The 51183-nt window shown below is 68.3% G+C and carries 47 protein-coding genes and 3 pseudogenes; 24 read left to right on the top strand and 26 right to left on the bottom strand.

The annotated features are described in order from the left end of the window. Positions 1 to 235: 235 nt before the first annotated feature. A complete protein-coding gene (locus EXE47_RS14725; RefSeq protein WP_089307709.1) occupies positions 236 to 1012 on the bottom strand; it encodes an enoyl-CoA hydratase/isomerase family protein in 777 nt (258 codons plus the stop codon). A 93-nt stretch (positions 1013 to 1105) separates the two neighbouring features. Further along, a complete protein-coding gene (locus EXE47_RS14720) occupies positions 1106 to 1327 on the bottom strand; it encodes a hypothetical protein (RefSeq protein ID WP_049929687.1) in 222 nt (73 codons plus the stop codon). A gap of 133 nt (positions 1328 to 1460) precedes the next feature. Between EXE47_RS14720 and aroC the strand changes: the two genes are divergently transcribed. Then, a complete protein-coding gene (gene aroC, locus EXE47_RS14715; protein WP_089307710.1) occupies positions 1461 to 2648 on the top strand; it encodes a chorismate synthase in 1188 nt (395 codons plus the stop codon). Between the two features lie 61 nt (positions 2649 to 2709). Here aroC and EXE47_RS14710 read toward each other — a convergent pair whose 3' ends face one another. Both EXE47_RS14710 and EXE47_RS14705 read right to left on the bottom strand, forming a co-directional pair. Continuing rightward, positions 2710 to 3612, bottom strand: a complete 903-nt coding sequence (locus EXE47_RS14710; RefSeq protein WP_089307711.1) for a ZIP family metal transporter — start codon at positions 3610 to 3612, stop codon at positions 2710 to 2712. Positions 3613 to 3685: 73 nt separating this feature from the next. Further along, entirely contained in the window at positions 3686 to 4276 is a 591-nt protein-coding gene (locus EXE47_RS14705; protein ID WP_089307712.1) for a TIGR04206 family protein, read from the bottom strand. A gap of 133 nt (positions 4277 to 4409) precedes the next feature. On the opposite strand from EXE47_RS14705, the gene EXE47_RS14700 reads away from it, so the two are divergent. Both EXE47_RS14700 and EXE47_RS14695 read left to right on the top strand, forming a co-directional pair. Next, a complete protein-coding gene (locus tag EXE47_RS14700; RefSeq protein WP_049929691.1) occupies positions 4410 to 5177 on the top strand; it encodes a hypothetical protein in 768 nt (255 codons plus the stop codon). A 31-nt stretch (positions 5178 to 5208) separates the two neighbouring features. After that, on the top strand, positions 5209 to 5505 hold the full coding sequence (locus tag EXE47_RS14695; RefSeq protein WP_241988180.1) for a hypothetical protein: 297 nt from the start codon (positions 5209 to 5211) through the stop codon (positions 5503 to 5505). A 27-nt stretch (positions 5506 to 5532) separates the two neighbouring features. Here EXE47_RS14695 and EXE47_RS14690 read toward each other — a convergent pair whose 3' ends face one another. Next, on the bottom strand, positions 5533 to 5796 hold the full coding sequence (locus tag EXE47_RS14690; RefSeq protein WP_089307713.1) for a hypothetical protein: 264 nt from the start codon (positions 5794 to 5796) through the stop codon (positions 5533 to 5535). A 160-nt stretch (positions 5797 to 5956) separates the two neighbouring features. Then, positions 5957 to 7300, bottom strand: a complete 1344-nt coding sequence (locus EXE47_RS14685; RefSeq protein WP_049929693.1) for an alkaline phosphatase family protein — start codon at positions 7298 to 7300, stop codon at positions 5957 to 5959. Here EXE47_RS14685 and EXE47_RS18535 point away from each other — a divergent pair. Together EXE47_RS18535 and EXE47_RS14680 are read left to right on the top strand one after the other, a co-directional pair. Then, positions 7299 to 7439, top strand: coding sequence for a hypothetical protein (locus EXE47_RS18535; RefSeq protein WP_158293619.1), 141 nt, complete (start codon positions 7299 to 7301; stop codon positions 7437 to 7439). The genes EXE47_RS14685 and EXE47_RS18535 overlap by 2 nt on opposite strands. Beyond that, complete coding sequence (locus tag EXE47_RS14680; RefSeq protein WP_049930091.1) at positions 7436 to 8407, top strand: phosphoadenosine phosphosulfate reductase family protein; 972 nt, start codon at positions 7436 to 7438, stop codon at positions 8405 to 8407. The genes EXE47_RS18535 and EXE47_RS14680 overlap by 4 nt, the downstream gene beginning before the upstream one ends. A 36-nt stretch (positions 8408 to 8443) precedes the next feature. On the opposite strand, the gene EXE47_RS14675 is transcribed toward EXE47_RS14680, so the two are convergent. Beyond that, on the bottom strand, positions 8444 to 9697 hold the full coding sequence (locus EXE47_RS14675) for a trans-acting enoyl reductase family protein (protein WP_089307714.1): 1254 nt from the start codon (positions 9695 to 9697) through the stop codon (positions 8444 to 8446). Between the two features lie 132 nt (positions 9698 to 9829). Between EXE47_RS14675 and EXE47_RS14670 the strand changes: the two genes are divergently transcribed. The 3 genes from EXE47_RS14670 (at position 9830) to EXE47_RS14660 (ending at position 11492) form a co-directional block, all read left to right on the top strand. Beyond that, positions 9830 to 10093, top strand: coding sequence for a hypothetical protein (locus tag EXE47_RS14670; RefSeq protein ID WP_049929695.1), 264 nt, complete (start codon positions 9830 to 9832; stop codon positions 10091 to 10093). Continuing rightward, entirely contained in the window at positions 10086 to 10295 is a 210-nt protein-coding gene (locus tag EXE47_RS14665) for a hypothetical protein (RefSeq protein ID WP_049911035.1), read from the top strand. The genes EXE47_RS14670 and EXE47_RS14665 overlap by 8 nt, the downstream gene beginning before the upstream one ends. A gap of 192 nt (positions 10296 to 10487) precedes the next feature. Then, positions 10488 to 11492, top strand: a complete 1005-nt coding sequence (locus tag EXE47_RS14660; protein WP_089307715.1) for an arsenic resistance protein — start codon at positions 10488 to 10490, stop codon at positions 11490 to 11492. Positions 11493 to 11552: 60 nt separating this feature from the next. Here EXE47_RS14660 and EXE47_RS14655 read toward each other — a convergent pair whose 3' ends face one another. From EXE47_RS14655 to EXE47_RS14640, 4 genes are all read right to left on the bottom strand, one after another. Then, on the bottom strand, positions 11553 to 12464 hold the full coding sequence (locus EXE47_RS14655) for an NAD-dependent epimerase/dehydratase family protein (RefSeq protein ID WP_086220510.1): 912 nt from the start codon (positions 12462 to 12464) through the stop codon (positions 11553 to 11555). 89 nt (positions 12465 to 12553) lie between these two features. Next, entirely contained in the window at positions 12554 to 13450 is an 897-nt protein-coding gene (locus tag EXE47_RS14650) for a DUF4097 family beta strand repeat-containing protein (RefSeq protein ID WP_089307716.1), read from the bottom strand. Further along, positions 13443 to 14126: a sensor domain-containing protein gene (locus tag EXE47_RS14645; protein ID WP_233125175.1), complete on the bottom strand. Its 684-nt coding sequence runs from the start codon at positions 14124 to 14126 to the stop codon at positions 13443 to 13445. Before EXE47_RS14645 ends, EXE47_RS14650 begins: the two co-directional genes overlap by 8 nt. Positions 14127 to 14238: 112 nt before the next feature. After that, positions 14239 to 14997, bottom strand: a complete 759-nt coding sequence (locus tag EXE47_RS14640) for a sensor domain-containing protein (protein ID WP_049929699.1) — start codon at positions 14995 to 14997, stop codon at positions 14239 to 14241. 161 nt (positions 14998 to 15158) lie between these two features. Here EXE47_RS14640 and EXE47_RS14635 point away from each other — a divergent pair, with 161 nt between their 5' ends. From EXE47_RS14635 to EXE47_RS14625, 3 genes are read left to right on the top strand one after another with little or no spacing between them, the layout of a single operon-like run. Then, positions 15159 to 15515 (top strand): winged helix-turn-helix domain-containing protein, encoded by a 357-nt coding sequence (locus EXE47_RS14635; RefSeq protein ID WP_049929700.1) that lies wholly within the window; start codon positions 15159 to 15161, stop codon positions 15513 to 15515. After that, positions 15512 to 15895 (top strand): hypothetical protein, encoded by a 384-nt coding sequence (locus EXE47_RS14630; RefSeq protein WP_241988181.1) that lies wholly within the window; start codon positions 15512 to 15514, stop codon positions 15893 to 15895. The genes EXE47_RS14635 and EXE47_RS14630 overlap by 4 nt, the downstream gene beginning before the upstream one ends. Further along, positions 15892 to 16164: a hypothetical protein gene (locus EXE47_RS14625; RefSeq protein ID WP_049929701.1), complete on the top strand. Its 273-nt coding sequence runs from the start codon at positions 15892 to 15894 to the stop codon at positions 16162 to 16164. The genes EXE47_RS14630 and EXE47_RS14625 overlap by 4 nt, the downstream gene beginning before the upstream one ends. A 58-nt stretch (positions 16165 to 16222) precedes the next feature. Here the strand turns inward: EXE47_RS14625 and EXE47_RS14620 are convergent, their stop codons facing one another. Next, positions 16223 to 17587: a hypothetical protein gene (locus tag EXE47_RS14620; protein WP_089307717.1), complete on the bottom strand. Its 1365-nt coding sequence runs from the start codon at positions 17585 to 17587 to the stop codon at positions 16223 to 16225. 98 nt (positions 17588 to 17685) lie between these two features. Here EXE47_RS14620 and glmM point away from each other — a divergent pair, with 98 nt between their 5' ends. Continuing rightward, positions 17686 to 19026: a phosphoglucosamine mutase gene (gene glmM, locus EXE47_RS14615; RefSeq protein ID WP_089307718.1), complete on the top strand. Its 1341-nt coding sequence runs from the start codon at positions 17686 to 17688 to the stop codon at positions 19024 to 19026. Between the two features lie 53 nt (positions 19027 to 19079). Further along, complete coding sequence (gene glmU, locus EXE47_RS14610; RefSeq protein WP_049929704.1) at positions 19080 to 20288, top strand: bifunctional sugar-1-phosphate nucleotidylyltransferase/acetyltransferase; 1209 nt, start codon at positions 19080 to 19082, stop codon at positions 20286 to 20288. Between the two features lie 78 nt (positions 20289 to 20366). On the opposite strand, the gene EXE47_RS14605 is transcribed toward glmU, so the two are convergent. Continuing rightward, complete coding sequence (locus EXE47_RS14605; protein ID WP_089307719.1) at positions 20367 to 22586, bottom strand: hypothetical protein; 2220 nt, start codon at positions 22584 to 22586, stop codon at positions 20367 to 20369. A gap of 109 nt (positions 22587 to 22695) precedes the next feature. Here EXE47_RS14605 and EXE47_RS14600 point away from each other — a divergent pair, with 109 nt between their 5' ends. Then, the gene (locus EXE47_RS14600) at positions 22696 to 23859 is read left to right on the top strand and encodes a GAF domain-containing sensor histidine kinase (protein WP_176454996.1); all 1164 of its coding nucleotides are present in this window, start codon (positions 22696 to 22698) and stop codon (positions 23857 to 23859) included. Here the strand turns inward: EXE47_RS14600 and EXE47_RS14595 are convergent. From EXE47_RS14595 to EXE47_RS14585, 3 genes are all read right to left on the bottom strand, one after another. After that, positions 23856 to 25835 carry a glycosyltransferase family 2 protein gene (locus tag EXE47_RS14595; protein WP_137708484.1) on the bottom strand — a complete coding sequence of 660 codons (1980 nt, stop codon included), beginning with the start codon at positions 25833 to 25835 and terminating at the stop codon, positions 23856 to 23858. The genes EXE47_RS14600 and EXE47_RS14595 overlap by 4 nt on opposite strands. Beyond that, the gene (locus EXE47_RS14590) at positions 25832 to 26899 is read right to left on the bottom strand and encodes a HEAT repeat domain-containing protein (protein WP_137708486.1); all 1068 of its coding nucleotides are present in this window, start codon (positions 26897 to 26899) and stop codon (positions 25832 to 25834) included. The genes EXE47_RS14595 and EXE47_RS14590 overlap by 4 nt, the downstream gene beginning before the upstream one ends. A gap of 176 nt (positions 26900 to 27075) precedes the next feature. Next, positions 27076 to 27456, bottom strand: coding sequence for a response regulator transcription factor (locus EXE47_RS14585; protein WP_094494912.1), 381 nt, complete (start codon positions 27454 to 27456; stop codon positions 27076 to 27078). 92 nt (positions 27457 to 27548) lie between these two features. On the opposite strand from EXE47_RS14585, the gene EXE47_RS14580 reads away from it, so the two are divergent. From EXE47_RS14580 to EXE47_RS14550, 8 genes and pseudogenes are all read left to right on the top strand, one after another. Continuing rightward, on the top strand, positions 27549 to 28724 hold the full coding sequence (locus tag EXE47_RS14580; RefSeq protein WP_086215936.1) for a sugar phosphate nucleotidyltransferase: 1176 nt from the start codon (positions 27549 to 27551) through the stop codon (positions 28722 to 28724). A gap of 2 nt (positions 28725 to 28726) precedes the next feature. Further along, positions 28727 to 30619, top strand: coding sequence for a glutamine--fructose-6-phosphate transaminase (isomerizing) (gene glmS / locus EXE47_RS14575; protein ID WP_137708483.1), 1893 nt, complete (start codon positions 28727 to 28729; stop codon positions 30617 to 30619). 370 nt (positions 30620 to 30989) lie between these two features. After that, positions 30990 to 31883 carry a TrmB family transcriptional regulator gene (locus tag EXE47_RS14570; protein WP_137708482.1) on the top strand — a complete coding sequence of 298 codons (894 nt, stop codon included), beginning with the start codon at positions 30990 to 30992 and terminating at the stop codon, positions 31881 to 31883. A 122-nt stretch (positions 31884 to 32005) separates the two neighbouring features. Beyond that, a pseudogene (locus EXE47_RS19310) lies at positions 32006 to 32552 on the top strand (NAD-dependent epimerase/dehydratase family protein); the annotation flags it as partial. 77 nt (positions 32553 to 32629) lie between these two features. Further along, a pseudogene (locus EXE47_RS19305) lies at positions 32630 to 33397 on the top strand (LAGLIDADG family homing endonuclease); the annotation flags it as partial. Positions 33398 to 33547: 150 nt separating this feature from the next. Next, positions 33548 to 34210: pseudogene (locus tag EXE47_RS19300) on the top strand (UDP-sulfoquinovose synthase); the annotation flags it as partial. Next, complete coding sequence (locus tag EXE47_RS14555; RefSeq protein ID WP_100050446.1) at positions 34203 to 35186, top strand: NAD(P)-dependent oxidoreductase; 984 nt, start codon at positions 34203 to 34205, stop codon at positions 35184 to 35186. The pseudogene EXE47_RS19300 and the gene EXE47_RS14555, both read left to right, overlap by 8 nt. Next, positions 35183 to 36205: an NAD(P)-dependent oxidoreductase gene (locus tag EXE47_RS14550; RefSeq protein WP_137708481.1), complete on the top strand. Its 1023-nt coding sequence runs from the start codon at positions 35183 to 35185 to the stop codon at positions 36203 to 36205. Before EXE47_RS14555 ends, EXE47_RS14550 begins: the two co-directional genes overlap by 4 nt. 220 nt (positions 36206 to 36425) lie before the next feature. Here EXE47_RS14550 and EXE47_RS14545 read toward each other — a convergent pair whose 3' ends face one another. From EXE47_RS14545 to aglG, 7 genes are all read right to left on the bottom strand, one after another. Further along, on the bottom strand, positions 36426 to 37883 hold the full coding sequence (locus tag EXE47_RS14545) for a sulfatase-like hydrolase/transferase (RefSeq protein WP_137708480.1): 1458 nt from the start codon (positions 37881 to 37883) through the stop codon (positions 36426 to 36428). 2 nt (positions 37884 to 37885) lie between these two features. Beyond that, on the bottom strand, positions 37886 to 38863 hold the full coding sequence (locus EXE47_RS14540) for an alkaline phosphatase family protein (protein WP_129452375.1): 978 nt from the start codon (positions 38861 to 38863) through the stop codon (positions 37886 to 37888). Positions 38864 to 38927: 64 nt separating this feature from the next. Further along, complete coding sequence (locus tag EXE47_RS14535) at positions 38928 to 40331, bottom strand: oligosaccharide flippase family protein (RefSeq protein ID WP_158293617.1); 1404 nt, start codon at positions 40329 to 40331, stop codon at positions 38928 to 38930. A 76-nt stretch (positions 40332 to 40407) separates the two neighbouring features. Further along, positions 40408 to 41853, bottom strand: coding sequence for a sulfatase-like hydrolase/transferase (locus EXE47_RS14530; protein ID WP_100050442.1), 1446 nt, complete (start codon positions 41851 to 41853; stop codon positions 40408 to 40410). A gap of 75 nt (positions 41854 to 41928) precedes the next feature. Then, on the bottom strand, positions 41929 to 42867 hold the full coding sequence (locus tag EXE47_RS14525; RefSeq protein WP_199237907.1) for a glycosyltransferase family 4 protein: 939 nt from the start codon (positions 42865 to 42867) through the stop codon (positions 41929 to 41931). Positions 42868 to 43013: 146 nt separating this feature from the next. Continuing rightward, a complete protein-coding gene (locus EXE47_RS14520) occupies positions 43014 to 44159 on the bottom strand; it encodes a glycosyltransferase family 4 protein (protein ID WP_137708479.1) in 1146 nt (381 codons plus the stop codon). 1 nt (position 44160) lies between these two features. After that, positions 44161 to 45081, bottom strand: a complete 921-nt coding sequence (aglG, locus tag EXE47_RS14515) for a glucosyl-dolichyl phosphate glucuronosyltransferase (RefSeq protein ID WP_137708478.1) — start codon at positions 45079 to 45081, stop codon at positions 44161 to 44163. 145 nt (positions 45082 to 45226) lie between these two features. Between aglG and EXE47_RS14510 the strand changes: the two genes are divergently transcribed. Together EXE47_RS14510 and EXE47_RS14505 are read left to right on the top strand one after the other, a co-directional pair. Further along, entirely contained in the window at positions 45227 to 48373 is a 3147-nt protein-coding gene (locus EXE47_RS14510) for an oligosaccharyl transferase, archaeosortase A system-associated (protein ID WP_137708477.1), read from the top strand. An 87-nt stretch (positions 48374 to 48460) separates the two neighbouring features. Then, entirely contained in the window at positions 48461 to 49405 is a 945-nt protein-coding gene (locus EXE47_RS14505) for a DUF368 domain-containing protein (RefSeq protein ID WP_137708476.1), read from the top strand. A gap of 210 nt (positions 49406 to 49615) precedes the next feature. On the opposite strand, the gene EXE47_RS14500 is transcribed toward EXE47_RS14505, so the two are convergent. The 3 genes from EXE47_RS14500 to EXE47_RS14490 form a co-directional block, all read right to left on the bottom strand. Next, on the bottom strand, positions 49616 to 49957 hold the full coding sequence (locus EXE47_RS14500) for a PemK-like protein (protein WP_137708475.1): 342 nt from the start codon (positions 49955 to 49957) through the stop codon (positions 49616 to 49618). After that, on the bottom strand, positions 49954 to 50313 hold the full coding sequence (locus EXE47_RS14495; protein WP_137708474.1) for a helix-turn-helix domain-containing protein: 360 nt from the start codon (positions 50311 to 50313) through the stop codon (positions 49954 to 49956). The genes EXE47_RS14500 and EXE47_RS14495 overlap by 4 nt, the downstream gene beginning before the upstream one ends. Positions 50314 to 50666: 353 nt before the next feature. Next, a complete protein-coding gene (locus tag EXE47_RS14490; protein WP_241997592.1) occupies positions 50667 to 51041 on the bottom strand; it encodes a PIN domain-containing protein in 375 nt (124 codons plus the stop codon). Positions 51042 to 51183: the final 142 nt, after the last annotated feature.

Raw genomic sequence — 51183 nt, 5'->3', positions numbered from 1 at the left:
CGCGCCCGCCCCTTCGAGTCCCGCCCCGCACAGCGACCGCACCTCACGCCTCCCCGGCCTCGTCGCCGGCGGCCACGCCGCCGGCTGCCAGAGGCGTCGCGCCTCGCTACCGCTCACGGCCTGTTGGCGGTTCGCGGCGTCCCTCGCACGCGCTTCTCGCGGCCGCCGAGGGCAGCCGCTCGACGGCGCGCGCCACCACACCTCGGCACAGCACCGACAGCGATCCGCTACCGCGTTATTCGAACTCCGGATCGCGCTTCTCCAAGAAAGCCGTCATCCCCTCGCGCTGATCGTGCGTCCCGAAGAGGCCGGCCCACGCACGGCGCTCCAAGGCGAGCCCGGTCGCCGCCGACCCCTCGCCGGCCGCGTTCAGCGCCTCCTTCGCCGCGCGCAGCGCGGTCACCGGCTTCGCTGTCAGCTCGCCGGCCAGCTCGTCGATCCGGTCTTCGAAGTCGTCGTCCGCGACGACCTCGCCGACGAACCCGACCTCGGCCGCCTCGGTCGCGTCGATGCGCTCGCCGAGGAAGATCAGCCGGCGGGCGACCTCGTCGCCGACGAGCGCCGGGAGCCGCTGCGTGCCGCCCCAGCCGGGGATGATCCCCAGATCGATCTCGGTCTGCCCGAGGACGGCGCTCTCGGCGGCGACCCGCAGGTCACAGGCCAAGGCGAGCTCGCACCCGCCGCCGAAGGCGTAACCGTCGACGGCGGCGATCGTCGGCGCGGGGAACGACTCGATCGCGTCCGCGACGCGGTGGCCGAGCTCGGCGTACGCCTGCGCCTCGGGCGTCGAGAGGTCGACCATGTGCGAGATGTCCGCGCCCGCGACGAACGCCTCGTCGCCCGCACCGGCGATCACGAGGACGCGAGCGTCGCGCTCGGCGGCCTCGTCGAGCGCGTCCTCGATCGCTTCGAGCGTCTCGGCGGTGAGCGCGTTGAGCTGCTCCGGTCGGTCGACGGTGATCGTCGCGACTCCGCGGTCGTCGACGTCGAAGGCGATGGTGTCCCAACTCATACCCGCCCCGTCTCGCGGCGACGTGAAAACGGTTCGGCAGGCGGATCCGACTCGGTCGGAGGCGGGGCTCCGCGGGCGGCGGCGACTCGACGGTCAGACCTCTTCGCGGCTGTCGATCCCGGTGTAGATGAACCACGCCGTCGTGTACACGCCGACGAACAGCAGGTAGCCGACGATCAGTCCCCCGAGCTGGCGGCTCGCGAGCCCGCCGGGGAGCGTCCGCGAGAGGATGCCGAGCGCGAGGGCGAAGACGACGAGCGAGAACAGCCCCGAAAGGGCGTACACGCCGAGGTCGGAGGTGAAGCGGTCGCGCACGCACCCACCAACGCGTTCCCCTTACATACCGCCGTCGGTCGCGCGCCGGTCGGCGCGTCGTCTCGAAGTCCGGGCGAGCGCCGCTCGTTGCGCGGATTGCAACCCCTATAAGCCCCCGGCCACACGTACCGGTATGAACGGGAACCGGTTCGGCCGACTCTTCCAGCTGACGACCTACGGCGAGAGCCACGGCGACGCGATGGGCGTCACCGTCTCCGGCGTGCCAGCGGGCGTCGAGCTCGACGAGGAGGCGATCCAGGCGCAGCTCGACCGGCGCAAGCCGGGCCAGTCGATGATCACCACCTCGCGGGGCGAGCCCGACGAGGTCGTCGTCAACTCCGGCGTCCAGGACGGCTACACCACGGGCACCCCGATCGGAATGGTGATCCAGAACAAGGACGCCCGCTCGGGGAAGTACGAGCCGTTCGTCACCGCGCCGCGCCCCTCGCACGGCGACTACACCTACTCCGCGAAGTTCGGCACACGCAACTGGGGCGGCGGCGGGCGCTCCTCGGCGCGCGAGACGGTGAACTGGGTCGCGGCCGGCGCGGTCGCCGAACAGGTGCTCGACGCCTCTGACCACGACGTCGAGATCAAAGCGCACGTCAATCGCATCGGCGACATCGAGGCCGCCCCGGTGAGCTTCGGGCAGATCCTCGAACACAGCGAGGAGAACGACGTGCGCTGCGCCGACCCCGAGGCGGCCGCGGAGATGCAGGAGCTGATCGAGGAGTACCAGGAGGAGGGCGACTCGATCGGCGGTTCGATCTACTTCGAGTGCCGGGGCGTCCCCCGGGGGCTCGGATCGCCGCGCTTCGACAGCTTCCCCGCCCGCCTCGGGCAGGCGATGTTCTCAATCCCGGCGACCACCGGCGTCGAGTACGGGCTGGGGAAGGACGCGACGCACGTGGCGGGCAGCGAGCGCAACGAGGACTGGACGTTCGACGACGGCGAGTCGTTCGACCACGTCGAGAGCGAGGAGGGCGACCCGGTCCCCGAGGGGAACGACCACGGGGGGCTTCAGGGCGGGATCACCACCGGCGAGCCGATCTACGGCGAGGCGACGTGGCACGCGCCGACCTCGATCCCGAAGAAGCAGCGCTCGGCCGACTGGGAGACCGGCGAGGAGAAGGAGGTCCAGGTCGTCGGCCGCCACGACCCCGTCCTCCCGCCGCGGGCCGTCCCCGTCGTCGAGGCGATGCTGTACTGTACGGTGCTCGACTTCATGCTGCTCGGCGGCCGGATCAACCCGGACCGCGTCGACGGCAATCCGGGACAGTACGACACCGATTACCACCCGAGTAGCCCGCGCAACGAGTAGCGACCGACGCCCGCACCTGGGCCTGTGCCGCGGTCGTGCGCTTCCAGCGTCCGGCGCCCGCTCACACCACGACGACGGCGTCGACGACGACGAGCAGGACGAAGCCGACGAGGAACGCGCCGGTCGCGGCGTCGGCGTGCCCGTGCCCGTGCGAGGATGGGATCAGCTCGCGGAAGACGACCGCGAGCATCGCGCCCGCGGCGAACCCCGACGACACCGGGAACAGTCCGGCCCCGACCGACACGAGCGAGAAGCCGAAGACCGCGGCGACGACCTGCGGGACCACTCCCGAGAGGGTCGTGTACCAGACCACCCGGAGGTTCGACATCCCGGTCTCCGCCATCGGCACCGCGAACGCGAACCCGTCGGGCACGTTCTGAAGGCCGATGACGACCGCGAGCAACAGCGCGACCTCCTCCAGCCCGGAGGCGAACGCGACGCCGATCGCCAGCCCCTCGGGGGCGTTGTGGAGGGTGATCGCCCCGCCGATGAGCAGCGCCTTCCGGAGCGAGGACTCGCGCTCGGCGAGCGTCCCGGCGTCCTCGTCGACCGATTCCGGCTCCGCGTCGCCTTCCTCGGCGGCGGAGCCCCGGGTGGCGAAACCCTCGGTGACAGAGTCCCCGGTCGGCGGCTCCATGACCGCGGCGTCGTCTGCGGTCGCGCCGCCCTCGACGAACCACGCCCGGTACTCCGCGTGGAGGTGCGGAATGAGGTAGTTCCCGCCAAGCAGCGTCGCCCCGCCGAGGAGCACCCCCGCCATCACCGCGCGGAGCGTCCCCTCCTCCATGCCGGGGATCACGAGGCCGAACACGCTGGCGGCGACCATCAGCCCGGCCGCCAGCCCGAGGGCACCGTCGTAGATCCGGTGTGTCACGCGATGCCGGAAGAAGACGGGGAGGGCCCCGATCCCGGTCGCGACCCCGGCGACGGTCGTCACGCCGAGGACCGAGGCGAGCGTCGTCATACACTGCGAGACCGCGCACTGGGATATAAATGGGCGGGGACGGCGGGAGGGCGGGGCGGGTTCCGGCGGCCGCTCAGCGAGTGGCTATCCCGGCGAGGTCGCGCCCGTAGGCCCCGAGGGCGACGAGGAGCGCCGCGACCGCGCCCGCGGGGATGACCGAGAGCCAGCCGGCGGTCGACCCGACGCCGAAGCGCACGCCCAGCCCCGCGGCGACCCACAGCGTCGCGGCCGCGGCGAACACGAGCAGGCCGCCGGTGACCCGCCGGTCCTCGCGACCGAGCGCGACTCCGCCCGTGGCGCTCCCGAGCGCGAGCAGGTGGAACCCGACGGCGAGCGGCCACGCGCGGATCGACGGAGGGAGCGTCGCGAACGGCCGCGGCTGGTCGAGGAAGTACGACCACACCGGGTACCCGCCGATCCCGCCGTCGGCGCCGAGCGTCACGAATCCCCAGAGGCTCACCAGCGTCGCGGTCCCGTCGCCGCCGGGCACGACCGCCATCGGGACCGCGAGCAACGCGGCGGCGAGGAGCCATTCGACGCGCCCGCTGGTCGACGGGCCGTCCGACTTCGACGCGGGTCGGGGCCTCGATTCCGCCTCCGGCCGTGCGGTCGATTCGGCCGGCGACTGCGACCCCGACCCCGAAGCGCCGTCCGGTCTCTCCATGCGAGCGGTTCGACGCCCGGAAGTAAGTATGGTCGGGGCGTCGGGGCGGCGGTGCGTCGGGTCGGCGGTGCGTCGGCGCCGCCGCGCGAGCGGTCCCCGTCAAGCGTAACTCATCGCCGCCCGTAAGCAGGGTGTGAACACTGACGACGGCGGCCACCACGACGCGGCGGTCGACGCGCTGGCGGCGCGAGCGTACGAGCGGGCGGGCGACCGCTACACCCGCGGGGGGCGACGCGTGCTGGCCGACCCGCGGCCGGAGGTCGACCCCTTCGAGCCCGACGAGAAGGGGTGGATCGGACAGGGGCTCCAACAGCTGCTCGCCGCGGCGGTCGCGTACCGCGTCGCGGGCGCCGACGGTCGCGCGACCCAGCGCGCGGTCGAGGGGATCGCCGCGAGCCGCGACTTCGGACGCGTCCTCGACGAGCCGGGGCAGGGGGCCTGCCTGAGCGAGTTCGTCGCAGACTTCCGGGTCGCCGGCGGGCTGGGCGGCGCCGACGACGCGTACGACGACGCGGCGGCGCGCTACGAGGCGGCGGGCGACGGCGTCGACGCGCCGCAGGCGCTCGCGACGACGCCGCTCTTTGAGGCCGCGGCCGCGACGATCAAGCAGGTCGCGCGGGGACAGGCGGACGGCGAGATCGCGATCAAGTGGGAGGACCTCCACGGCGCCGACCCCGACCGCCCGGGCGATTTCCTCGCGCACCGCGCCCGATTCAAGAAGCAGCGGTTCCGCGGCCTGATCGAGCGCGCGGTTGATGACGGCCACCTCGCCGCGCCCCGAGGGACGACCGAGTACAACAACGACGGGAACCGCTGTCCGAACTGCGGGTCGACCCACGTGAACTGGGCCGGCACCGGGATCCTCTGTCTGCGGTGTTCGACGCCGACCGAGAGCATTTAACGGTCGGAGTCGAACCGGCCGATCGACACCGATGTCGCCCTCCATTCCCTCGTTCGGGAGCGACGAGCGGTCGGACCTCCCGTCCGACCACCTCGCGGTCGACGCGACGGGAGCGTACGTCGCGGAGAACTCGGGCGGATTCAACGATCCCACCCGGGGGCGCATGGTCGCGCTCGGTTCCGGCGGGTCCATGCGGTGGGAGGCGCCGTTTCCCGACGAGATCGAACCGCGGGCCCTGTTCGCCATCGGCGGCCGACTGGTCGCCGTCGAGCGCGAGACCGCGTACGCGTTCCGCGCGACCCCGGGCGAGCGCTGGTCGCCGCTGTGAGGGCTGTGAGTCCGGGGCGTCGTCCGGCTACGCGGTGAGCGCGTCGAGCACATCCGAGACGGAGAACGTCGTGTTGGGCTGCCGTAGTCGGTCGATCGGAATCCACCGCGAGACGTGTTCGGTCCCTCGCTCCGGTTCAACGAGCGCGAACGAATCGCCGCAATACGGCCATTCCTCAGCGATTCGACCCTCGTAGACGCGCCACACCTCGTGGGCAGGCTCCCCGCCGCGCTCGAAGACGCGCTCGAAGGTACCGACCGCCGTCGGGTCGAGCGGCTCCACGCCGAGCATCTCGTCGAACTCGCGGACGACCCCCTCGCGGCTGTGTTCGTCGAACGGCGCCGAGCGCGACGAAGCGAACGCCGTCGGTCATCACACGCGATACGCCGTCCGCCCGGAGGGTGACCGTGTCGGATACGCCCGCCGCGGGACGGCGGCGTCGGCGAGGTCGCTACGACAGCAGGCTCTCGCCGTCGAACTCGGCGTCGGCGTCGACGTCGAGCAGGTCGAGCACCGTCGGCGTCACGTCGAAGAGGTTCGCGTCGGCCAGGTCGAGGTCTGGATCGGTCGCGTACAGCAGCGAGTTCTCGAACTTGTGCATCCCGTTGCGCGGTCCCTCGGTGAACACCGCCTCCTTGCCGGAGAAGCCCGACTTGAGGTCGAACCCGTCCGCGGGGATGACGACCAGGTCGGGGGCGATGTCGTCGTGGGCGCCGTCGAAGGCGTCCTCGCCTTTCACGATCCGCTTACACACCTGTCGGCCGTCGGGGCCGGTGAGCGATTCGAGGTCGTCGATGAGCTCCTCGCGCGTCGCCTCGTACTCGTCCTCGGGCACGACGCCGTTCGGCTCGCGGCCCTCCACGTTGAGGTAGAAGCGCCCGGGAATGAGCGAGTACGCGCGCGCCTCGTCGTCGATGTCGGTCAGCGAATCGTGGTCGTCGTCCTCGTATGAGAGCCACCCCTCGTCGGCGAGGAACTGGTTACAGTTCACCTCCCACTCCAGCCGGGTGAAGCCGTGGTCGGAGGCGACGACCAGGGTGGTGTCGTCGTCGAGCGAGTCGCGGATCGCACCGATGTACTCGTCGAGCGTGCGGTAGAACTCGAGGAACTCCTCGGCGTACTCGCCGTCCGTCGCGTAGTCGCCGAAGAGGAAGTGGTTCACGCGGTCGGTGCTCATGAACACGCCGAAAAAGAGGTCCCAGTCGTCCTCGGCGAGGTAGTGGTCGAACGCCTCGTACCGGGCGTCGAGGGTCGCGTGCGCGTCTTCGATGAACTCCGTCTTGTCGTCGTCGTGGCCGAGCTTGGCGTTGACGTCGATCTTGTAGTCGAAGCCGTCGAGCGTCTCGCGGAGCGACTCGTCGCTCGTAGCCGACTCGAGGTCGGGCGAGAGGAAGCCGGAGGCCATCCGCTGGATCCGCGTCGAGGGCGGGAAGGTGACCGGGACGTTGAGGACGGTCGCGTCGCGCCCGGCGTCGGTGACGCGGTCCCACAGCCGGGTCGCCTGTACGTGGCGCCCGAGCGGGACGTACGTCTCGTAGGAGTCGACCTCGCGGTCCTGGAAGCCGTACACGCCCGTTTCGCCGGGGTTCACGCCGGTCGTGAGGCTCGGCCAGCAGGCGCTCGACTCCGGCGGCACGATGCTCTCCAACCGCCCGCCGGAGCCGGTCTCGGCGATGTCGGTCAGGTTCTCGAAGACTTCCGGGTGGTCCTCGACGAGGTCGAGCGGTACGCCGTCGATGCCGAGGAAGACGACGCGGTCGTCGTCCTCGCCGCGGAGCCGGTCGAACAGACCCATGACCGACGATTCCGGGGCGGTCGGCATATCCCTTGTGTTCCGCGAGGGCGCGGCGACGGCGGCCCGGCAACGGACCGGCGGCCCCCGGCCGCGATTCAGAAGGCCTATTTCCTTTCGCGGCGACATCTCGGGCGTATGAGCGACGACTTCCCGGCGAGCGTCGACGTCGATTACGCCGACGGCGAGGGGGAGACCCCCGACGACTACCCGTCGATCCAGCACAAAATCGAGAAGGCGGTCGAGGTCACGCGCCGCGGGCTCGAACAGTACGACAACCCCGCCGTGATGTGGACGGGCGGGAAAGACTCCACGCTGACGCTGTACTTCATCAATCAGGTGGCCGAGGAGTACGGCTACGAGAAGCCCACCGCCGTGTTCATCGACCACTTCCAGCACTTCGACTCGATCACCGACTTCGTCGAGCACTGGGCGGACGAGTGGGAGATCGACCTCGTGTACGCCCGCAACGACGACGTGGGCGCGTACGTCGAGGAACACGGCCTCGAACCCGGCGACGACATCCCCGTCGACGCGCTCTCGGAGCACAACCAGCACCACATCCGGGAGATCCTCGAGTTCGAGGAGGACACGTTCCCGTTCCTGCTCGACACCTACGTCGGCAACCACCTGCTGAAGACGGTCGCGCTCAACGACGCCCTCGAGGAGTACGACATCGACGGCGTCATCTCCGGCGTCCGCTGGGACGAGCAGGAGGCCCGCGCCGACGAGACGTTCTTCTCGCCGCGCCACGACCCCGACCTGTTCCCGCCGCACGACCGCATCCAGCCTATCCTCCAGTTCGCCGAGGCCGACGTGTGGGACGCCTTCTGGAACTTCGTCGTCCCCGACACCGTCGAGGCGTTCCCCGACGAGGGGTACATCCCGCAGGCCGACGACGATCTGCCGGAGGGTGTCACGCAGGAGGACATCCCGATCTCGCCGAAGTACTTCGCCGGGTTCCGCTCGCTCGGCAGCGAGGTTTCGACCGAGAAGACGACCGAGGAGCCCGCCTGGCTCCAGAACCTCGAAGGCACGACCGAGCGCGCCGGCCGCGCCCAGGACAAGGAGGACCTGATGGAGCGCCTGCGCGACCTCGGCTACATGTAATCGACGGGCGGGAGCGGTCCGCCCGATACGCTTCTTTTACGACTCGCCGACCGCTGCGGTGAACCCCACGTCGCGGAGTCGCTCCGCGAGCGGGATCCCGATCCCCGACGCCGGCGTCAACACGCCACCGTCGAACGGGGAGTCGACGTCGTCGCGCGCCAGACAGACGGCCGACTCGCCGAGCATCCGCGCCGTCGCGCCGTAGCCGGGGTCTCGGTCGGCCCCGAACTCGGCCTCGACGGTGAACGGCCCGTCAGCGCCCGTCCCGCGGCCCAACACCCGGATCAGGAAGCTCCCCGCTTCCGCCTCCTCCCGCGTCGGCCCCTCGCCGGGGTCGGGGAAGACGTAGCGCCGCAGCGCGTCGCGCACCGGCCCGACCGACATGGCCGCGGAGAACAGCCCGAGTCCGCCGGCGGCGGCGGTCGCGGTCGCCGCGCCGACCGGTCCCGACCCGGTCGGCACGACCTCTCCGCACTTGAACTCGCGGCCCCACGGGTAGCCGAGCAGGGCGTTGCTCCGCCGGACCACGCGCTCGTTCACCGGCGCCATCGGCGACGGGGCGGTCCACTCGCCCCGGAGCGGATCGCGCCGCGGCCAGCGCTGCTCGCCGGGGTCGACGCCGCTCCGCTCGCCGCGGGGGGCCAGCGAGTACGGGTTCCGGAGCGCCTCGCGGGCGAGCGGGTCGGTCGCGGCCGCCTCGAACAGCTCGCCGAAGCTCGCAAGCGTGCCGCCGCTGACGCTCCCGCTCCCGCCGTCGAGGTAGATCCGGACTGACTCGCAGGGCGCGCCGTGGGCCTCCGCCGCGAACGACTGGACGAGCAGCGTCCCGATGTCCGCCGGCACGGAGTCGAACCCGCAGCTGTGGACGATCCGCGCCTCGTTCTCGACGGCGGCCTCGTGGAACCGGTCGACCGTCTCGCGCACCCAGTTCACCTCGCCCGTGAGGTCGCAGTAGTCCGTCCCGGTCTCGACGCAGGCCTCGACCAGCGGCGTTCCGTACGCCGTGTACGGGCCGACCGTCGTACAGACGACCTCGGTGTCGCGGGCGATGGCGCGCAGGCTCTCCGGGTCGGTCGCGTCGCCGACGACGACGGGCACGTCGTCCCACGCGTCGCTCCGCCGCGTGAGGTCGTCGACGAGCGCGTCGAGCCGCTCTCGACTCCGCCCGCCGACGGCGAGCGAGAGGGCTTCGGGGTCGTATCGCTCGGTCAGGTACTCGGCCGCGAAGCGCCCGGCGACGCCGGTCGCGCCCCACACCACCACGTCGTGTTTCCGATCCGCGTTCGACATCCATGAGCGCGTACGGGCCGGCCGCCTAAACCAACGGGGGTACGCGTCGCCGGAACCGGGACGCCGCCGAACCCGACGCGGCAGGACGCTGTGACGCGCTACCTCTTTACACTGGCAGCCGCAACGGATCGCATGGCCGTTGGCACTCGGTTATCACTACAGCTCGCCGACTTCGGCACCCGATCGCTCGTCACCCACGCGCTCATGGCGGTGGGGTTCGTCGGCGCGGTCGTCACGGGGTTGTTCGTCGACGGACAGCTCGGCGTCGTCTCGATGGCGGCGTTCATCAACTTCACCGCCGGCTTGTGGATCTGCCAGTCGATCCACTCGCTCGGCAACGCCGCCACCGAGGACGAGTATCAGGGCGTGCTCAAGGAGATATTAAATCGTGTCTAGCGAGCCCGGCATCGACACGGGCCGTTTCGGGCGAACGCTCGTGCTCATCGGCTTCGTCACGACCGTCTTCCTGTTTCTTATCGCCGAGCGCCTCTCCGGCGACACGTTCCGGATCGGCGCTATCGCGATCGGGACGGTGGCGCTGATCACCGCGATCACCGGATTCCTGATCGCCGCTGGCAGCGCGGTCGAGGGGCACTAGCCCGGCCGCGACCCGCAACGCGCCCGTCTCGACAGGAGCAGCCCCCGCGCGCTCGCGTCGCCGCACGCGTCGGCCCGCATCGCCGTGCGCGTCGGCCCGCATCGCCGTGCGCGTCGGGCCGCGCCGGAAATTGTCGGGTCACCCGCGTTCTGCCCGAAATATTATTGTGTAGTAACCACAATAATATACACGATGATACGGCGGTTCCTCACAGGGATCAAGTCGAACCTGATCTACGTCGTGGCCGGGTCGCTGGCGGCGGGGCTGATCGTCGGGCAGTTCACCGGGGCGTCGTTCAAGCGACTCCTCCAGTCCGCGGTGGTCCCCGTGCTGTTCCTGATGATCTACCCGATGATGATCAACATCGACCTCAGGGAGGTGGTGAACGTCCGCAGCCACGCGCGGGTCGTCGCGCTCAGTCTCCTCGTCAACTTCGGTGTCGCCCCGCTACTCGCGGTCGGGCTCGCGCGGCTGTTCTTCGACGGGAGCGTCGGCTACGCGTTCGGGCTCTACTTCATCGCGCTCATCCCGACCTCCGGAATGACCGCCGCTTGGACCGGGCTCGCCAACGGCGACTTGGAGTCCGCGCTCGTGGCGATGGCGGTGAACCTGCTGGTCGCCGTCGCGGTCCTGCCGACGTACCTCGCCGCGCTGATCCCGGCGAGCGTCGGCTTCGACGCCGCCGCGCTGTACGGGCAGCTCGCCCGCGTGGTCGTCCTCCCGATGATCGCCGGCACGCTCACGCGGCGGGTGCTGCTCGGTCGGCTGGGCGCGGACGGGTTCAGCCGACTGAAGCCGACGCTCGGCGGGCTCAGCTCCTTCGGCGTCATGCTGATCGTGTTCATCGCCATGGCGATGCGATCCGAGAGCATTCTCGCCGACCCCGTCGCATCGGGGGCCACGATCGTCCCCATCGTGGCGTTCTACGCGCTCCTGCTCGCCGTCGGGTCGGGGCTCGGACGCGCGCTCCGGGACGCCGCCAGCGGCGTCGCGCTCGTGTACGCCACGAGCATGCGCAACCTCTCGATCGCGGTGGCGGTCGTCGTCGCCGCGCCGGCGGTCCCCGAGACCGCCGTGCTGCCGATCACGTTGGCGTACGTCGTCCAACCGCCGCTGGGCGCGGTGTATATGCACTACCGCCGCGACGTCGCCGACGGCGACGCGTCGCTCTCCGACGCGGTCGCCTCGATCATCTGAGCCGTCGAGCGGCCGGTCGTCGCCGGAGGCCGCGGCCCTCCCTACCGGGCCGTCGTCGCGCTACTGATACGGTTCGCAGACCCTCTCGACGCCCTCCTCGAAGCCGATCTCGGGCTCCCAGCCGGTGGCCTCGTGGAACGTCGAGTAGTCGGCCATCGTGTCGTGGACGTAGCCGTCGAACGGGCACTCGATGTACTCGGGGTCGACGTCCGTCCCGAGCGCGTCGTTGATCATCGCGACCATCTCGTTGAACGTGTACGCCTCCTGGGTGCCGACGTTGTACACGCCCGTCAGCTCGTGGTCGGCGGCGAGCTCGCAGGCGCGGGCCACGTCTGAGACGTGCGTGAAGTCGCGGGTCTGGCTCCCGTCGCCGAACAGCTCGGGCGCCTCGCCGGAGGCGATCGCGTCCGCGAACTGCGCGACCGTGTTCGCGTACTCGCCCTTGTGCTCCTCGTTGCCGCCGAAGCCCTGGTACACCGAGAAGAAGCGCAGGCCGGCCACGTTCATGTCGTGGTGGTTGGCGAAGTACTCGGCGTAGCGTTCGCGGGCGAGCTTCGAGGCCTCGTAGGCGGTGTGCGCCTCCACGTCCATGTCGACGGGCGAGGGCTCGGTTCGGCTCCCATAGATCGAGGAGGTGGAGGCGTAGACGACCGTCTCACAGCCCGCTTCGCGGGCACGCTCGACAGCGTTGACGAACCCCTCGACGTTGACGCGGCAGCCGCGCTGGGGGTCGTTCTCGTGCATGTTCCGCGAGGAGAGCGCGGCGAGGTGGAAGACGACGTCGACGTCGACGGGGTAGTCGTCGTCGACCACGGAGGCCTCGACGAACTCGACGGCGTCGTCGAGGTTCTCGGCGGCGCCGAGGTAGAGGTCGTCGACGGCAATCACGTCGTTATCGACCGCGAGGCGGTTCGCGAGGTTCGAGCCGATGAACCCGGCGCCGCCCGTGACGAGGACGCGTTTGCCTTGCATGATCGAGTGTCCTCGGAGGCGACAATTCAGCGCTTCGGTTTCGCGCGGGAGCGCAGGTCGCCGCTGTCGACAACGGCGACGCCGACGGCTCACGCCCGGATCGTGATGTCGCCGTCGCGGGTCCGGGCTGTCACCGCGGCGTCGCCGCCGTTGACGGCCGCTCGGAGCCGAGACTCCGTCCGCTCGCGGACGCTGACCGCGCCGCCGCCGTCCGTGACGACGAACTCCCCGTCGTCGGTTCTCGCGGTCAGGGTCGCGCTCAGATCGTCGCCGAGCCGGAGCAGGAGGTCGCCGTCGGTCGACGCGACGACCGCGTCAGACGCCGCGGCGGGCACGTCCGCGACGACGTCGCCGTCCCGCGTCCGCAGGGCGTCGACGCGGGCGGGATCCCGCGCGCGTATCTCGCCGTCCACGGTCGTCGCCGAGAGCGTTCCGTCGGTCCCGTCGACGAGAACGTCGCCGTCGCGGGACTCGGCGCGCACGTCGCCGCGGGCGTCGGTGACCGACACGTCGCCGTCCGTCGTCGCCAGCGTCGCGCCGTCGGGGACCGACTCCGCCCGCACGTCGCCGTCGGCGGTGCGGACCTCGTCGACCGCGACGCTCGGCGGCGCGCGGATCTCGAGGTCGACGCGGCCGCCGCCGAACCCGACGACCCGCGGCTCGTCCGTCGTCACTTCGAGGCGGTCGCCGACGGTCCGCACGGTCGCGCCGAGTTCGTCGAACGAGACGCGGCCGAGGGCGCGCTTCCGGGCGACGACCGCGATGTCGTCGCGGGACTCCGCGCGGAAGTCGATATCGCCGGTGGCCTCCGTCACGGCGAGCGTCGAGACCGTCGAGGGGTCGACGCTGCGCCGCTCCGTCTCCGTCCGGCGGTCGACGTCGACGACGCCGCTACAGCCGGCGAGGGTCGTTCCCAGTCCAACACCGACCGCGCCGAGCAGTCGCCGCCGCGTCGACGACCCGTCGGCTGCCGAACGGTCACGCATCGGCCGCCTCCGCGGACCGCGCCGCGCCGCCGAGCAGCGCGTCGGTGAGGAAGCCGCCGAACCGGGCGACGCCGTTGGTCACGTGGAGCGACACGAGGACGAGGAGGACGCCGAGGCCGCCCCCGGCGACCGCCTCGCCCAGCGTGTCGACCACGTACGGGCCGAACGTGTAGGTGACGCCGGGCGCGTCGTAGAGCGCCGGCGCGGCGAGCAGCGTCGCAGACACCGCGAACGCGGTGACGAGCGCGGTGAACGCGACGACGCCGTAAACGAACTTGAGCCCGACGAGCAGCAGCCCGGTCCACGCCGCCGGCGCGGTGAGGACCCGCTTCGTCGTGCCGATCGCCTCCTCGACCGACCCGAAGGCGAGTTCGATCCCTCCGTCGTCGCCGTCGACCTCGACGTCGAGGAGGTGGTCGGCGAGCCGGCGCTCGAACGAGCTGATACCGAGCGTCACGACCAGCGTCGCGAGGACGATCGGGACGCCGGCGAACGTGACGAGGAGCCCGAGTCCCGTCGAGAGGCCCGTCGTGACGACGGTGAAGTAGGCGATGCCCAGCGGGAACGCTAACAGGAGGTACGCTAGGTTGCGATACGTCTGCGCGTCGAACGGCACACCGACGAAGCGCGCGAGCGCCGCGACCGGTGAGCGTGGGGACCAGCGGTGATCGCTCATGCTGTACCTACCGCTTGCGACCGAGCTCACATATAAAGAATCGAACGCTGCTCAGCGGGCAACGCCACCAAAAATATAAGTACGATGTTTTTCGCAGCGGGCGAACGCCGGGTCAGTCGTCGCTCACCGGCGAGGTGCCAGCGCCGAGCGCGAACTCGGCCCACCGCGCGCAGAGCCAGCCGGCGGCGCTCACGACGTTCAGCCCGACGAGGGCCGCCAGCACGCCGAACAGAGACATGAGGAGCGCGCCCGGCAACGTCGACACCTCCCACGACGTGAGTCGGACGATGAACGAGACGCCGACCTCGAACTGCTCCCACGGGACGACGACCGACAGCTCCCGACGGATCGGCTCCGGGAGGATGAGCCCGACGGACGCGCCGGGCGCGTCGTAGTACAGCGGCGCCGCCAGCAGCGACGCGCCGACGCTGAGCACGACCGTGAGGAGCGTGAAGCCGGCGACGCCGATGATCAGCTTCGACAGGACGAACAGGAGGGCGCCCCACACGGCGAGGTCGGTCGCCGCGGCGAGGGCCCGGTCGGCGATGCCCGACGCCTCCGTCACCTTCCACGACGGGTCGGCGATGTCGGCGCCGAGGAGCCGACGAGCGAGCACGCGTTCGCCGATCGACACCAGCACCACGCCGCCCAGCGTCGCCGCGAGGATCGGTACGCCGACGAGGAGTACGGAGAGGCTGACACCGAGCGACAGCCCGACCACGGTACAGACGAAGTACGCGATCCCGAGGGGAAACGACAGCGCCAGGTACGCCGCAGCGGCGTAGGTCCGAATCCGGAACGGCGCTGAGAGCACCGCTTCGGCGACCCGTCTGTTCGCGGGGGGATCCGAGAGCGCGTCCGAGAGGGCCATCGGCTGAGTGAAGCGTCGGCCAGCAGCCGTAAGAAATCTCGGTCTCGTCAGCGATCCGACGGTTCTCGTGACGCGGACCGACGCTGCGCGCCGGACTGCGGCGCGACCGAACTCAGTCCTCGGCGGGAAGACTAAGTTTCCCGATTACGAGGTTCGACCGAATGGGCACGGAGGCGTCGGTCGATCCGCGGGAAGTGTACTCGCTGCTCGACGACGAGTACGCCCGGCAGATCCTCATCGAGACCTACGAGGAGACGCGGTCGGCGAGCGCGCTCAGCGAGGCCTGCGACGCCTCCGAGGCGACCGTCTACCGCCGGCTCGAACGCCTCCGCGAGCAGGACCTCGTCGAGACGGTACAGGAGGTCGACCCGGACCGCGGTCCCCAGCAGGTGTACGCCGCTCGGCTCAACCGCGTCTCCGTCGACCTGACCGCGAGCGGGTTCGAAGTGAGCGTCGACTACGTCGAGGAGACGGCCGCCGACCGACTGACGCGGCTCTACGAGGAGCTTTCGGGATGATCGGAACGTGGCCCGTGGCGACGGCGCTTGCGGCGGTCACGGAGCAGAGCCTCTCGGTAATCGGGCGACAGAGTCTCCCGATTCAGGTCGACGTGGTCGGCGGCGGCGGTGGGCTCGCCGCGATCACGATCGCCGCGTTCTTCCTGTCGGTGCTGCTCGCGGTGTTCGTCACCTACCGCTTCGCGCGTGGATACCTGCGAACGCGCCGCCGGCCGCTGCTGTTCCTGACGCTCGGGCTACTGCTGTTGGCGCCCCTCCCGATGTTCCTCCGGCTGGCGTCCGGCAACGTCGCGTGGGTGACCGCCACCGAGCGGACCGTGGTCGTGACCGCGAGCAAGCTCTGCGGGCTCCTGCTGATCCTCGGGGTGGTCTACCGGTGACGCTCTCCGTCGTCGCGACCGCGGGCGGGGTCGCCACCGCCTGCCTCGGGGCGTACGTGTCGTACCTCGCCTACGACGGCTGGCGCCGGAACGAGAGCCGGACGATGCTGCTTCTGGCCGTCGGCGTCGCCTGTATCGCGGTCCTCCCGTACGTCGTCGCGTACGGCCTGACGCCGCTGTTGGGGCTCTCCGACGCGGCAACCGTGTTCGGCGTCACCGTGGCGCACCTAATTGGACTCGGCGCGCTGGCGCGGTCGGTGACCGACTGACGCGGTCGGGCGTGCCGGCGGCCCGTCGCCCCCTCGACGGCCGGAGCGCCGCGGCCGATCAGTCGGGGTCGAGAATCGCGTCCCGTAGCGGCGGGAACGCCTCTAATTTGGCGCGCCCGACCAGCGCGTAGAGGTACGCCTCCAACCGTTCGCGCCACATCGGCCGGTCGCGGCCGCCGCCGAACCCGACCTCCGCGACCTGGAGGTCCTCGACCGCGCGGCCGATCTGCGTGACGAGCAGGGGTTCAGGGGCGGAGCCGACGACCGACTCGTAGGTCGCCTGCGCCCGGCGCTTCGCGGCGAGGGTGTGGCCCGAGTCGAACGCGGTGTCGTCCGGCTCGACGACGAGCCGGTCGACTGCCGTCCCGTGGGCACGACGGCGCGCTACCCCGATCGAGAGCGCGACGGTCCGCAACGCGAGCAGGTCCGTGTCGATCGGCGTCCGCCACGGAACGGGCGCGGTCGATCCGAGACACCACCGCGCCAGCCGCGAGTGCGCGAACTCCCACGGCCCGTACTCGTCGACCTCCCCGACGTACCGGTCCCGGACATCGTCCCGGGACGGGTACTCGCGGAGGTCGGCGCGGAAGCGCTCGGCGGCCGCGCGCAGCGCCTCCGCGTGCGGGCCCGTGTCGCTCCCGAGGCGGTCGAAGAGGGTGTCGCGGTACCGCTCCGCGGTCATGGCGTCGACCTCGCCTCGGAGCAGCGCGGCCGTCACCTCACCTGCGACTTCCGGGTCGACCGCGTCGGCGGAGGCGTCGCTTTCGCCCCCGGAATCGGCGTTTTGCCCTGAGTCGGAATCGTCCGGGAGCGCGCGGGCCGCCAGCGCGCTCGCCGACTGCACCTCGCCCTCGATGCGGACGTACCACCCGAGGTCGCGCGCGGGATCCGTCGTCGGGTAGGGCTTCAGGTCGTCCGCGACCGCCCGCGCGCGGTCCGTCAGTACGGCGGCGCGGTCGCGGAGCGTCGCCCGGTCGACCGCGTCCTGCTCGGCGCGGGCGTACCCCAGCGCCTCGCCCGCGAACTGGAGGCCGTACCGCGCTCGGAACAGGGCCGTGTCGTGGTCGGCCTCGTCGAGCGCCTCGCGGGCGTCCTCGAGCCAGCCGCCCGCATCCGTCGTGATCGGCGCGGCGTCGTCCCCGACGGAGTCCATCTCGGCCCACCGGCGCCGGCTCTCCGCGACCGTTTCCGCGAGCGTCTCGACGGCCTCGCGGGCGTGCGCCTCGGTCACCGGCGGCCGCCAGAGGGCGTCGACCTCCGGCGGGGTCGGGTAATGCGTCGTCGCCGCGTCCGTGATCGAGTCCGGCAGCGCGGTCGGTTCCGTCACGCCGACGACCGCGGTGCCGCCGGCGAGTACCGCGGCGCCGCCGCCGAGCGTCGCCAAAACCGTCCGTCTGCTAACCGAGGAGGGGTCGGGGACCATGCGCGAGGCTGCGGGGTTCGATCAGTAAAAGCCTTGGAGCGATTCCGTTCTGGCCGCCGTCCCGAACCGTCTTTGCGGTGGCCGGCGATCGCCTCGGTATGTTCGGCACCAGCGGCGTTCGCGGCCCGGTCGGCGACGAGGTCACGGCGGCCCTCGCGCTCGACGTGGGGCGCGCGCTCGCGACGGACGGCGCGGAGACGGTCGTGATCGGGCGCGACGCCCGGGACAGCGGCGCGATGCTCACGCGGGCGCTCGCCGCGGGACTCACCGAGTGCGGGAGCGACGTGATCGACGTCGGCGTCGAGGCGACCCCGACGGTTGCGCGGGCGGTCGCCCGGGAGGGCGCGGACGCCGGCGCCGTCGTCACGGCCTCGCACAACCCCGCGCCCGACAACGGTATCAAGCTCTGGACGGCGTCCGGGCGCGCCTTCGACGAGGACCGGAACGATCGGATCGCCGAGATCGTCGGGACGGAGGCGTTCGACCTCGCAAGCCACGACGGGATCGGCACGGTCGAGACGCGCGACGCGGTCGCGGGCGGCGACGCGCGACGACGCCACGAGCGCGCGCTGCGCGAGACCGTTCCGCTGCCGGACGACCTCTCTGTCGTCGTCGACCTCGGCAACGGCGTCGGGCGCGTCACCGCCGACGCGCTCCACGCCGCGGGCTGCGACGTCGAGACGCTCAACGGGCAGCGCGACGGTCGGTTCCCGGGGCGACCGAGCGAGCCGACCGCGGCGAACTGCGAGACCGCCTGCGAGGTGGTCGCCGCGACCGACGCCGACCTCGGGCTGGTCCACGACGGCGACGCCGATCGCCTGATGGCGGTCGACGAGCGCGGGCGGTTCGTCGCCGGCGACGCGCTACTCGCGCTGTTCGCCCGCCGCGAGGCCGGCGCGGGCGACCGCGTCGCGGTCCCGGTCGACACGAGCCTCCTCGTCGCGGACGCGCTGAGCGAAGTCGACGCCGCGGTCACGTACACGCCCGTCGGCGACGCGTACGTGGCCGCGGAGGCGGCGAAGCCCGGCGTCGCCTTCGGCGGCGAGCCGAGCGGCGCGTGGATCTGGCCGGACCGGACGCTGTGTCCCGACGGCCCGCTCGCGGCCTGTATCCTGACCGCGCTCGTCGGCGCGGAGGGATCGCTGGCGGCGCTCGTCGACGGCCTCCCCGAGTACCCGATCCGCCGCGACTCCGTGCGCACGGGCCGGAAGTCCGAGACCGTCGAGCGCGTCGGCGAGGCCGCGGCCGCCGAGTACGACGACGTGTCGACCCTCGACGGCGTCCGTGTCGAGACGGACGCGGGCTGGTTCCTCGTGCGCGCGAGCGGGACCGAGCCGCTGGTGCGGATCACGGCCGAAGCGCGCGACGAGGCCGACGCAGACGCGCTGTTCGAGACGGCGCGCGGGCTCATCGATCGAGCGGACGCGAGCCTCGACTGACGCCCCGGATCCGACCGCAGTCAATAAACCTCGGCCCGCCGTCGGCTCCGCACATGTACGGAGTCGTGCTCGCGGCCGGCCGCGGGACTCGGATGCGACCGCTGACGGACCGCCGCCCGAAACCGCTGCTGCCGGTCGGGGACCGCTCGCTGCTCGAACGGGTGTTCGACACGGCCCGCGACGTGGTCGACGAGTTCGTCGTCGTGACGGGGTACCGCGGCGACGCGATCCGCGATGCCGTTGGCGAGTCGTACCGCGGCCGCCCGGTCCACTACGTCGAGCAGGCCGAGGCGCTGGGGACGGCCCACGCCGTCGCGCAGGCCGAACCGGTCGTCGACGACGACTTCCTCGTGCTCAACGGCGACGTGGTCGTCGACGCGTCGCTCCCGGACGCGCTCGCCGAGGCCGGCGCCCCCGCTATCGCCGCCACCGAGGTCGAGGACCCACGGGCGTACGGCGTGCTCTCGGTCGGCGACGACGGAGCGCTCGCCGGGATCGTCGAGAAGCCCGACGACCCGCCGACGACCCTCGCGAACGTCGGCTGTTACGCGTTCGAACCGGAGGTGTTCGAGTACATCGAGGACACCCCGGAGAGCGAGCGCGGCGAGTACGAGATCACGACGACGATCGACCGATTGCTCGGTGACGGTCGGCGGATCGCGGTCGCGACCTACGACGGGACGTGGCTCGACGTGGGGCGCCCGTGGGAGCTGTTGGAAGCGAACGAGCTGGCGCTGGCGGCACTCGACGACGGAACGGCGATCGGCGGTACCGTCGAGGACGGCGTCGAGCTCCGCGGCCCGGTCGTCGTCGAAGACGGCGCGCGCGTCCGCTCGGGGGCGTACGTCGAGGGGCCGGCGCTGATCCGCGAGGGCGCGGACGTGGGGCCGAACGCCTACCTCCGCGGGGCCACCGTTGTTGGACCGGATGCCCACGTCGGCCACGCCGTCGAGGTGAAGAACTCGGTGCTAATGGCCGGCGCGTCGGTCGGGCACCTCTCGTACGTCGGCGACTCCGTGCTGGGCCGCGGCGTCAACTTCGGCGCGGGAACGAACGTCGCCAACCTCCGCCACGACGGCGAGAACGTGCGGCTGACGGTGAAAGGCGAGCGCGTCGACACCGGGCGCCGCAAGCTGGGCGCGATCGTCGGCGGCGGTGCGAAGACCGGCATCAACACCGCCCTGAACGCCGGCGTCAAACTGGGGGCCGGCGAGACCACCGGGCCGGGTGAGTCGCTGACGCGGGACCGGCTCTCCGAATAGGGGGCTCGGAGTCACGGCGCTCGTCGACGCGTGAACCGGGGTCGGCCGCTCGGGACGCCTGCGCGGCGACCGCTCGCGTTATTCTCCGTTCGCGTAGCGCCCGAACACGTCGCCCACGATCCGACCGGACTCCTTGAGCCGTTCCGTGTACGCCGGTCGGTCCCACGTCGGCGGCTCGAACCGGAGGGAGCGCAGGCTCCCGTCAGGGACGCCCGGAACCGCGTGCGTCAGGTTCGTCTTGGCGTCGAGTTCGGCCGCGGTCCCGTCTGCGTCGACCGGGACGTAGGAGGCCGCGGCGACGTCGATCGCCTCGAACGTCTCGTAGTCGTCGAGTCCCTCGCTCCAGAAGTCGCCCAGCCGACGGCGGCGACTCGGGTCGGCGACGTTGAGCAGCTGCCAGGGGAGCCTGACCTCGATCGCGTCGTTCGACGGCGAGACGTGGACGTCAGCGAGCGAGTCGTACCGGTCGGAGTCCGGGTTCCCGTTACCGTAGCGGAGCCGTCCGGTCTCCACCGACTCGAACGGAACGCGCTCGCCGGTCTTCGGAACCGTGTAGCCGCGATTGATCACCAGCCGCAGCGGCGAGAAGACGCCCGGGTCCGGCTCCCGGTAGCGGTCGAGGTCGAGCCCGGCCTCTGCGCCGTACTCGTACGCGAAGGCGTCGTAGCGGGGACGGACGGTCACTCGAGAGGCATCGGGACCGCCGAGGCGGACGACGAAGTCGGCCGGTGCCGCCGCACCGAGACCGTGCGGGAGCGCTCGCTCGCCCCGGTCGGTGAGCCCGATCGCGAGGAAGTAGTTGGTCGCGTCCCAGTCGACCCCGCCGCCGAGGGCGTCCGCTTCGATCCTGACCGAGAGGTACGCCGCGTCGCTCGTGACGCGGAGCCCGGTCAGTTCGCGGCTCGCGTCCGCGCCGTCGCCGAGCCGGACGGGGTCGCGCTCGGGCGTCGCGGTGGCCGCGTCCGCCCACGCGTCGGCCGACCCGTCGAGCGGAACGGCGCCCGCGGGGTCGAACGCGAGCAGGCCGAACCGCTGTTCGGGCGTCTGGACGTTCGACCAGAACGGCCGACGGTCGGAGTCGGAGAACGGGGCGAGGTTCCACGTCCGCTTGAACCACTCGTCGTGCCAGCTGAAGGCGATCCCGCCGAGCGTGCCGGCCTCACGGATGTCCTCGTACATGGCGGCGAGGATCTCTCCCTGCTCCGTCTCGGTGTGTCGGCCCTGATCGCGGCCGTGAACGTCGCGCTGGGCGATGCCGCGGGAGGCCGGGACGCCGAACTCGGCGACGAGCAGCGGGTGGTCGGTCGCGCCGACGAGGTCGTTCAGGTAGCCGGCGTAGCTGTTCGGCTCGCCGCGGTGGTCGACGTAGTTCGCGTACTCGGGCGTCTCGTTCAACAGCGGCGGGTAGTAGGGGTACACGTGGTACGCCGCGAACGTGCCGGCCTCGGACGCGTCGGTCGCCTGGATCGCGTCGGGGTCGACGGAAACGGAGTCCTCGTCGTGGAACGGCTCGTACGGGTGTTCGAGCGGGTCGGTCGTCACCCAGTTCGTGAACGCCGCCGGGCGCTGCGCGCCGTACTCGTCCGCCTCGTACGCGACGGCGGCGTCGAGGCGGGCCGCGAGCCACGCCTCGAAGGGGCTCGCCGCTGGCGCGGCGAAGAACTCGCCGTCGTAGCCGGTCGCCTCGCCGAGCCGGTCGGTCTCCCGAACGACCGCCGGCGGCCACTCGATGCCGACGACGTAGCCGAGGACGGCGTTGCTCACGTCGGCGTCGTACGTGCCGCTGGCGTACCCGGGCTCCGGGTCGATCGTCGTCGCGCCGTGGACGGCGTCGACCACCTGCCGCATTGAGCGGTCGAACGAGGGCGACAGCGCGGTCGCGTCGCCCGCCTCCCGGAGGGTCTCCTCTCCGATCCAGTTGCCGTGGATGACGTAGATCGGGTCCGCGTGCGACCGGTTGTACGCCGCGAGCGCCCGGTAGAACGCGGGCGGGTGGACGGTGTACACCCGGACGACGTTGACGTTCAGCTCGCCCATCAGCCCCAGCCACCGGTCGTACTCGGCGCGAGTGATCGCCGCCTCGCCGGGGAACCGGCCGGGCTTGGCCATCCCGAGGTTCACGCCGCGGACCGACAGAGAGTCGAAGGCCCCGCCGTCGACCGCGACCTCGAACCCGTCGTCGCCGACGCGGAACCGGCGCGGCGGGCCCTCGCTCAAGCCGAGACCGCGGAAGCCGCAGCCGGCGGTCCCGACCGCACCGGCGACCCCGACGCGACCGAGGAATCGGCGTCTGCGCATGAGGGCACGTGTCGGCGGACCGGAATAAGGCTGTCTTCGGCCCGGTCCGAGATGCGGTTTTATGCCGGACCCGCGACAAACCGGATCCTAGCCAGCGACCCGCTTCACCATGGTATCTGACACGTCCCGTTCCGAACCGTTCAAGAGCCTGCTACAGCTGACCGCGACCGACCAGTCGACCGAGGAGCGCCTCCTGAAGGCGATAGACGTCGGCCGGGAGTACCTCGGCGTCGACAACGGCGTGCTCTCGTACACCGGCGAGGGGCGCTACGAGGTGGTCGAGACGAACATCCAGACCGGCCCCTACACCCAGGGGGGCGTCGTCGACCTCGACGGGACGTGGTGTCGCCACGTCGTCGAAAGCGGCGAGGCGATGGGCTTCGCGGACGCGAGCGAAACCGAGTACCGCGACGACCGCGCGCTGGAGACGACCGGGCTCCACTGCTACGTCGGCGCCGAGGTGACCGTCGACGGAGAGACGTACGGAACGCTCTGCTTCTCCGACGACGTTCCGCGAGACGACCCGATCACAGACGCCGAGCGCGACTTCGTCTCGGTGCTCGCGCGGTGGGTGAGCACCGAGCTCGAACGGCGGAAACACTACGCGGAGCTGCGCGAACAGAACGAGCGCCTCGACGAGTTCACCGGGATCGTCGCGCACGACCTCCGGAACCCGCTGTCGGGGGCCATCGGCTTCGTCGAACTCGCGCAGGAGCGCGTCAGCGGGCAGACGGCCGAGTTCCTCGACCGCGTCCGGGGGGCGCTCGACCGGATGGAGTCGATGATCGCGGAGTGCCTGATCCTCGCGAAGGAGGGCGCCGACGTGGGCGAGCGGAGTTCGGTCGCGCTCGAACCCCTCGTCAGAGAGGCGTGGGACACGGTCCAGACGCGCGACGCGACGCTGACGGTGGACGTGGCCTCCGAGACGGCTATCGTCGCCGACGAGATGCGCCTCCGACGGCTCTTCGAGAACCTCTTCCGCAACAGCGTGGAACACGGCGGGCCGGGCGTCTCGGTGACCGTGACCGGCGACGCGGACGGCTTCGTGATCGCGGACGACGGGCCCGGGCTCCCGCCGGCGGTCGAGGCGGCGCTCACCGCGGCCGACGCGGAGAATGTCAAGTCGTTCGGGCTCGGGCTGTTGGTCGTCCAGCGCGTGGTGACGGGCCACGGCTGGGACCTCGCCGTCGACAGCGACGACGACGGGACGCGGTTCGCCGTGAGCGACGTCAACGCCGCGGAGCCGGTCCACGAGGCGCTGCGCTCGGACTAACTGCCCCCGTCGAGGACCCAGACGAACCCCTCGTCGCCGGCGCCGTCCAAGGGGTCGCGAGTCCAGACGAATCCGCCGTCAGCGGGGCCGAGCGACGGGTCGGTGACCCAGACGAACCCGCCGTCACCGACCCCTTCCGAGAAGTCGGTCGTCGCCGCGAGCCGCGCGGATCCGTCGTCGTCGAGCGCGATGACGAACCCCCCGTCGCCGGCGCCGAGCGACGGGTCGGTGACCCAGACGAATCCCCCGTCGCCGACCCCCTCCGAGAAGTCGGTCGTCCAGACGAATCCTCCGTCGCCGGCGCCGGCGGTCAGCTCCCCGCTCGGGACGAACCGGCCGGTGCTCTCGTCGGCCGCGACCCCGGCGAGCCAGCGGAACCCGTCCGTGTCCGACGCGTCGACGAGCCGGTCGACCCAGACGAATCCGCCGTCGTCCGCCGCCGCCGCGGCGGCACCCGTTTCGGACGCCGAATCGTCCGGTCCGGCCTCTGAGTCCGTCGCCGCGGCCGTTGCGACACCTGGCCCGGCGGCGCCCGCCGCCTCGGCGCTGTCGGTCCCCGCATCGCCGAAGCCCCGCCGCTCCATGGCGCCCCACGACTGGTCGCCGCGGAGGTACTCGATCAGGCCGTGCCAGGCGACGATCGTCTTCCACTGGCGGTAGCCGAAGTTCTCTAACACGCCGTACCAGAGCAGTCGGAGGACTTCCCACGGGGACTCGTAGCGGTTGTAGCTCCACACCTCGCTGAACACGCCGAACCAGGAGAGGAACACGCCGGCGCCGACCGTGAGCAGCAGGAAGAGGAGGAAGAACTCGACGTTGAGGATGCCGAGGTACCACCCCAGCGGAAGCAACACGTAGCCGAACCCCTCGATGAGCGGGCCGAGCGCCTCGGCGGCGGTGAAGAACGGTAACACGACCGTGCCGACGCGACCGTACGCCCGACGGAAGAACATCCGCCGGCTCGCGACAACGGTCTCCATCATGCCGCGGTACCAGCGCCGCCGCTGGCGCCCCAGCGTCCGGAGCGTCTCCGGGACTTCGGTCCACGCGACGGGCTCCGGGACGAACTCGATCCGGTAGTCGACGTCGTTGTCCGAGAGGTGTTCGTGGAGGCGGACCACCACGTCGAAGTCCTCCGTGATCGTGTCGTGGCGGTAGCCGCCGATCTCGCGGACGCGGTCGGTCCGAAACACGCCGAACGCGCCGGAGATGAGGATCAGCCCCTTCAGCCGGGCGAGCCCGAGCCGCCCCGAGTAGAACGCCCGCAGGTACTCCATCACCTGAACGCCCGCGAGCCCGGTCTTCGGGAGGTTCACCTCCTTGACCTGTCCGTCCTGAACGACGCACTCGTTCGCCACGCGGATCGTGCCCCCGCTGGCGACCGTCCGCGAGGGCTCCTCGAGGAACGGCGCGACGACGTCTAACAACGCGTCGCTGTCGATCACGGTGTCCGCGTCGACCGCGCAGAACAGCTCTTGGTCGGTGAGCCAGACGCCGGCGTTGAGCGCGTCGCTCTTCCCGCCGTTCTCCTTGTCGACCACGAAGAGGTTCTCGTGGGTCGCGGAGCGGTACACGCCCCGGATCGGTTCCGAGGGCACGTCGTACGGCACCTCGGCGTCGACCGGGCGGAGCCCGAACGCCTCTTCGAGCCGTTCGAGCGTGGCGTCCGAGGAGCCGTCGTTGACCACGACGATCTCCTGGTCGGGGTAGTTGAGCGCGAGCATCGAGCGCACGCTCTCGACGATGCTCGCCGCCTCGTTGTACGCCGGCACGACCATCGCGACGCCGGGGTAGAACGGGCTGTCGAACGCGCGGAACGACGGGGTCCACTCCGACTCGCGGACGCTGTCCCGGAGCTGTACCAGCGCGAGCACGTGGATCAGCAGGTAGCCGACGTTGATCAGCAGGTAGTACGTGACGATGAACACGCCGGACCCGACGACGAGCGTCGTCCCGAGGGCTTCGAGCGTCGTCATCCGCGCACCTCGTCGTGGAGCCGGTCGCGGTCGCGGGAGATGTCTCGCGCGAGCCGATCGAAGCGGGCGTGCTCGACCGCCCACGCCCACGCGACATCGAATGCGGCGGTCTCGTCGACGGAGCGACCGTTGGCGGACGCGGTTCGGTCCGCCCCGAGGTCGGCGCGCGGCGGGTCGTTCGGGTCCACCGCTTCCGCCGAGGTCCGCTGTGAGACCAGCGTCTCGGCCGCGGTGACCCGCGCCCGCGCGTCGGGGTCCGCGGTCCCGGCGGCCTCGATCGCCGCGATCGCCTCCGCGTCCCCCCACGTCCCGGGCGCTCGGTACGCGCTCGCGCGGACCGGCGGGGTCGGGTCGGCGGCGATCGCGGCGAGGTCGACAGTGTCCCTGACCGCCCGGTTCCACCCGTACGCGCCCAGCGCCCGCCACGCTGCCGACCGGACGCTCGGGTCGGGGCTCGACAGCGACCCGACGACCCACGAGAGATCGGCATCCCCGACCACGGTGGTGAGGTGGCGGACGACGAGCAGCGCCTGCCGCTGGAGCGCCGGCGGCCACCTCGCGAAGTCGGCGGCCGCCCGCTCGAAGAACGGGCTCGGGTCGCGCTCGGCGACGCGGTACAGCGTGTCGACGCCGAACACCGAGAACGACTCCGGCTCGTCGCGGAGGAGCAGGTCGACGCCGGTCGTCGCGCAGTCGTCCGTCTCGGCCGCGTACAGTATCCGAGCGGCCGCGGCGCGCTCCCGCGGCGTCTCGGTACAGTGCGTTCTGAGCAGGTCGCGGTCGGGCGCGTCGCGGAGCAGGGCAAGCCAGACGAGCGCGTGGGTGCGGTCCCAGTAGCCGCCGTTCGCGATCTCGCGGCGGGCCCGCTCGTGGACGCCCAGTGCTCGCCCGAGTCCGGCCAGCGCGTCGGCGTCGCGACCGTCGAGCTCGCGGAGGTACACGTCGAGCAGCGACTCCAGTTCGTCCCGCTCCGCCGCCGAGAGGCCGGCGACCCACTCGTCCCACGCCGGGTCGTCGCGGCCGTAGAGCCGGTCGAGGAGCTCCGACCGTAGCGCGGCGCGCATCGGGACGCGACGCCGGCGTCGCCGGGCCGCGAGAAGCGAGTACCCGAGCGTGAGGACCGCGGCCGCGAACAGCAGCGAGCCGAGCACGACGACGGCGAGCGAGAGCGTCCCCGACTGAGGACCCGCGAGCGGACCGTACACGGACGTCGCCGTAGTCGGGGCCGCGAGCGGCACGGTTACGCCTCGACCAGTCGGTTTATCCGGGCCAGCAGTTCGTTCGGGCTGAACGGCTTCGTGAGGTACTCGTCGGCGCCGGAGTCGAGCCCCTTCAACACGTCGGCCTCTTGGCCGCGCGAGGTGAGCATCACGACGGGGACCTCGGGGTCGACCGCGAGCTCGCCGCGCCGGATCGTCCGCAGCAGCTGAGTACCCTTCATCCGCGGCATCATCACGTCGAGGACGACCACGTCGGGGGCGGCGTCGGCCTCGTCTAACGCCTGCCGGCACTCCTCGCCGTCGAGACACACCGTTAGGTCGTACCCCGCGTTCGACAGTTTGTACTGGAGGATCGACCGGATCGTCTCGTCGTCGTCCGCGATGACGGCCGATTTAGCCACGTCAGAAATACGTTCGGTTGGCCACTTTACTTTTCGGCACCGACGCTCGGTCCCGCGAACGATTTAAATCGCGGCGGACGGACCGTTCCCGTATGGGAAGCGAATCCGTGACCGCGGTGATCCTCGCCGCGGGCGAGGGACGGCGCCTGACGCCGCTGACGAACCGGCGGCCGAAGCCGATGGTGCCGGTGGCGAACCGGCCCCTACTCGAACACGTGGTCGAGGCGATCACGGCGACGGCGATCGACCGGATCGTCCTCGTCGTCGGCTACGAGCAAGAGCGCATCCGGAACCACTTCGGGGACGGCGACGACTGGGGGGTGACGATCGAGTACGTCGAGCAGTCGACCCAGCTGGGAACCGGCCACGCCGTGTTACAGGCCGAGCCGGTCGTCGACGGCCCGTTCGTCGTGCTCAACGGCGATCGGATCGTCGACCCCGCCGTCGTCTCGCAGGTCCGCGACCGGGCGATCGACGACGACCTCCCCGCGATGGCCGTCACGACCGCCGCGAACCCGCGCCAGTACGGCGTGGTGACGCTCGACGGCGACCGCGTGACAGACATCGACGAGAAGCCGGAAGGGGCCGTCGAGACGAACCAGATCAACGCCGGCGTCTACGCCTTCTCCCCGGCCGTCTTCGACGCGATCCGCGAGACGCACGTGGCCGGCGAGCTGGCGATCACGGCGACGCTCGACGACCTCGCCGCGACCGAAACGCTGTCCGCCGTCCGGTACGACGGCCGCTGGCTCGACGTGTCGAACCTGTGGGACCTCCTGACCGTGAACGCGGCACTGATCGGCGATTCCGGGGCGTCGGACGCCGACGGTCCCACCTTCGGCGACTCGGTGACCGTCGCCGACGACGCCGCGCTCGCGGGCAACGTCCGCGTGGGCCCGAACGTGACGATCGGCGGCAGCACCGCGGTCGGCAGTAACGCGACCGTCGAGGCGGGCGCGGTCGTGGAGAACGCCGTGATCTTCCCCGACGCCGTGATCGGCGCCGGGGCGGTGGTCAGGGACGCGATCGTCGCCGGCAACGCCCGGATCGGTCCGAACGCGACGGTCGCCGGCGGCCCGGCGACGGTTGTCGTGGGCGACGCCGTCCACCGCGGCGTTGAGCTCGGCGGCGTGGTCGGCGACAACGCCACCGTCGGGAGCGGCGCGACGCTCGCCGACGGCGCGGTCGTCGGCGACGACGTCACCGCCGACGCGGGGGTCGTGATCGACGGGCGGATCGAGTCGGGCGCGGTCGTTCGGAGGGGATAACGATGTGTGGAATCACCGGCTACATCGGCGACGGTATCGCGCTGGACGACGGAGAGTCGGCCGCGAACGACGGGGCGACCGGCGACGCCGCGGGCGACGGGGGCGGGTTCGCCCGCGTGGGCGACATCGTCCACGAGGGGCTCCGCAATCTAGAGTACCGCGGCTACGACTCGGCGGGGGTCGCGCTCGTCGGCGAGGCGAGCGGGCTCACCGTCGCGAAGCGGTCGGGCGAGGTCGACAACCTCACCGTGCCCGACGTGGCCGACGCGGCGCTCGGGATCGGGCACACGCGCTGGAGCACGCACGGTCCGCCGACGGACGAGAACGCCCACCCGCACACCGACTGCGTCGGCGACGTCGCCGTCGTCCACAACGGGATCGTCGAGAACCACGAGGCGCTCAAGACGGAGCTGTCCGACCACGAGTTCACGAGCGACACCGACACCGAGGTCATCCCGCACCTGATCGAGGAGGAACTCGCGGCGGCGGCGGGCGCCGGCGGCCTCCTCGACGCGGTGCGGGCCGTCGAGAGCCGGCTGGAGGGGAGCTACGCGATCTGTGCGGTCCGCGATGGCGACGACCGGATCGTCGTGGCGCGCCGGGGCAGCCCCCTCGTGTTGGGCCACGACGAGGACGCCACCTTCGTCGCCAGCGACGTGACGGCGTTCCTCGAACACACCCGGGACGTGACCTACCTCGAAGACGGCGACGTGGCGTCGCTGTCGGCCGAGGGCGTCGAGGTCTACGCCGACGGTGAGCTGGTCGACCGCGAGACGGAGACGGTGACGTGGGAGGCCGACGCGGCCGAGAAGGGCGGCTACGAACACTACATGCGGAAGGAGATCCACGAGCAGCCGGAGTCGCTGCGCCAGACCATCGCGGGACGGCTCGACGTCGACGCCGGTGACGCCGACCTCGACGTCTCGTTCCCGCCGGGCTTCCTCGCCGACCTCGAGGAGATCCAGATCGTCGCGTGCGGCACCTCCAACTACGCGGGCCGCTACGCCGCGCAGCTGTTCGAGGACCTGTCCGGCGTGCGCGCGACCGTCGAGACCGCGAGCGAGTACGAGTTCGGCGCGGGCCGCAGCGCCGACCGCACGCTCGTCGTCGCCGTGACCCAGAGCGGCGAGACCGCCGACACGCTCGGTGCGATCCGCCGCGCGAACGCGGCCGGGGCGCGGACGTTCGCCGTGACGAACACGCTCGGCAGCACCGTCACGCGCGAGGTGGACGACACCGCGTTCATCCGGGCCGGCCCCGAGATCGGCGTGGCCGCGACGAAGACGTTCGCCTCGCAGGTGGCGACGCTGACGATGCTCGCGGTGGCGATCGGCCGCGAGCGCGGCGCGCTGGCCGCCGCCGACGCGCGCCCCGTGCTGGAGGGGCTCCGCGACCTCCCCGGTGCGGTCCAGCAGGTCCTCGACAACGAGGACCGCGTGCGTGAGGCCGCGACCGAGTACGGCGACAGCGAGGCGTTCTTCTTCGTCGGCCGGAAGCCCGGCGTCCCGGTCGCGCTGGAGGGCGCGCTGAAGCTCAAGGAGATCTCCTACGACCACGCCGAGGGATTCCCCGCCGGCGAGCTGAAACACGGCCCGCTCGCGCTCGTGACGCCCGACACGCCCGTGCTGGCCGTCTTGACCGACGGCGCGCGCGCCGATGAGACGATGAACAACGTGACCGAGGCGCAGACGCGCGGAGCGCCGGCGATCGGCTGCGTCTCCGCCGGCGACGAGTACAGTACGCTGGACGTGTCGCTTCCGGTCCCGGACGTTGGGATCGCAGAACCGCTCGTCGCGAACGTCTACCTCCAGCTGTTCGCGTACCACGTGGCGAACGACAAGGGCCGATCGATCGACAAGCCGCGGAACCTCGCGAAGAGCGTCACGGTCGAGTAGCGCAGTTTCGGCTCTTTTCGGCGGCGCTTGTTCCGCGGTGTTTGCTCCGTTCGACACCCGGCGTTTGTTCCGCACCCACACCCGACTGTACCCGAGGCTCGAACCGGCGTCGAGCCGGCATCGGGCCGGTGAACCGCAGAAATCGGCGCCCAGAAAATCAGTCGCTACTCCTCGTCCGGTTCCTCGTCGCGGCCGTCGGAGAGGCGCTCCCAAATTTCCGTACAGCCCGCGCCGTCGGGGACATCGGCGAGGTGCGCGTCGTCGGTGGGGTCGGAGTTACTCATGTTCTGAGTAACCGTATTAGCGCCCACGTAATAACCCTTCCGGCGGCACCAGTACGTACTTACGGAGCGAACGAGGACGAACGCCTATGGCCGATTCCGGGGAAGACCTCTTCTCGTTGCTCGATCTGACGGAGTACGAAGCCGACGCGTTAGAGGAGCTGCTGCTCCTCGGCCGGACCACGGCGCCCGACCTCGCCGAGGCGACCGGGATCCCGAAGGCGCGGATCTACGGCGTCCTCGACGCGCTCTCGGAGGCCGGATACGTGAAGGTGATCCCGGGCCGTCCGAAGCGGTACGAGCCCCACGAGCCGGCGGCGATCGCCGAGCGCGCGGTCGAGAACCGCCGGCACGCCTACGAGCGGTTCCGCGAGGACGTGGCGGCCGTCAAGGAAGCGTTCGTCGACGAGTACGCGCCGGTCCGCGACCGCGGCGTCGACGAGCTCAGCCCGACCGAGGACCTGTTCCACGTCGTCGACGTGGGGGAGCCGAGCGAGCGCGAGACGCGGCGGCTGTTCAGCGAGGCGGAGGAGGCGGTGTACGTGCTCTCGAAGAGCTTCGGGTACGTCGACGCGGTCCGGCCGGCGATGCGGGACGCGGTCGACCGCGGTGTCGACATCGACGTGCTACTGTTGAACCCCGACTCGCTCTCGGCGGAGAACCGGGAGCGACAGGCCGAGATCCGCGATTCGCTCGCCGCGGAGTTCCCGTCGGTCGCGGTGCGCGTGAGCGACCGCGTACTTCCGTGGCGCGGAACCTTCGTCGACCCGAGCCTGTCGTACGAGTCCGGACAGGGGCTGCTCATGGTCGAACAGGAGGACGTGCCGAACCACCACCGGCAGGCCGCGGTGACGGAGAACCCGTCGTTCGTGGCGGGCATGTGGCAGTACTTCGACCTGCTGTGGCGCCACGAGAGCATCCCCGCCGATCCGGACCCCGACGCCGAACGCGACCCGACCGCGAGCGGAGGCGCCGTCGAGTAGTGTGAGCGCCGGCTGGGGCGGCGTCGACCGGCGCGGACGCGTCGCTCTCGCCCCGGTCGCTCTCGCGACAGCGAACCTAACCGCAAAGCATTTACTCGTAGTTACTCGACTACCGAGTAACGATGACTGTGCTACTCACCGGTGCCGACGGGTACCTCGGATGGCCGACCGCGCTGCGACTGGCCGACCGCGTCGACGAACGGATCGTCTGCGTCGACGACTTCTCGCGGCGCGACTGGGTCGCCGAGTCGGGTAGTGTGTCGGCGACGCGGGTCGAAGAGCCCGAAGAGCGGTTCGGGCGCGTCGAGAACCTCAGCCTGGTCGAGGGCGACCTCGCGGACCGCGACTTCGTCCTCCAGCTGCTGGACACCCACGAGCCCGACACCGTGCTCCACGCGGCCGCCCAGCCCAGCGCGCCCTACTCGTCGATCAACGGCGAGCGCGCGCTGTACACCCAGCGCAACAACGTCTCGATGACGCTGAACCTGCTCCACGGCCTCCACGAGACGGGGCTGTCGGACACCCACTTCATCGAGACGACGACGACCGGCATCTACGGCGCCCCGCACTTCCCGATCCCGGAAGGTGGCCTGGAGGTCGACCGAAAGGGCGGTTCGGACGAGGTGCCGTTCCCCGCGATGGGCGGTAGCTGGTACCACCAATGTTACGATGACGAGACTGAGATCCTGACGTCTGAGGGATGGACTTCCTTTCCAGAGCTCACGTCAGACCACACAGTAATAGCAATGAGCGAGGAGTCGGGCGAGACGTACTGGACAGAGCCATCAGACGTCCAATCGTACCAGTACGAGGGAGAGATGGTGACTGTCTCCAATCGTCGACTGGATCTTAAAGTGACTCCGAACCACCGGATGCTGGTCGGGACGAGCTGGGCTGGCGACGGAATACAAACCTTCGAGGACCGACGCGACATAATCCGCGCAGAAGATCTTGGAGAAGAGGTTTCCACACCTTGTTTCTTTAGTGGCTTCCCAGACTGGGAAGGGAACGACCAGTCATCATTCACGATTCCGGAGTGTGAACAGAGTATCAATCAATTCGAAGGACAAATCATCAAAATAGAGGAAAAAGAGATTCCAACGGATGCTTGGCTTCGGTTCTTCGGGTGGTGGCTCGCAGAAGGATCGGTTGGAAAAGCTGGACAAGCTAATAACGTTCGGATATATCAGACAGAGGCACAAAAACTAACGAGCTTATTCACAGATATCGGTTTCGATGAATCGAAAATAAGACACTTCCGAGATGCGAATCAGGAGTATATCGAGATTAGCGACCAGCAATTGGCGACGTATCTACGGGAGTTCGCCGACGAGCGTCGGATTCCAGAGTGGGCCCGAAACCTCCCGAGAGAGCAATTACAAGTACTACTTGATTCATTGATTGAGGGGGATGGAACTGACGCCGGGCGCGGATGGCGCTACTACACGTCTTCTGAGCAGTTGGCAGACGACGTCCAAGAGATTGCGCTGAAACTAGGGTACGGAGCAACACTCGGACAGATAGATCGAAGTGAAAAGCCGGGCATTCAGACCAAGCCGGAGTACCGGATCGGCATACAGCCGTCTTGGTGTCTACAGACGAACCAGCACAGAGATGCGTTCGATAGAGAACACTACGATGGGACAGTGTACTGCTGTACTGTCGATGGCGGCCTCGTACTCGTTAGACGGGGTGGGAATCCGGTTTGGTGTGGTAACTCGAAGTCGTTCGACGCCGCGAACATGCGGCTCGCGGAGTCGCAGTTCGACTTCCCGATGAGCGAGGTGCGGACCGCCATCGTCTACGGGACTGAGACCGACGAAACGCGTGAACACGAAAGCCCGACACGGTTCGACTTTGACTACTACTTCGGCACGGTCGTCAACCGATTCTGCGCGCAGGCCGTGGCGGGCTACCCGATCACGGTGTACGGGAAAGGCGAACAGCGCAAGCCGATGGTAAGCCTCGAAGACGCCGTCGAGAGTCTCGTGCGGTTGGTCGAGCAGGGCCACTCCGGCGACGACGGGATCGACGTGTACAATCAGGTCACTCGGCCGATCGCCATCGTCGAGCTGGCGGAGACGATCGCCGAGGTCGGCGCGGAGTTCGACCTCGACGCCGAGGTGAAGCACTACGAGAACCCACGTGAAGAGGACGAGGAGCACAAAATGGAGATGGAAAACGAGCGGTTCCTCGAATTGGTCGGCGGCCAGCGTCAGGACTTGGAGTCCGGGATCCGCGACGTGCTCGGCACGCTCGTGGAAGAGCGTGACCGGATTGCGGCCCACGAGGACCGGTTCTTGCCCGGCGTGCTGACCGATGAGTGAGTCGGGCGGCGACGTCTCCGATGCCGGCCAGCGGGTCCTCGTTACGGGAGGGTGCGGCTACATCGGCAGCGCGCTCGTCCCGCGGCTGCTTGATGACGAACGTGTGAGTGAGGTCGTCGTTCTTGACTCGTTGGGTGACGGTTCGCCGGCGCACCTCGCCGGCTGTGTCGGCGACCGGCTCGATTTCCGCCGGGGCGATGTCCGCGATTATGGCGCCGTCGAGAGCGCGACCCGCGGCGCCGACGCCGTGATCCACCTCGCGGCGATCACCGGCGCCGCGTCGACGCACGACCGGCGCGAGGAGACGTTTGCCGTGAACCGCGACGGTACCGAGAACGTGCTCACGGCCGCGGGGAAGTTCGACGTTGACAGCGTCGTTGTCGCCTCCTCGTGTAACAACTACGGGCGCGCAGCGAGCCGCGACATCGACGAGACGACCGAGCAGAACCCGCTCAACCCGTACGCCGAGTCGAAAGTCGCCTGCGAGCGCCTGCTCGACGAGGCGGTCGAGGCGTACGACTTCGACGCGACCGCGCTCCGGATGAGCACGAACTACGGCTGGTCGCCGGGTGTCCGGTTCAACCTCGTGGTGAACCACTTCGTCTTCCGTGGGCTCACCGACCGGCCGCTGACGGTGTACGGCGACGGGTCGAACTGGCGGCCGTTCATCCACGTGCGCGACGCGGCGCGGGCGTACCTCGACGCCGCCCTTGATCCCGATTCGTGGCCTCAGCGCGTGTACAACGTCGGCTCGAACGAGGGGAACTACCGGATCGCGGAGATCGCGGAGATCGTCCGCGAGGAACTGGAGCGCGACCTAGACGTGACGTATCTCGAGGACGAACAGCCCGGCCCCTCCTATCACGTGAACTTCGACCGCCTGGCCGAGACGGGCTTCGAGACAGAGTGGACGCTGCGCGAGGGGATCCGCAACATCGCGAGCGAACTGACCGGTACGGAGGCGATTCAGGGATGACCGAGACGACAGATACCGAGATAGACGAGGAGAGCAGCGGTAAGGAGATTGAGACGCCGACGATCGCGGTCACTGGCGCGGCCGGGTACATCGGCAGTCGCGTGATCGTCGAGTTCCAGGAGGCGTATCCCGAGTGGGAGCTCATCGCGATCGACAACCAATACCGCGGGCAGGTGGATTCGATCGGCGACGTCGACATCGAGCACGTGGACGTCCGGAACCGCGACCGGCTGGAGGACGCGCTCGCTGGCGCGGACGTGGTGTGTCACCTCGCGGCGATCAGCGGCGTCGACGACTGCGACAAGAACCCCGACCTCGCGTACGAGGTGAACGTCACCGGGACGAACAACGTGGCGTGGTTCTGCCGGAAGACGGGCGCAGCGTTGGCCTTCCCGTTCAGTATGGCCGTGTTAGGCGATCCCGAGGAGTTCCCGATCACGGCCGACCAGCCGCGGGATCCGTTGAATTGGTACGGGCGGACGAAGTTGCTCGGCGAGCGGTCGATTGAGTCGTTCGCGGACGGCGCGTTCCCGGCGCATCTCTTCCTGAAGTCGAATCTGTACGGCGAGCACGTCGTCGACGGGACGGAAGTGGGGAAGCCGACCATGATCAACTTCTTCGTGAATCGGGCGCTCGCCGGCGAGACGCTGACGGTGTACGAGCCCGGGACGCAGGCGCGAAACTTCGTTCACGTGAAAGACGTGGCGCGGGCGTACGTGCGGAGCGCGGAGCGGCTGGTGGAGCAGTTGGAGCATGGAGAGACCGGTACCGAGACGTACGAGATCGCTAGCGAGGAGGATATGAGTGTGATGGAGGTCGGGGAGATTGTGCGAGAGGTGGCGCGCGAGGAGCGGGGGATCGAGGTGGACGTGGAGCTGGTCGAGAATCCTCGGAGCGACGAGACGATGGTAGAGAAGTTTAGTGTGGATATTTCGTCGACAAAAGGACGACTCGGATGGAAAACAACAGAGAGCGTAGCAATATCAGTCCGGGAACTCTTAGAAGAGCACAGAGGTTGAGGATAAGAGTCGGCCTGTCACGACATCTTTATTTTAATAATCTGATTAGAGATGTTTGTAAGCATCAAGATACTGTTGACCAATTGTTCGCCAATCATATTTTTCCTCGACACGTGCCCGAGCTCGCCGCAATCCCACTGGCGCCCACCGAGAACGGCTCCCTTGTCGCCGGGATGAAACGGTACTTCGACCTAGTGTGGGAACACGAGAGCGAGCCCGGTCAGACGTAGCCGAGGTCTTCGAGCCGGCCGTACGTCTCGTCGTCGAGGTCGTTGAGGTCCTCGCCGTCGGTTCTGACGTCGAGTCGCTCGAATGCGTCGAAGGCCGCATCGACGCGACCGTCGTCGGTTCCGGCGACGCGGTAATCGGTCTGTGCGTCACGTACGCGTATCGTCGCCGCGGTATCCCCGACCCGACAGTACTTTTCGACGACGCCCTCGTGTTCGTCGTACTCGAAGACGGCGCGCTTCGTATCGACCCACGGAGAGATGTCTTCGACGTAGTTGCTGGCCCGCTTCTGGAGCGGTTCGTCGAGGCCGACGGCCGTCGTGATAACCGGCTCGTCGGGACAGAACCCCGCGTCGGGGCGGTCGCCGTCGCGGAACCGATTGACGACGTCGGGGAACGCAGTCAGCGTCGCGGGGCGTTCGATTCTGTGTGGTGTGGTCTGGCCCGGATACCGGACGAGCAGCGGGACGTGTACCACCGCATCGTGCACTGAGACGCCGTGTTCCGCGATGCGGACGCCGTCCTGAAGCCGACTCGGCTCGCCAAAGCCCTCGCCGTGGTCGCTGGTGACCACCAGCAGCGTGTCGTCTAGCTCTTCGCGGACTTCCAGCGCCGCGACGAGCCGCTCCAGTTCAGCGTCCATCTGTCTGATTGCGCCGTCGTACAGCGACTCGACGGCCTTCTTTTGCCACCAGGGGCGCTGCCCGCCGTGGAACGCCCACTTCTGGTCCTCGAAGGCAGACTGGAGCTCGCTGGCCCGGTTGCCGCCCCACAGGTCGTGTTCGGCAGCGGGCTCGTAGGGGATGTGGGCGTCCATGAGGTTCAGACAGGCCGCCCAAGGTCCCTCGCTTTCCTCGCTCCACTCCAGAAAAGCGTCAACGTAGACATCCGCGGGTGTGGAGGCTTTGACGCGTCCTGGGAGGTAGCGCATAAAATCCGACTGGAGCTTCGTCGAGACGCCGTTTACCAGGGACCGGCCAGGGCGGTCACTTGCCAGGGCTGTCCGCACGAACGCGCCGTAGGCGCCCCGGCCCTGGTTCGAGACGAACTCGTGTGGGTTCAGGGCGTCCGGGAACGGGACGTTCCGAGCCCCGACGACGGTGTCGAACCCGTTTTTGAGCCCCACGTCGACCGCCGTGACCCAGTCGTTCTCGGTGAAGATGCCGGTGTCGTACCCGTCCTCGCGGAGCCGGTGGAACACAGACACCGTCGGATCGAGTCGCTCGGCCGCCGAGACGACGCCGTGTTCGGCCACGTGGAGCCCAGAGAAGAGACTCACGTGGCTGGTGACGCTGCGGGCGCCTGGCGCCCGGGCTTGGTCGTAGACAGTCGCCCGGTTGGCGCCGAAAGAATCCAGGAACGGCGTTGTCTCGTTGGCGTGCCCGTACAGGCTACAGTTGCTCGCACGGACGCTGTCGAGGACCACCAGCAGAACGTTCGGGTCGCCCATGATCACATGTACCCCAAGTCTTCCAGCTGTTCTCTGACGGCCTCGCTGTCGGCGTCGTCGCGCTCCTCAAATACTCGCCCCTCCGGCCGGTGGTCGACTCGGTCGAGTTCCATCTCGATAGCGCCGCGAACGTCTGTGACGCTGTCGATATCGGCTACCAGCCGCTCGTCGGTTGCGGCGACCATCGCCTCGTGGGTGTGGACACCGTCCTGTAGGCCGTGGTCGCTGACGAGCAGGAGTTCGTCGTCCTTGCCCAGGTCGGACCGGACGTCGCCGACGAGCTCGTCCAGTTCGTCGTAGGCCGCCCGCTGGAGGCCGGGCTGGTCGTAGGCGACGTGACCGACGAGGTCGAGCCCACTCGTGTAGGCAAAGACCAGTTCTGACTCGCGGCTCCGGAGCCCGCGGCGGGCCCGCGCGAGCCGTATCATCACCATCTCCAGACACTGTTCGTAGAACGCGAGCGGGTCCGCGGAGGTGTGGCCGCCGCGGGCGTCGGGGTCCCGCTGGAACAGTTCCCCCATCTGCTGGCGGAGCTCGTGTTCGCGGTCGGTCTCGTCCGGGTCCACGACGTAGTTCGGAACCCCGATAGCTGTCGCTTCGCGTCCGTCGAAGACGGTCCCGATTCCGTTCTCCTCATAGTACGTCATCGGTGTGCGGAAGGCGTCGGCCGTCGTATTCGTCAGGAGCCACGCGCCGATGCGGGTCTGTAGTGTGTCTGGCAACACCACGTCGGCGATTCGACTCCCGATATCGAGCAGAGGGTTTCCCCAGGCGATGCCGTCCTCGGATAGCGTGAGGCCGTGTTCCGGCGGCGTGAGCCCGGTGATAATCGTCGGCCAGAGCTCGTGAGTACTGGGCTCGCCCTCCAAGCTATCTATCGTGTTGATGGAGCGGTCGGCGGCGAGCGCGAGATTGGGGTGCTCTGCCCGGTCAACCAGATCAGGGTCGAGGGCGTCGAGTCCCAGAACGATGAAAACCATTCGTACGGGGATTGAACCTCCAAGTTAATTAATCTCTTTTGGAGTGAGTGTCACCGAGCGGTTCTCAGGCCCCGATTACGGTCCGAACTTTGCCCCGGATGCGGCCGGAGAGCCCGAGAAGCGCTACCCCGTAGGCACCTGCACCGACAAGAACAAGACCGAGAGTGACCGGGAGTGTTGTCGGCAGCCGTGGCACAGCCAGCCACAGCACCCCCACCATCAGGCCGCTCGCAACCAGTTCGTACCCCAGTTCAGCGACTGGGATATCTATCGTCCCGAAAAGTCTCTCGAACGCGAGCCAGGCGTATACGAGGTGAACGACTGTCGACAGCAAGGTTGCAGCGGCGGCGCCATACCAGCCAAACTGCCAGACGAGGACGAAGTTCAGCACGATGTTTGTGGTGAGGAACGTGGCGTTGATTCGAAAGGCTATCTCCGGGTGGTCCAGACCGTTGATGGCCGTCAACAGCTGCTGTCCGAACCCGTAACACGTCCGGGCAGCGATGAGGATAACTAGGATCAGTCCACCGGCGGCGAATTCGCTTGCGTACACTTCGAGAATACGGTCACCGATGACGAGCGCTCCGAAAAGACCCGGGATCAAAAATATGCCGGCAAACACGAGCGCGTCACTGAGAAGCGACTTCGCGCGTCCATACATCTCTTCGCTGCCGAGTTCGCTTAGCTCTGGGAAGAGCGTCATCCCTATCGACTTACTTGCCAGTGACAGAAACGACGCCATTGTCCAAGATGCCTGGTAGATACCGACGAAGTCGTTGGCGACGAACAGGCCGAGAACAAGCACATCCATCCAGTTGAGCGCAAGGCCTTCGAGATTTCCCAACCAGGAGTACTGCGCGAATTGACGGAGCTCCCGGAAGTCGCTGTGTGCTGGAAGCCGAAGCCTGTCGCGCAGGAGTATAATCCCGAGGGCAGAGAACGCGGCGAGCGACAGTATGTGGCCGTATACGAGCCCGATGACCATCGCACCGCCAACGGCGAAGCTGACCTGGCCGGCCAGCCGGAGCAGCTGCTCGCTGGTGCCGAGCCAGCCTGAGACCGCGACCCGCTTGTCCCCGACGAACCCACTTTTGACAGTATCGAACGTTATATTAACTACCACGAGCAGGACCAGCAGGGCTGCCACGTTCGCGTCGGCATAGTCATTCACGAGACCGTCAAACAGCAAGACAACAATGCCCACTGCGAGCCCGTACACAACCGAGACGAGAAGGCCCGCAGAGAAGTGCCCCGTTCGCTCGTTCGATTCAGACATCCGCTTCGAGATGGCCGTTTTGATGCTGTTGCTCGGCAGTTTAAGCCAGAACACCAGGGCAATAACTTGCGAGTAGATGCCGAGCCCGCCGGCACCGAAGTACCGTGCGGCAAACAGTGTTGTCCCGAAACCGGCCAGCGATCGGACCACCTGCGCAAGAAAGTGGAGGACAGCAGTTCGATCGCGTCGCATCATGTTGAAGGAAATCCGCGTCCCCGATAACTGGTTCGATATACCCACTGGGCAGTCTCGACGGACAGGACAGCAGCTAGCGCAAGTAACCCAGATCGGAGAGTCGCTCCTCTACGTTGTCTTCCATCTCCCGGTCGGCCGACGTCCCGAGCCGGACACCTTCACTGTGGAACTCGTCGAACACCGGCGCTACGACGCCGTCATCGGTATCGGCCAGCTTTACTGGATTTTGCGGATCGGTTACATCGATCGTGACGGCGGCGTCCCCTCGACGGGCGTATTTGATGACAGCGTCGCCGACGGTCCGATACACCGCTCGCCAGGGGCCGAAGTATTTTGACCGTTCGTCCTCGGGAAGCGCCAGTTCGTCTCCGGGCGGAACAATGCGAAACGTCGAGCTGACAACGTCTCCGTCGGGAACGAACCCATCGGCGACGGCAGCCTCGGCGTCCCCGTCGACGACGTCCTCGACAACAGAGGGGAACTCCGTTAGCGAGGCGGGCCGACGGACCCTGCGGCCCGAGTCGCCACCCGGCGGCCGAACGAGCAGCGGGACGTGGGTGAGCACTTCGTCAATTCCCCAGCTGTGGTGTCGGAGGCGGACCGACGGGTCGAGCGCGCTCTGCTCGCCGAGCCCTTCGCCGTGATCGCTGGTGATTACCAGCAATGTATTGTCGAGCAGTCCCACGTCTTCGAGAGCTTCAACGAGCTGTTCGATTGCCGCGTCGGCCTGTCTGATCGTCCCATCGTAGAGTGGCTCCATAGCGGACAAGTGGCGCCAGAATGCGTCAGTGAATGGGTCCGGAACAGAGCCGGACTCAACAGCCGCTCTCGCCTCGCGGGCGTCGCTGTCACTCCACGTGTCGAACTCCGAATTCGGCGCGAAGGGAGTGTGCGTGTCCATGAGATTGAGACACGCGGCCCAGGGACCGCTGCGCGTCTCGATCCAGTCGAGCAGGTCCCCGATGTACACCGAGGCGTTCTCGCTTTCCGGGTTCTGTGAACCGCCTCTGGACTCAAGTTTCTTGTACACACCGTTGAGAACTGACCTGACTGGGGCTTCGTGGGTCAGTGCCGTCTGCAGATACTCCATAACTGAAATGTCGCCTTGTACGTCAAGCGGTGAGAGCCCGGTGTCAAACAGACGAAAATTAGCCCGTTTTGGGCCGACACAAGTGTCGAACGTCTGGCCGAGGTTGGACGTCTGTGTCACGATGACGTTTGCGGTGAATATTCCCGTGTCGTAGTCGTAACCCTTCGAAAGGCGCCGCCATATCGTGGCATCTGGTTTGACGAACGACTTGTGTTCAGTGATCTCGTGTTGCTCTGTGTGGTATCCGGTGAAGATGCTAGTGTGACTGGAGATGCTGTGGATACTCGGTGCCTTGGCGTGTTCGTAGACGACAGACTCGTCGGCCAGAGAGCGAAGAAAGGGCGTAGTCTCCCGACTGTACCCATGAAGGCCACAGTTTCGCGCGCGGGCACTGTCGAGAACGACAAGGAAAATATTCGGTGGGGCCATGCTCAACGCTGATGTTGTTCGCAACCGCAATTATATCATCCGGTTCGGTGAGCCACCACGCGCATCGGCTAGGGCTCAGTACGTCTCGGCAGCCTCTCCGTACACACGAAGGTGGGTCTGGAGGGCACTCTCAAGTGTCAGTTCCATCTCGGCGAGCGTGTCGAAGCCGCGCTGGACCTGGGCCTCGTAGTCCTCCTTGTCGGAGCACAGCTCTTGAACCGCCACCAGTACCGACGCCGCTGTTCGTTCGTCAGCCCAGACATACGTCCCCCGGTCTTGGAACAGGTCGACAATATCGCCCCCAGCGGTCGTCACCATTGGTGTGCCACAGGCGATCGATTCGAGGCCGACGTTCGACGTGTTGTCGTCGCACCGCGGCGCAACGGTCACGTCGGCCAGATTGTAGTACTCCGGCGTCGTCTTGTTATCGACGAATCCTTCGAAGGAGATGTTCTGTCGTCCCTTGAACCGGTCTGACAGCGGCCCGTCACCGACGACGATGTACCGGATACTGTCGTCGCCGGCCGTCTGTAATGCCATCTCATCGACGATACCCGCACCCTGCTCCTCAGTGAGTTTCCCCACATAGAGTATGACAAGCTGGTCCGTGTCGATGCCGCGGTCTACACGGAGCTGCCGACATCGGTCGGCTTCGTACGGGTAGAACAAGTCCCGGTCGATTGTCGCGGTACAGATCTCCGTGTCGTAGCCGAACACATCCCATCGCTTGTCTCCCTCATGGACCTTCATTTTCGTGTCTATCGCGAGCAACCGACCGAATGCTCTGTGGAACACCGAGGACTGCAGTCCCGGACCGACCCCGCCAATGAGCGGCCCGTGGTAGACCAGACGCACAAACAGGACCTGATAGGTGTTGATTGGGACGTGCACAACGTCGGCATCGGAGAAGGCCTGCTTCGCAGTCCAGAGTAGGTCAGCGGGGTCGCCAATCGAGACCGTGTGGACCTCGGCGGGACCCCGAATTTTCTCAGGCTCGTTCGTGAGAACAGTCACGTCATGAGGACTCCGCTCAGCGACAGCGTTTATGATATCAGCGGCTCGGGTGCGCGGACCAGTACCCGAGAGGCGATAGCAGAAGTATCCGATCTCCATGTAGTACTCTGCCTGAAGGCGGTGTAAGTTTTTTTCTCTTCCGTCTATCAGTTGGCGAACGACGCCAGAATCGCCAGGTACCGCTCTGTCGCCGCCTCGAAGGAGTACTCGCTGTCGATGAGCGAGCGCCCGCTCGCGCTGATATCGGCCAGTGGCTCCTCGTTCAGAATCCACGTGATCTGGGCCTGTAGCTGCGCCGGCTCCCGCGAGTCGATATGGTACCCAGTCTCGCCGTCACGGACGACGTCTGGCACGCCGGAGACTGGCGAAGCGAGCACCGGTGTCCCGCAAGCAAGCGCCTCGAGTATTGTCGTCGGGAGCCCTTCGGTTGGCTGGGACGGCATCACCAGCAGAGCGAGGTCGTTCAGCTGCGCCGGAACCGCGTTGTGGTCCACCCAGCCGGTCAACTCGACCGTCCCTTCGGCTCGCTCCGCCTCCAACTCTGTCTCGAGCCACTCGCGGAGGTCGCCGTCACCGATGAACCGGAACATCACGTCATCGGGGAGTTCACGGGCTACGGCAGCTAGTTCACGGATGCCCTTCTCCTCGTCGAGGCGACCCAGGAAGCCGACAACGCGGTCGCGCTCCTCGTACGGCCGTGTTACGCTGAACTCCTCAGTCCGGACATAGCGCGCGCCACTGGGATACACGTTCGGTGCCTCTGGGTGGAGCGAAAGCTGGCGGGCCATTTCAGGGGTATAGGTGACGACGCCGTCAGCCACCGCGAATCCGGCACGTTCGAGCGCGCGGACGAGGTCGGACAGCAGCCTTGCGAGCGCTCCGGGCATCCGCGGTTCCCAGTTGAGCCGCAGGGTTAGCGGGACGTCCCCGCGTGGTTCGACCAGCACTGTCTTGCCGAGCAGTCGGGCGGCGACGATAGGCAGGAGATACGAGGTGGCGCCGTAGAACAACACCACCGACTCGTCGCGGTCGGCGAGCACGCGACACATTCGGAGCTGGTTCAGCGCGAACCGGGCAGCGGCGACGGAAACGGAGGCGCCTGTACCCTTCCTAGTTAGCTCGACGACCTCACGCCGATCACGTATCTCCGAATCCGCTGGGAGATCAGCCGTGACCAGCGCCACGCTGGTTATCGCTGCGAGGATATCCAGCAGACTCCGGGTCGCGTTCTCGCCGGCGGCGGCAAGCGGATGCGTGACGACACAGACGTCCGGGAGGTTCTCGTCCGACATTTTACCCCCACACCGTGACACCGTAGAGATAGCCCGCACCGACGACGCCGGTCAGTACGAACAGGGCAAACAGTTGTAGACAGCCGGCTACGGACGGCGACCGGACGAGATCGCCGACCCGTCCGGGAACCGAGTCAAACAGCAGTTGCCGGAGGAAGGCCGACTCGTCGCCGGTCGATTCGGGGGCCAGTACGTCCATTCCTCGCTTCGAATACCCCTGCCAGAACGCCCGGTCGACTAACCACCGGAACTCCGTCCGGTACTCGAACACCTTGTGTGCCACTTCGGCCTTCGGATCGTACCACACGCCCTGCCCGTACGCCTCTCGCATCCGTGCGCACAGCTCCGTCTCCCCACCCTGAAGATTCTTATTACCCTTCCGCCCGCCAATTTCGACGTCGAACCCGCCCAAATCCGCGAACACGTCCGCGCGAAACGAGATGTTCGAGCCGAAGGTGTTCCGGACCTCTCCTGGTCCGTCCGCGAAGCCGCGATGCGTCACGCCGACCAGCCAGTAGAACTCCTCAGGGAGAAACGAGGGCTTCCCCGCGACCCATTCGGGGGTCATCTTCCCGCCGGCCGCGATCGCGTCCTCCTCCTCGTAGGCGCGGACCAGTCGCTCCGTCCACGCCTCGTCCGCGACCGCGTCGTCGTCGATGAATGCGACCACATCCCCCGACGCCAACTCCGCGCCGCGGTTCCGACTCGCCAGTAGCCCCACGTTCTCGTCGTTACACGTGACCACTGTGTCCTCGCGGTCGCCGTAGTCCTCGGCGACGCGCTCGTACACCTGAGGCGTCCCGTCGACGACCACGACGAGCTCGACGTCGTCGTGGGTCTGCGCGAGGACGCTGTCGGCGGCCTCGCGGAAATGCTCGTACATGTCGAGTGTGTACGTACAGACGACGACCGAGACCTTCACACCGAGACGCTTTCGACCCGTGTGCTTAGAGTTTCCGCCTCGCGTCGCAAGCGGGCGCCCATTCGCGGGCGGGTACCCCCAAGAACGTCCAGCGGGCGCGGATATATGACAAGCCTTATGCGCGTTTTGCCAGTTCCATGCGGTAATGAGCGACTCGAACGATCCGCCGGACGCATCGGACCCGTCCCCGTCCGATCTCCTCGCGCGGTGGTACCACGTTCCCCTCCTCCTCGGGGTGGTCGCGTTCATGCTGTGGACGCGACTACGCTCGTACGGGAATTTCATCCGGAACGGTGAGGTGTACTTCCGCGGCAACGACGCGTGGTATCACCTCCGCACGACGAACTACCTCCTTAAAAACTGGCCGAGCACGCTTCCGTACGACGTCTGGACCGGCTTCCCGTTCGGGACCAACGCCGGCCAGTTCGGTACCCTCTGGGACCACATCATGGCCGTCGGGGTCTGGATCGCCCGGCCGATCATGGGCAGTACGGAAGAAGTCATGCTCGTCATGGCGCCTATCACCGGCGCGCTCGTCGCGGTCCCGACGTACTTCACCGCGCGGCGGTTCGTCGACCGCGTGCCCGCACTCGCGGGGGCAGCGACACTGGCGCTGTTCTCGGGGACCTTCCTCCGCTACACGCTCGTCGGCTTCCCCGACCACAGCGCGGCGGAGGTCCTCTTCCAGAGTACCGCCGTCCTCGCGTTCCTCGTCGCGCTCGGCGTGGCGGAACGCGAGAAGCCGGTGTGGGAGCTCGTGGTCGATCGGGACTGGGACGCGCTTCGCAAACCGGTTGCCTACGCCGCCGCGGCCGGCGTCGCACTCGGCCTCTACATGTGGACGTGGCAGCCAGGCATTCTGATGGTTGGCTTCACGGGTATCTTCCTCGCCGTTAAGCTCACCAGCGACACGTATCACGGGAAGAGCCCGGAGCCAGTCGCGTTCGCCGGCGCGGTCGCGATGACTGTCGCGGGCCTGATGCAGGTGATCCCGCTCGACACGTTCCGGTTCGCACCGAGTGAGTACTCGCTGCTCCAGATCGTCGTGCCGCTCGTTGTCGCGCTCGGCGCCGTCTTCCTCGCGTGGCTCGCCCGTCAGTGGGAAGCCCGCGACCTCGACGCAGACACTTATCCCGCAGCAGTCGGTGGCCTCATACTCGCGTCCGCCGGCGTCGTCTGGCTCGCCATCCCGTCGCTCTGGTCAACAATTATCGGAAACCTCCTCAACACCGTCGCCTTCTCCGCGAGCGCCGGTGCTCGCACTATCGGCGAGGCGCAACCACCGCTCCAAGGCGCTTCTTTCGCCGACTTCGTCCTCTCACAGTATGGCCTCGCCTTCTTCCTCGCTCTCGCTGCGGTCCTCTACATCCTCGCGCGCCCGCTGTACCGCTCCGACGACATCAACCACACCCTCTACATCCCGACCGGGCTCGCAGTTGTCGGCACCGTCTACGCCGTCCCACAGGCGTACAGTGCCATCGGCGGGATCGTCGGCGTCGACTGGCAGGTGATCGGCCTGCTCATCGCCGCCGCGTTCCTCGTCGGCGCGACCTTCCTCGTCGAGTACGACGCCGAGGAGCTGTACTTCGTCGTGTGGGCGGCGTTTATCGGGAGCGCCGCGTTCACGCAGGGCCGCTTCAACTACTACTTCGCGGTCATCGTCGCGGTCGGCACGGCGTACTTCCTCCAAGTAACTCTCGACGCCTTAGATCTCACGTCGCTCGACGCGGTCCGAGAGATCGAAGGGTGGCAGATACTGACCGTCGCCGCCGTCCTCGCCGTCCTCCTCGTGCCGCTCGTCGGCGTCGCCACGCCGGTCTGGCAGGCCGGCAACTCCAGCCAGCCGGGCAGCGTCGTCCAGTGGGACGAGAGCCTCCAGTGGATGAACGACGAGACGCCGCAGCCGGGCGAACTCGAGGGCGCGAACAACCCGATGGAGCTGTACGGCACCTACGAGCGCCCGGCTGACGGCGACTTCGAGTACACCGAGGGCGCGTACGGCGTCCAGTCGTGGTGGGACTACGGCCACTGGATCACCACCCGCGCCGAGCGCATCCCGAACGCCAACCCGTTCCAGCAGAACGCGGGCGAAGCCGCCGACTACCTGCTCGCGCCGAGCGAGGAAGAGGCCGCGGAGGTGCTCGCGAGCCAGAGCACCGAGGGCAACGACACCCGCTACGTGATGGTCGACTGGCAGATGGCGTCGCCGAACTCCAAGTTCAACGCGCCGGTCACGTTCTACAGCGGTAACGAGACGGTGCGCGACTTCAACGAACTGCTCTACCAGCGCGTCGAGGGCGCACAGGGCCAACAAGGCGGGCTCCGTCCAGCACTCCAGGTTCGCACCCAGCGCTACCACGAGAGCCAGATGATCCGGCTCTACCAGCACTACGGCAGCGCGGTCGAGCCGGACCCGGTCGTGCTCGACTACGAACGTCAGACCGCACAGACCCAGAGCGGCGACCAGATCGAGATCAAGGTCCTGCCGAGCGAGGGACAGGCGGTTCGGCGGTTCGACAACCTCTCCGCGGCGCGGTCGTACGTCGAGGAGGACGGCTCCGCGCAGGTCGGCGGCGTCATGGGCGTCCCCTCCGAGCGCGTCGACGCGCTCGAACACTACCGGCTGGTCCACGCCACGCAGGCCCCCGGTCGGTCGCCGTACGCCCAGCAGGCGCAGATCCTCGCCCAGCGGTTCGGCGTCGACCTCCAGGCGACGTTCGGCGAGTCGCTGTTCGGCGCGTTCGGCGACGACTTCGTCAAGACGTTCGAACGCGTGCCGGGCGCGACCGTCGAGGGCTCGGGCGCTGCCCCCGGTCAGGAGGTCGAAGCGACCGTCGAGCTCCGTAAGCCGAACGGGCAGACCTTCGAGTACACGCAGTACGCCACCGCGGACGACGACGGGACCTTCGAGCTCACGCTCCCGTACTCCACGACGGGCTACGACGAGTTCGGCCCCGAGAACGGGTACACGAACACGAGCGTCCGCGCGACCGGGCCGTACAACGTCACCACCGCACAGACGACCGACGACGACCTGTACACCACTCAGCACGTCGGCCAGGTCGAGGTGACCGAGGGTCAGGTCGTCGGTGTCGACGACGCGGCGGCGACGGTCGAACTCGATGAGGAGGTCATCGACTGCCCGAGCGGCGACCCCGAGTGCCCCGTCGATGACGAGAGTGGAAGCGACGACGGGAACTCGACGAACTCGACCGACGCGGGCTCGCTGATCGGTGCCGAGCCGGCCGCGACGACGGCGACGGCCGCCACGACGGCAACCGCACCGAACTGACCGCGGGCGCCGAGGTCGGGCTCAGGGCGGCCGACGCGGTCGCGCGATCCCACCCTTCTTTACTGCGGCTGCGCTTCGTGCGAGCAGATGGCCGACCTCCGGGAGTGGGCGACGATCTACCTGAAGGGCGTGGCGATGGGGAGCGCCGACGCCGTGCCGGGCGTCTCCGGCGGCACCATCGCGCTGATCGTCGGTATCTACGAGCGGCTGATCGGAGCGGTCACAGCCGTCGACTCCGACCGCGCGCGCCGCGTGCTCGCGGGCGTGCGGCCCGGACGCCGCGCCGACGCGCACGCGGCGTTCAGCGAGGTCGACGGCGCCTTCCTGCTCGTGTTGGGCGCCGGCATCGGCACCGCGGTCGTAGCCGTGTTGAGCGCGGTGAACCGCCTGCTCGCGACGCAGCCGGTCGCGACGTACGGCTTCTTTTTCGGACTGATCGCGGCCAGCGCCGCGGTGCTGCTCGGCGACGTCGACCTCTCGACGCCCCGGCGGAAGGCCGCCGCTGTCGCCGGCTTCGCGCTCGCCTTTCTCGCGTCCGGCGTCGCCGCGACCGCGCTCGGCAGCCCGCTCCCGCTCGTCTTCCTCGCGGGGGGCGTCGCCGTCAGCGCGATGGTGCTGCCGGGCATCTCGGGGTCGCTGTTGCTTATCGTCCTCGGCCAGTACGAGTACATGTCCGGCGTCGTGAGCCGACTCGTCGACGGACTCGGCGCGCTCGCGGTGGGCGACGGCGCGGATGGAATCGTCGAGACGCTCCCGCCCGTCGCGGCGTTCCTCCTCGGCGGTCTCGGCGGGCTGTTCACGATCGCACACGCGGTCCGGTACGCGCTCTCCCGCGCTCGCGCCGCGACGCTGGCGTTCCTCGTGAGCCTGATCGTCGGCGCGCTCCGCGCGCCGCTCGTCGAGACGACGGCCATACTGGCCGAGAGCGGCGAATCGTGGCGCGGCGCGGCACCGCGGTTCGCGCTGGCGGCGCTCGTCGGCGCCGTGACGGTGCTGGTGTTGGACCACTACTCGGCCGCGATTGAGTACTGAGCGGTAGGTTCGGTTTTAGAAACTCGTCCGAACGGAGTGTTCGCGACGGACCGTGGTGATATGTCTCGTTGACTCACGTCGTTACCCACTCGTCAGCGGTCGATCCATCGATCTTCCCCACATCAATTCCAGTTGAGTGTTCCTGCCATCTCGCCGCCTCCGGCGGCTCCTCGCGTGAGAAGCTTAGCGGCTGCTATCCGGCTTCACCGTTCAGGAGCAGAGATACTCGGTCACTTGATCCACTACATCCTCAGTTCGGTCGTCGACGAGCGAGGTTAGATAGTGGTCGACATCCACAGGACTGTTGAGCGTTACAAGCGACCACGGAAAGACGTGACTTCGTTTGCCAAGCGGGTCGTCGTCGTAATCGTCATCGCGGAGCGTGAGTGCGTTTTCGTGATAGGTTTTCGTCGAAAGTAACACCGTGATGAGTTGTGTTCCGTGGTTCGGAAGTTGCGGTGTCCCGAGAACCAACAGCGGGCGTCCTTTCTCGGAGAGCGGATCGCTCGCCCACACGATATCGCCGCGTTCGAGCTCGTCAAACGCGGTCACTGTACGTCTTCCATATCGTCGGTCTGGAGCGCTTCCAGACGCTCTTCGCCGTACTGCTCGTCCGCAGCCTCGTGGTGTCGGTGGCGTTGGTAGGCGGACCGGAGTCGTTCCTCGTCGTCCGTGATCGCCCAGTACGGACGCTTATGTCGCACGACGCCACGTTCTTTCAGTCGCGAAAGGATCGCACTGACTGCGTCCGTCGCGAGCCCGAGTCGCTCGGCGATCGTCGCCGCCTTCCATGCTCGGTCGTCATGATTGTCGAGGAATAATACGATCCGCTCGGTGTCGGTTCGCTCTTCGAAGTCATCGGCATCCGCGTCCTCGAACTCGTCGATATCGATGGTATCGCTCGACATAGTTGACTGTTGGAAATGTTGGGACATAGCTGTTTGGACTGTTTGTTTTAGTGAGGAGATATCCACTGTCCCGAACAATTTTGGACAGAGTCCCCGCCGGCGTTCTGACCGGGTGTTTGCGGGGGGACGTGTCCAGTACGTCGCGAGCTCGCTAGGGCTACATTAGTCGCACAGGACAGTTCACGACGATGTCACCCGCTTAGCGAAGTACGGTATCGTGTTCCACATTGAGGCTGACGACCGTGCGAAGCAGCCGTACCTCCCGTACGAGCGCATCCGCTTCGATGTTGAACTCACTGGAAGCGACACCAGCAAACAACCCGCAACGGCGTGAGGTGCGGTCCTCACGGCGGCTACGCTGGTTCGGTCCGGAACCGAGTGATCGGGACATCGGTGATGTCGTCGTAGTCGTCGTCGGTACCGACCAAGAGCACCCTGTCGACGTGTGCGGCTGTCCCGAGTGCGAAAGCATCACCGAGTGCTGGTGAGTAGCGGAATTTGAACCTGGCTGCTGGCGCCCATGTCTGTTCGCTGTCGATGCGACGGATGCCACTTTCCTCGAGGACGTCGACGACGGCATCAGCGCGCTCCTCGCCGTCGATCGCCCGGACGATATAATGGATCTCGGCAAGATTGGTCGCCGAGATGTAGCCGTCTGCTGCCCCTTCGACGGCGTTAACGTACGTTTCGACGGTGTCGCTCCCTGGTTCGTTACAGAAGTAGGCGATGAGTGGTTCGGCGTCGACGCTCTTCAGTAGACTGGCGGAACCAGGAGCATTAGTGCCTCTGGCCCGGCAAAAACGGGTATGTATGAAGACCGTCCTGCCTTCGGCCAGAGGCTATCAGAACTTGCGGAACTTGGGGTAATAG

The sequence above is a fragment of the Halorubrum sp. GN12_10-3_MGM genome (genome assembly GCF_005435235.1).
GTDB lineage: Archaea > Halobacteriota > Halobacteria > Halobacteriales > Haloferacaceae > Halorubrum > Halorubrum ezzemoulense.
This window is presented reverse-complemented; position numbering and strand designations above follow the sequence as displayed.

Coding starts and splice junctions, on each gene's coding strand:
- EXE47_RS14725 (WP_089307709.1), bottom strand. CDS start 1,012: ATGAGTTGGGACACCATCGCCTTCGACGTCGACGACCGCGGAGTCGCG.
- aroC (WP_089307710.1), top strand. CDS start 1,461: ATGAACGGGAACCGGTTCGGCCGACTCTTCCAGCTGACGACCTACGGC.
- EXE47_RS14710 (WP_089307711.1), bottom strand. CDS start 3,612: ATGACGACGCTCGCCTCGGTCCTCGGCGTGACGACCGTCGCCGGGGTC.
- EXE47_RS14705 (WP_089307712.1), bottom strand. CDS start 4,276: ATGGAGAGACCGGACGGCGCTTCGGGGTCGGGGTCGCAGTCGCCGGCC.
- EXE47_RS14695 (WP_241988180.1), top strand. CDS start 5,209: ATGTCGCCCTCCATTCCCTCGTTCGGGAGCGACGAGCGGTCGGACCTC.
- EXE47_RS14690 (WP_089307713.1), bottom strand. CDS start 5,796: ATGCTCGGCGTGGAGCCGCTCGACCCGACGGCGGTCGGTACCTTCGAG.
- EXE47_RS18535 (WP_158293619.1), top strand. CDS start 7,299: ATGACCGACGATTCCGGGGCGGTCGGCATATCCCTTGTGTTCCGCGAG.
- EXE47_RS14685 (WP_049929693.1), bottom strand. CDS start 7,300: ATGGGTCTGTTCGACCGGCTCCGCGGCGAGGACGACGACCGCGTCGTC.
- EXE47_RS14680 (WP_049930091.1), top strand. CDS start 7,436: ATGAGCGACGACTTCCCGGCGAGCGTCGACGTCGATTACGCCGACGGC.
- EXE47_RS14675 (WP_089307714.1), bottom strand. CDS start 9,697: ATGTCGAACGCGGATCGGAAACACGACGTGGTGGTGTGGGGCGCGACC.
- EXE47_RS14670 (WP_049929695.1), top strand. CDS start 9,830: ATGGCCGTTGGCACTCGGTTATCACTACAGCTCGCCGACTTCGGCACC.
- EXE47_RS14660 (WP_089307715.1), top strand. CDS start 10,488: ATGATACGGCGGTTCCTCACAGGGATCAAGTCGAACCTGATCTACGTC.
- EXE47_RS14655 (WP_086220510.1), bottom strand. CDS start 12,464: ATGCAAGGCAAACGCGTCCTCGTCACGGGCGGCGCCGGGTTCATCGGC.
- EXE47_RS14650 (WP_089307716.1), bottom strand. CDS start 13,450: ATGCGTGACCGTTCGGCAGCCGACGGGTCGTCGACGCGGCGGCGACTG.
- EXE47_RS14645 (WP_233125175.1), bottom strand. CDS start 14,126: ATGAGCGATCACCGCTGGTCCCCACGCTCACCGGTCGCGGCGCTCGCG.
- EXE47_RS14640 (WP_049929699.1), bottom strand. CDS start 14,997: ATGGCCCTCTCGGACGCGCTCTCGGATCCCCCCGCGAACAGACGGGTC.
- EXE47_RS14635 (WP_049929700.1), top strand. CDS start 15,159: ATGGGCACGGAGGCGTCGGTCGATCCGCGGGAAGTGTACTCGCTGCTC.
- EXE47_RS14630 (WP_241988181.1), top strand. CDS start 15,512: ATGATCGGAACGTGGCCCGTGGCGACGGCGCTTGCGGCGGTCACGGAG.
- EXE47_RS14620 (WP_089307717.1), bottom strand. CDS start 17,587: ATGGTCCCCGACCCCTCCTCGGTTAGCAGACGGACGGTTTTGGCGACG.
- glmM (WP_089307718.1), top strand. CDS start 17,686: ATGTTCGGCACCAGCGGCGTTCGCGGCCCGGTCGGCGACGAGGTCACG.
- glmU (WP_049929704.1), top strand. CDS start 19,080: ATGTACGGAGTCGTGCTCGCGGCCGGCCGCGGGACTCGGATGCGACCG.
- EXE47_RS14605 (WP_089307719.1), bottom strand. CDS start 22,586: ATGCGCAGACGCCGATTCCTCGGTCGCGTCGGGGTCGCCGGTGCGGTC.
- EXE47_RS14600 (WP_176454996.1), top strand. CDS start 22,696: ATGGTATCTGACACGTCCCGTTCCGAACCGTTCAAGAGCCTGCTACAG.
- EXE47_RS14595 (WP_137708484.1), bottom strand. CDS start 25,835: ATGACGACGCTCGAAGCCCTCGGGACGACGCTCGTCGTCGGGTCCGGC.
- EXE47_RS14590 (WP_137708486.1), bottom strand. CDS start 26,899: ATGCGCGCCGCGCTACGGTCGGAGCTCCTCGACCGGCTCTACGGCCGC.
- EXE47_RS14580 (WP_086215936.1), top strand. CDS start 27,549: ATGGGAAGCGAATCCGTGACCGCGGTGATCCTCGCCGCGGGCGAGGGA.
- glmS (WP_137708483.1), top strand. CDS start 28,727: ATGTGTGGAATCACCGGCTACATCGGCGACGGTATCGCGCTGGACGAC.
- EXE47_RS14570 (WP_137708482.1), top strand. CDS start 30,990: ATGGCCGATTCCGGGGAAGACCTCTTCTCGTTGCTCGATCTGACGGAG.
- EXE47_RS14555 (WP_100050446.1), top strand. CDS start 34,203: ATGAGTGAGTCGGGCGGCGACGTCTCCGATGCCGGCCAGCGGGTCCTC.
- EXE47_RS14550 (WP_137708481.1), top strand. CDS start 35,183: ATGACCGAGACGACAGATACCGAGATAGACGAGGAGAGCAGCGGTAAG.
- EXE47_RS14545 (WP_137708480.1), bottom strand. CDS start 37,883: ATGGGCGACCCGAACGTTCTGCTGGTGGTCCTCGACAGCGTCCGTGCG.
- EXE47_RS14540 (WP_129452375.1), bottom strand. CDS start 38,863: ATGGTTTTCATCGTTCTGGGACTCGACGCCCTCGACCCTGATCTGGTT.
- EXE47_RS14535 (WP_158293617.1), bottom strand. CDS start 40,331: ATGCGACGCGATCGAACTGCTGTCCTCCACTTTCTTGCGCAGGTGGTC.
- EXE47_RS14530 (WP_100050442.1), bottom strand. CDS start 41,853: ATGGCCCCACCGAATATTTTCCTTGTCGTTCTCGACAGTGCCCGCGCG.
- EXE47_RS14520 (WP_137708479.1), bottom strand. CDS start 44,159: ATGTCGGACGAGAACCTCCCGGACGTCTGTGTCGTCACGCATCCGCTT.
- EXE47_RS14510 (WP_137708477.1), top strand. CDS start 45,227: ATGAGCGACTCGAACGATCCGCCGGACGCATCGGACCCGTCCCCGTCC.
- EXE47_RS14505 (WP_137708476.1), top strand. CDS start 48,461: ATGGCCGACCTCCGGGAGTGGGCGACGATCTACCTGAAGGGCGTGGCG.
- EXE47_RS14495 (WP_137708474.1), bottom strand. CDS start 50,313: ATGTCGAGCGATACCATCGATATCGACGAGTTCGAGGACGCGGATGCC.